Source organism: Streptomyces inhibens, assembly GCF_022221585.1.
In the GTDB taxonomy this organism is placed as follows: Bacteria; Actinomycetota; Actinomycetes; order Streptomycetales; family Streptomycetaceae; genus Streptomyces; species Streptomyces inhibens.
In genome coordinates this window covers 6,426,243-6,481,481 of sequence record NZ_CP084681.1, presented here as the reverse complement: position 1 = coordinate 6,481,481, position 55,239 = coordinate 6,426,243, and the positions used below count along the sequence as shown (strand labels likewise).

The 55,239-nt window shown below is 71.5% G+C and carries 55 protein-coding genes (1 of these 55 cut by a window edge); 25 read left to right on the top strand and 30 right to left on the bottom strand.

Annotation, left to right across the window (positions count from 1 at the left end):
• Positions 1-41: 41 nt before the first annotated feature.
• Positions 42-1,061, bottom strand: coding sequence for an alpha/beta fold hydrolase (locus tag KI385_RS29485; RefSeq protein WP_238575161.1), 1,020 nt, complete (start codon positions 1,059-1,061; stop codon positions 42-44).
• Positions 1,062-1,232: 171 nt separating this feature from the next.
• Between KI385_RS29485 and KI385_RS29480 the strand changes: the two genes are divergently transcribed.
• The 4 genes from KI385_RS29480 (at position 1,233) to KI385_RS29465 (ending at position 3,112) form a co-directional block, all read left to right on the top strand.
• Positions 1,233-1,451, top strand: a complete 219-nt coding sequence (locus tag KI385_RS29480) for a hypothetical protein (protein WP_128511669.1) — start codon at positions 1,233-1,235, stop codon at positions 1,449-1,451.
• Positions 1,452-1,599: 148 nt separating this feature from the next.
• On the top strand, positions 1,600-2,241 hold the full coding sequence (locus tag KI385_RS29475; protein ID WP_238575160.1) for a TetR/AcrR family transcriptional regulator: 642 nt from the start codon (positions 1,600-1,602) through the stop codon (positions 2,239-2,241).
• Between the two features lie 140 nt (positions 2,242-2,381).
• Entirely contained in the window at positions 2,382-2,612 is a 231-nt protein-coding gene (locus tag KI385_RS29470; protein WP_238575159.1) for a DUF3107 domain-containing protein, read from the top strand.
• A 209-nt stretch (positions 2,613-2,821) separates the two neighbouring features.
• A complete protein-coding gene (locus KI385_RS29465; RefSeq protein ID WP_128511672.1) occupies positions 2,822-3,112 on the top strand; it encodes a hypothetical protein in 291 nt (96 codons plus the stop codon).
• Between the two features lie 49 nt (positions 3,113-3,161).
• Here the strand turns inward: KI385_RS29465 and KI385_RS29460 are convergent, their stop codons facing one another.
• Positions 3,162-3,899: a ferritin-like fold-containing protein gene (locus KI385_RS29460; RefSeq protein WP_128511673.1), complete on the bottom strand. Its 738-nt coding sequence runs from the start codon at positions 3,897-3,899 to the stop codon at positions 3,162-3,164.
• A 314-nt stretch (positions 3,900-4,213) separates the two neighbouring features.
• Between KI385_RS29460 and KI385_RS29455 the strand changes: the two genes are divergently transcribed.
• From KI385_RS29455 to KI385_RS29445, 3 genes are all read left to right on the top strand, one after another.
• Entirely contained in the window at positions 4,214-6,637 is a 2,424-nt protein-coding gene (locus tag KI385_RS29455; RefSeq protein ID WP_425357103.1) for a DEAD/DEAH box helicase, read from the top strand.
• Positions 6,638-6,751: 114 nt separating this feature from the next.
• A complete protein-coding gene (locus KI385_RS29450; RefSeq protein ID WP_238575158.1) occupies positions 6,752-7,618 on the top strand; it encodes an alpha/beta fold hydrolase in 867 nt (288 codons plus the stop codon).
• 130 nt (positions 7,619-7,748) lie between these two features.
• Positions 7,749-8,231, top strand: a complete 483-nt coding sequence (locus KI385_RS29445; RefSeq protein ID WP_238575157.1) for an SRPBCC family protein — start codon at positions 7,749-7,751, stop codon at positions 8,229-8,231.
• A gap of 43 nt (positions 8,232-8,274) precedes the next feature.
• On the opposite strand, the gene KI385_RS29440 is transcribed toward KI385_RS29445, so the two are convergent.
• Positions 8,275-9,201 carry an NYN domain-containing protein gene (locus KI385_RS29440; protein ID WP_128506735.1) on the bottom strand — a complete coding sequence of 309 codons (927 nt, stop codon included), beginning with the start codon at positions 9,199-9,201 and terminating at the stop codon, positions 8,275-8,277.
• Between the two features lie 203 nt (positions 9,202-9,404).
• On the opposite strand from KI385_RS29440, the gene KI385_RS29435 reads away from it, so the two are divergent.
• A complete protein-coding gene (locus KI385_RS29435) occupies positions 9,405-9,557 on the top strand; it encodes a hypothetical protein (RefSeq protein WP_181923650.1) in 153 nt (50 codons plus the stop codon).
• Between the two features lie 124 nt (positions 9,558-9,681).
• Here the strand turns inward: KI385_RS29435 and KI385_RS29430 are convergent, their stop codons facing one another.
• The 3 genes from KI385_RS29430 to KI385_RS29420 form a co-directional block, all read right to left on the bottom strand.
• Positions 9,682-10,287, bottom strand: coding sequence for a MarC family protein (locus KI385_RS29430; RefSeq protein ID WP_238575156.1), 606 nt, complete (start codon positions 10,285-10,287; stop codon positions 9,682-9,684).
• Between the two features lie 219 nt (positions 10,288-10,506).
• Positions 10,507-11,361 carry a PHP domain-containing protein gene (locus tag KI385_RS29425; RefSeq protein WP_238575155.1) on the bottom strand — a complete coding sequence of 285 codons (855 nt, stop codon included), beginning with the start codon at positions 11,359-11,361 and terminating at the stop codon, positions 10,507-10,509.
• A 167-nt stretch (positions 11,362-11,528) separates the two neighbouring features.
• Positions 11,529-12,167 (bottom strand): DUF6758 family protein, encoded by a 639-nt coding sequence (locus KI385_RS29420; protein ID WP_238575154.1) that lies wholly within the window; start codon positions 12,165-12,167, stop codon positions 11,529-11,531.
• A gap of 304 nt (positions 12,168-12,471) precedes the next feature.
• Between KI385_RS29420 and KI385_RS29415 the strand changes: the two genes are divergently transcribed.
• Positions 12,472-13,755 carry an MFS transporter gene (locus tag KI385_RS29415; RefSeq protein ID WP_238575153.1) on the top strand — a complete coding sequence of 428 codons (1,284 nt, stop codon included), beginning with the start codon at positions 12,472-12,474 and terminating at the stop codon, positions 13,753-13,755.
• Between the two features lie 94 nt (positions 13,756-13,849).
• On the opposite strand, the gene KI385_RS29410 is transcribed toward KI385_RS29415, so the two are convergent.
• Positions 13,850-14,434, bottom strand: coding sequence for a suppressor of fused domain protein (locus tag KI385_RS29410; protein ID WP_128511593.1), 585 nt, complete (start codon positions 14,432-14,434; stop codon positions 13,850-13,852).
• Between the two features lie 526 nt (positions 14,435-14,960).
• On the opposite strand from KI385_RS29410, the gene KI385_RS29405 reads away from it, so the two are divergent.
• Together KI385_RS29405 and KI385_RS29400 are read left to right on the top strand one after the other, a co-directional pair.
• A complete protein-coding gene (locus tag KI385_RS29405; RefSeq protein WP_238575152.1) occupies positions 14,961-16,088 on the top strand; it encodes a magnesium and cobalt transport protein CorA in 1,128 nt (375 codons plus the stop codon).
• Between the two features lie 155 nt (positions 16,089-16,243).
• Positions 16,244-16,783 carry a hypothetical protein gene (locus tag KI385_RS29400; protein WP_238575151.1) on the top strand — a complete coding sequence of 180 codons (540 nt, stop codon included), beginning with the start codon at positions 16,244-16,246 and terminating at the stop codon, positions 16,781-16,783.
• Between the two features lie 22 nt (positions 16,784-16,805).
• Here the strand turns inward: KI385_RS29400 and KI385_RS29395 are convergent, their stop codons facing one another.
• Complete coding sequence (locus KI385_RS29395; RefSeq protein ID WP_425356971.1) at positions 16,806-17,591, bottom strand: hypothetical protein; 786 nt, start codon at positions 17,589-17,591, stop codon at positions 16,806-16,808.
• A gap of 196 nt (positions 17,592-17,787) precedes the next feature.
• Here KI385_RS29395 and KI385_RS29390 point away from each other — a divergent pair, with 196 nt between their 5' ends.
• The 3 genes from KI385_RS29390 to KI385_RS29380 are packed head-to-tail and all read left to right on the top strand — an operon-like array spanning position 17,788 to position 20,869.
• The gene (locus KI385_RS29390; protein WP_238575150.1) at positions 17,788-19,095 is read left to right on the top strand and encodes a magnesium transporter MgtE N-terminal domain-containing protein; all 1,308 of its coding nucleotides are present in this window, start codon (positions 17,788-17,790) and stop codon (positions 19,093-19,095) included.
• On the top strand, positions 19,085-19,666 hold the full coding sequence (locus KI385_RS29385; RefSeq protein ID WP_238575149.1) for a DUF1003 domain-containing protein: 582 nt from the start codon (positions 19,085-19,087) through the stop codon (positions 19,664-19,666). The genes KI385_RS29390 and KI385_RS29385 overlap by 11 nt, the downstream gene beginning before the upstream one ends.
• Positions 19,667-19,708: 42 nt before the next feature.
• A complete protein-coding gene (locus KI385_RS29380) occupies positions 19,709-20,869 on the top strand; it encodes an Mrp/NBP35 family ATP-binding protein (protein WP_238575148.1) in 1,161 nt (386 codons plus the stop codon).
• Positions 20,870-20,971: 102 nt separating this feature from the next.
• Here KI385_RS29380 and KI385_RS29375 read toward each other — a convergent pair whose 3' ends face one another.
• The 5 genes from KI385_RS29375 to sigE all read right to left on the bottom strand — a co-directional run bounded on the left by KI385_RS29375 (position 20,972) and on the right by sigE (position 26,458).
• Positions 20,972-21,616, bottom strand: a complete 645-nt coding sequence (locus KI385_RS29375) for a hypothetical protein (protein ID WP_238575147.1) — start codon at positions 21,614-21,616, stop codon at positions 20,972-20,974.
• A gap of 120 nt (positions 21,617-21,736) precedes the next feature.
• The gene (locus tag KI385_RS29370; RefSeq protein ID WP_238575146.1) at positions 21,737-22,219 is read right to left on the bottom strand and encodes a sec-independent translocase; all 483 of its coding nucleotides are present in this window, start codon (positions 22,217-22,219) and stop codon (positions 21,737-21,739) included.
• A 116-nt stretch (positions 22,220-22,335) separates the two neighbouring features.
• Positions 22,336-24,714, bottom strand: coding sequence for a trypsin-like peptidase domain-containing protein (locus KI385_RS29365; RefSeq protein ID WP_238575145.1), 2,379 nt, complete (start codon positions 24,712-24,714; stop codon positions 22,336-22,338).
• A gap of 122 nt (positions 24,715-24,836) precedes the next feature.
• Positions 24,837-25,769, bottom strand: a complete 933-nt coding sequence (locus tag KI385_RS29360; protein WP_238575144.1) for a zf-HC2 domain-containing protein — start codon at positions 25,767-25,769, stop codon at positions 24,837-24,839.
• Complete coding sequence (sigE, locus tag KI385_RS29355; protein WP_425329479.1) at positions 25,766-26,458, bottom strand: RNA polymerase sigma factor SigE; 693 nt, start codon at positions 26,456-26,458, stop codon at positions 25,766-25,768. Before sigE ends, KI385_RS29360 begins: the two co-directional genes overlap by 4 nt.
• A gap of 374 nt (positions 26,459-26,832) precedes the next feature.
• Between sigE and KI385_RS29350 the strand changes: the two genes are divergently transcribed.
• Positions 26,833-27,429 (top strand): O-methyltransferase, encoded by a 597-nt coding sequence (locus tag KI385_RS29350; RefSeq protein ID WP_425357102.1) that lies wholly within the window; start codon positions 26,833-26,835, stop codon positions 27,427-27,429.
• A gap of 179 nt (positions 27,430-27,608) precedes the next feature.
• Here the strand turns inward: KI385_RS29350 and KI385_RS29345 are convergent, their stop codons facing one another.
• Entirely contained in the window at positions 27,609-27,776 is a 168-nt protein-coding gene (locus tag KI385_RS29345) for a DUF3117 domain-containing protein (protein ID WP_006603288.1), read from the bottom strand.
• 323 nt (positions 27,777-28,099) lie between these two features.
• Here KI385_RS29345 and chcB point away from each other — a divergent pair, with 323 nt between their 5' ends.
• Positions 28,100-28,900, top strand: a complete 801-nt coding sequence (gene chcB, locus KI385_RS29340; RefSeq protein ID WP_238575142.1) for a 2-cyclohexenylcarbonyl CoA isomerase — start codon at positions 28,100-28,102, stop codon at positions 28,898-28,900.
• A gap of 56 nt (positions 28,901-28,956) precedes the next feature.
• Here the strand turns inward: chcB and KI385_RS29335 are convergent, their stop codons facing one another.
• Positions 28,957-29,562, bottom strand: a complete 606-nt coding sequence (locus KI385_RS29335) for a DNA-3-methyladenine glycosylase I (protein WP_281066920.1) — start codon at positions 29,560-29,562, stop codon at positions 28,957-28,959.
• A complete protein-coding gene (locus KI385_RS29330; protein WP_238575141.1) occupies positions 29,559-30,008 on the bottom strand; it encodes a DivIVA domain-containing protein in 450 nt (149 codons plus the stop codon). The genes KI385_RS29335 and KI385_RS29330 overlap by 4 nt, the downstream gene beginning before the upstream one ends.
• A gap of 92 nt (positions 30,009-30,100) precedes the next feature.
• On the opposite strand from KI385_RS29330, the gene folP reads away from it, so the two are divergent.
• Positions 30,101-30,961 carry a dihydropteroate synthase gene (folP, locus tag KI385_RS29325; RefSeq protein ID WP_238575140.1) on the top strand — a complete coding sequence of 287 codons (861 nt, stop codon included), beginning with the start codon at positions 30,101-30,103 and terminating at the stop codon, positions 30,959-30,961.
• A gap of 17 nt (positions 30,962-30,978) precedes the next feature.
• On the opposite strand, the gene KI385_RS29320 is transcribed toward folP, so the two are convergent.
• Together KI385_RS29320 and dapE are read right to left on the bottom strand one after the other, a co-directional pair.
• Positions 30,979-31,728, bottom strand: a complete 750-nt coding sequence (locus KI385_RS29320) for an LOG family protein (protein WP_238575139.1) — start codon at positions 31,726-31,728, stop codon at positions 30,979-30,981.
• A 136-nt stretch (positions 31,729-31,864) separates the two neighbouring features.
• Entirely contained in the window at positions 31,865-32,956 is a 1,092-nt protein-coding gene (gene dapE, locus KI385_RS29315) for a succinyl-diaminopimelate desuccinylase (protein WP_238575138.1), read from the bottom strand.
• Between the two features lie 40 nt (positions 32,957-32,996).
• Between dapE and KI385_RS29310 the strand changes: the two genes are divergently transcribed.
• Positions 32,997-33,920 (top strand): VldE C-terminal domain-containing protein, encoded by a 924-nt coding sequence (locus KI385_RS29310; RefSeq protein ID WP_238575137.1) that lies wholly within the window; start codon positions 32,997-32,999, stop codon positions 33,918-33,920.
• Positions 33,921-34,222: 302 nt separating this feature from the next.
• Positions 34,223-34,696 carry an ATP-binding protein gene (locus KI385_RS29305; protein WP_238575136.1) on the top strand — a complete coding sequence of 158 codons (474 nt, stop codon included), beginning with the start codon at positions 34,223-34,225 and terminating at the stop codon, positions 34,694-34,696.
• Positions 34,697-34,781: 85 nt separating this feature from the next.
• On the opposite strand, the gene dapC is transcribed toward KI385_RS29305, so the two are convergent.
• Together dapC and fdxA are read right to left on the bottom strand one after the other, a co-directional pair.
• A complete protein-coding gene (gene dapC / locus KI385_RS29300) occupies positions 34,782-35,903 on the bottom strand; it encodes a succinyldiaminopimelate transaminase (protein ID WP_238575135.1) in 1,122 nt (373 codons plus the stop codon).
• A 177-nt stretch (positions 35,904-36,080) separates the two neighbouring features.
• On the bottom strand, positions 36,081-36,401 hold the full coding sequence (fdxA, locus tag KI385_RS29295; protein ID WP_018089397.1) for a ferredoxin: 321 nt from the start codon (positions 36,399-36,401) through the stop codon (positions 36,081-36,083).
• A gap of 140 nt (positions 36,402-36,541) precedes the next feature.
• Here fdxA and KI385_RS29290 point away from each other — a divergent pair, with 140 nt between their 5' ends.
• A complete protein-coding gene (locus KI385_RS29290; protein ID WP_238575134.1) occupies positions 36,542-37,576 on the top strand; it encodes a GNAT family N-acetyltransferase in 1,035 nt (344 codons plus the stop codon).
• Positions 37,577-37,593: 17 nt separating this feature from the next.
• Positions 37,594-38,454: a transglutaminase-like domain-containing protein gene (locus tag KI385_RS29285; RefSeq protein ID WP_238575133.1), complete on the top strand. Its 861-nt coding sequence runs from the start codon at positions 37,594-37,596 to the stop codon at positions 38,452-38,454.
• Here KI385_RS29285 and KI385_RS29280 read toward each other — a convergent pair.
• The 9 genes from KI385_RS29280 to KI385_RS29240 all read right to left on the bottom strand — a co-directional run bounded on the left by KI385_RS29280 (position 38,421) and on the right by KI385_RS29240 (position 47,867).
• Entirely contained in the window at positions 38,421-39,551 is a 1,131-nt protein-coding gene (locus tag KI385_RS29280) for a PP2C family protein-serine/threonine phosphatase (protein WP_238575132.1), read from the bottom strand. The two genes, KI385_RS29285 and KI385_RS29280, sit on opposite strands and share 34 nt — an antisense overlap.
• 110 nt (positions 39,552-39,661) lie before the next feature.
• Positions 39,662-40,264: a response regulator transcription factor gene (locus KI385_RS29275; RefSeq protein ID WP_238575131.1), complete on the bottom strand. Its 603-nt coding sequence runs from the start codon at positions 40,262-40,264 to the stop codon at positions 39,662-39,664.
• A gap of 128 nt (positions 40,265-40,392) precedes the next feature.
• Positions 40,393-41,613, bottom strand: a complete 1,221-nt coding sequence (locus KI385_RS29270; protein WP_238577898.1) for a sensor histidine kinase — start codon at positions 41,611-41,613, stop codon at positions 40,393-40,395.
• A 41-nt stretch (positions 41,614-41,654) separates the two neighbouring features.
• Positions 41,655-42,392: an ABC transporter permease gene (locus tag KI385_RS29265; RefSeq protein WP_238575130.1), complete on the bottom strand. Its 738-nt coding sequence runs from the start codon at positions 42,390-42,392 to the stop codon at positions 41,655-41,657.
• Positions 42,389-43,387, bottom strand: coding sequence for an ABC transporter ATP-binding protein (locus tag KI385_RS29260; RefSeq protein WP_238575129.1), 999 nt, complete (start codon positions 43,385-43,387; stop codon positions 42,389-42,391). The genes KI385_RS29265 and KI385_RS29260 overlap by 4 nt, the downstream gene beginning before the upstream one ends.
• 202 nt (positions 43,388-43,589) lie before the next feature.
• Entirely contained in the window at positions 43,590-45,776 is a 2,187-nt protein-coding gene (locus KI385_RS29255) for a hypothetical protein (protein WP_238575128.1), read from the bottom strand.
• Between the two features lie 215 nt (positions 45,777-45,991).
• Complete coding sequence (locus KI385_RS29250) at positions 45,992-46,552, bottom strand: DUF6113 family protein (RefSeq protein WP_238575127.1); 561 nt, start codon at positions 46,550-46,552, stop codon at positions 45,992-45,994.
• The gene (gene mshB, locus KI385_RS29245) at positions 46,549-47,562 is read right to left on the bottom strand and encodes an N-acetyl-1-D-myo-inositol-2-amino-2-deoxy-alpha-D-glucopyranoside deacetylase (protein ID WP_238575126.1); all 1,014 of its coding nucleotides are present in this window, start codon (positions 47,560-47,562) and stop codon (positions 46,549-46,551) included. The genes KI385_RS29250 and mshB overlap by 4 nt, the downstream gene beginning before the upstream one ends.
• Before the next feature lie 110 nt (positions 47,563-47,672).
• Entirely contained in the window at positions 47,673-47,867 is a 195-nt protein-coding gene (locus KI385_RS29240; protein WP_128503026.1) for a hypothetical protein, read from the bottom strand.
• 288 nt (positions 47,868-48,155) lie between these two features.
• On the opposite strand from KI385_RS29240, the gene KI385_RS29235 reads away from it, so the two are divergent.
• Positions 48,156-50,336 carry a S9 family peptidase gene (locus KI385_RS29235; protein ID WP_238575125.1) on the top strand — a complete coding sequence of 727 codons (2,181 nt, stop codon included), beginning with the start codon at positions 48,156-48,158 and terminating at the stop codon, positions 50,334-50,336.
• Between the two features lie 59 nt (positions 50,337-50,395).
• Here the strand turns inward: KI385_RS29235 and KI385_RS29230 are convergent, their stop codons facing one another.
• Positions 50,396-51,520 carry a hypothetical protein gene (locus KI385_RS29230; protein ID WP_238575124.1) on the bottom strand — a complete coding sequence of 375 codons (1,125 nt, stop codon included), beginning with the start codon at positions 51,518-51,520 and terminating at the stop codon, positions 50,396-50,398.
• Between the two features lie 488 nt (positions 51,521-52,008).
• On the opposite strand from KI385_RS29230, the gene KI385_RS29225 reads away from it, so the two are divergent.
• From KI385_RS29225 to KI385_RS29215, 3 genes are all read left to right on the top strand, one after another.
• A complete protein-coding gene (locus KI385_RS29225; protein ID WP_281066919.1) occupies positions 52,009-53,043 on the top strand; it encodes an ABC transporter permease in 1,035 nt (344 codons plus the stop codon).
• Between the two features lie 101 nt (positions 53,044-53,144).
• On the top strand, positions 53,145-54,944 hold the full coding sequence (locus tag KI385_RS29220) for an ABC transporter substrate-binding protein (protein ID WP_238575123.1): 1,800 nt from the start codon (positions 53,145-53,147) through the stop codon (positions 54,942-54,944).
• 144 nt (positions 54,945-55,088) lie between these two features.
• Positions 55,089-55,239 carry the beginning of an ABC transporter permease gene (locus tag KI385_RS29215; protein ID WP_238575122.1) on the top strand. Its footprint extends 821 nt past the window's final position, so the window shows 151 of its 972 coding nt (coding positions 1-151); the start codon lies at positions 55,089-55,091; the stop codon falls past the right edge of the window.

The following is a 55,239-nucleotide window of genomic DNA, read 5'->3' as shown; positions in this document are numbered from 1 at the left end:
TTCCGGCCGGCCTCGGCGGCTATGGCGTCCCACGGCGCGTGTCAGCTCCTGCCCGCATCAGCGGTCACATCGGTCACTTCACTGTCGAGCAGCTCGCGGACGGCCCGCGCCACCGCTTCCGGGTACTCCATCATCGCCACGTGTCCCGCCTCCGGCAGTGTCAGCAGCCGCGCACCGCGGAACGCCGCGGCCGCCCGCCGCGCCATCCGGATGGAGACCAGGCGGTCGCGTCCACCGTAGACGAGAAGTGTGGGGGCGAGCACCCGCTCTGCCTGACGCCACAAATTGTGCTGTCCGCCGAGCGTGTACGCGTTCACCAGACCGCGCGCCGAGCGCTCCATCACGTCCCAGAAATAAGGGAGTTCGAGCCGCCGGGCGTATTCGTCGACCGCGGCGTTGAACCCTTCCGGGCTGACCCGGCCGGGATCGCCGTAGCAGAGCGCCAGCACCTCGCGGGTGCGGCGCTCGGGCGTCCAGTCCCGGGTGAGCCTGCCGAAGAGCGTGGTGATGCCGGGGACCGCGAGCAGCGCCGTGGGCACCGCCGTCAGCTGCGGCCGCAGCTCGGGCAGCGCCGGCGAGATCAGCGTCAGGGTGCGGACGAGGTCCGGGCGCGCCGCCGCCACCCGGGTCGTCACGGCACCGCCCAGGGAGTTGCCGATGAGATGTACGGGGCCGCGCCCGGCCGCGTCGAGGTAGCGGATGACCGCGCGGGCCTGCGCGGAGACGGAGTAGTTGCCGTCGTCCGGCGGCGGCGACTGCCCGAAGCCGGGCAGATCGATCGCCTCACCGTCCAGCCGGTCGGCGAGCAGCGGCATCAGGGCGGACCAGTTCTGCGAGGAGCCACCGAGGCCGTGCACGTACAGAGCGGGTGCGCGCTCCTGCCCGGCGTCGCCTCCGGTGCCGTCCGGTCCGCCGTCCCGCCCGGACGGTGCCCGTACATGGAGCGTCAGGCCCGGCAGGGTCACGGTGTGCACCGTCTCCGCCGCGCCGCGCCGGCCGGGGCCGGCCGGTGGCACCGGGAGGGCGGCGGTCGCGGTGTCCGGCGACTCGGTCGAAGACATGGGGTCGATGTTACGAGACGATCACGCCCCCGATTGTGTGTTCGCGGTCACACACCGCATCGCGCCACCGCGGCCACTCTCCTACGCTCGTAGGCAAGGGCAGCAGCCCCGGCCCCTGCTTTCATGCCAGGCACCAGCCGACAGAGCGAGCCCGCGAGAAAGGGAGCCACCATGCGCGTCGACCCGACAGACCCGGACACCTTCGAGGACGAGGACGACACCGCGCAGCTTGACGTCGAGGCGCCGGAAGCGGACGCCGCGGAGCAGTACACCGATCTCACGCCGCGCCGCGACGAGCCGCCGACCGATTCCGACCCGGACGCGGCCAACGAGGCAGATCGCGTCGAACAGGCCCGTGTCGTGGAGCTCAACGAAGACGAATACCGATGACCTGGGGCGTTATGTCGGATTGCCACAGCGGTGCCGGGCAGAAATTCTCGCCCTGGACCGCGCACAGCCTCGTTACCCAAAAGTACGATGGCGGGCGCGGTGCACCACCTTGTGCATGCCGCGTACGGAACAATTTCTGGGAGGCAGCGTGAGCGCCATCGAGCAGACCGAGGCGGCGCGCCCGCGGGGCACACGTCTGCCACGCCGCGCCCGGCGGAATCAGCTTCTGGGTGCGGCCCAGGAAGTTTTTGTCGCCCAGGGCTACCACGCGGCCGCGATGGACGACATCGCCGAGCGGGCGGGCGTCAGCAAGCCGGTGCTCTACCAACACTTCCCGGGCAAGCTGGATCTCTACCTGGCGCTGCTCGACCAGCACTGCGAGTCCCTGCTGCACTCGGTGCGCTCGGCGCTGGCGTCGACCACCGACAACAAGCAGCGGGTCGCGGCCACGATGGACGCCTACTTCGCCTACGTGGAGGACCCGGGCGGCGCCTTCCGCCTGGTCTTCGAGTCGGACCTCACCAATGAGCCGGCGGTCCGCGAGCGGGTGGACAAGGTCTCGCTGGAGTGCGCCGAGGCCATAAGCGCGGTGATCGCCGAGGACACCGGCCTGTCGGTGGACGAATCGATGCTGCTGGCGGTGGGTCTGGGCGGTGTCTCCCAGGTGGTGGCGCGCTACTGGCTCTCCTCCGGGAGCCAGGTTCCGCGGGACACCGCGGTGCAGCTGCTGACCTCGCTCACCTGGAAGGGCATCGCCGGCTTCCCGCTGCACGGGAGCGACACGCACTGACCGTGTTCGCTGCTGGCGTGCTCCATGGCGTCCTGCGGGTCCCCGTACCGGGCTAATGTGTGCTGGGTACAGCGCGGATGACCGCGCACCCTCCCCCAGCCAACGCAGGGGGACCCCAGACCGTCGGAGGGACAAAAGCCGTGGAGGTCAAGATCGGCGTGCAGCACGCGCCCCGCGAGATCGTTCTGGAGAGCGGGCAGTCTGCCGAAGAGGTCGAGAGCGCGGTGTCCGATGCGCTGGCCGGCAAGTCGGAGCTGCTGAAGCTGGTGGACGAACACGGCCGCAAGATCCTGGTCCCGGCGGACCGGCTTGCCTACGTGGAGCTCGGCGAGCCCGCCGGCCGCAAGGTCGGCTTCGGCGCGGCGCTCTGATCGACGGGGCGCCGGAGGCGGCGCCCCCAGGGACAGTGGCGGCGGCCCGGAGAGTTGTTCTCCGGGCCGCCGCTGTTCGTGTCCGTACCGCTGCGCTGATCAGGCAAGGGACCGGCGTCGGGAGGGTTGCTTCCGGTGCCCCTTGGGTACGACCGCCTACGACCGATTTGTTCGTCCGATCGGCCTTGTTGACGCGGGAGGGATTCAGCATGATCTGGGAAGCGCTCGGCGCCGTGCTCATCGGCTTCGCCATCGCCCTGTCCGCCACGCACTGGCTGCCCGACCGCTTCCCCGCGCGCACCCTCACGCTGGCGACGGGCCCGGTCGCGGCGCTGCTCGGCGCCCTGCTGACCCGCTCCATCCTCGGCCCCGGGCATCCCGTCCAGGTGATGGTCGCCGCGGTGGCCGTGGGCGCGGCCCTGCTGTCGGTCCTGGTGCGCCCGCCGCGCCACCGTCTTCGGCGGCCGACCACGCCACTGAAGGGGCACCGGACGGCCTGAGGCCCGTCTTTCAGGCCCGCACGCCGCCCGGCACGGCTCCTTCGGTACGTCAGGCCGCGAGACCCAGCGCCGCCATCCGCTTGGTGTGCGCCTCGGTGATCCGGGAGAACATCCGGCCGACCTCGGCCAGGTCGAAGCCGTCGGCCACCCCGCCCACCAGCATCGTGGAGAGCGAGTCGCGGTCCGCGACGACCCGCTGCGCCTGCGAGAGCGCCTCGCCCATCAGCCGCCGCGCCCACAGCGCCAGCCGCCCGCCGACCCGCGGCTCGGCCTCGATGGCCGCCCGCACCTTCTCGACGGCGAACGAGGCATGCCCGGTGTCGTCCAGCACCGCCAGCACCAGATCGCGGGTGTCGGAGTCCAGGCGGGCCGCGACCTCACGGTAGAAGTCACTGGCGATCGAGTCGCCGACATAGGCCTTGACCAGGCCCTCCAGCCAGTCCGAAGGCGCGGTCTGGCGGTGGAACTCGTCCAGTGCGGCGGCGAACGGCTCCATGGCCTCGTTCGGCTCCGCCTCGATCTGTGCGAGCCGCTCCCGCAGCCGCTCGAAGTGGTGGAACTCGGCCGAGGCCATCTTGGCCAGTTCGGCCTTGTCGTCCATCGTCGGCGCCAGCTTGGCGTCCTCCGCCAGGCGCTCGAAGGCGGACAGCTCGCCGTACGCGAGCGCGCCGAGCAGATCGATCACGGCGGCCCGGTAGTGCGGGTCGGCGGATGCCTGCGCCCAGTCCTGGGCGGCGATCCCGGTGTGTTCTTGCGCGTCAGCCGCGGCGTTGTCAGGCGTTCCCATGACCGGCACAATAGCCCGCTCGGCCGCCCGGGGAAGGTCCTGGTCAGCCACTTCCGTTCACCCGTACGAACGGCCGGCCGTCCCGGCGCTCCGGCACCGCGCCGGGACGTGACGTATTCCTCACTCATACAAGCCTTCGGATGGGTGCGCCATATCCGGGGTACAGTGGTATTGGACCTGCCGAGTATCGGTGGGTCGTTCCACGAAAGCGGATGCCCGGTCGGTGGCCCGATCGGCTCCAACCGACCGCCCTCCCCCGTGGCGCGTACGAGACGTACGCACAGCAGGAGGGACACCGCTCGCGGCAGGAGTGCCTGAGCGTTGGCAGTGGTCCCGCGCCACCGGCTGCATCAGGCCGGCCCCGTACGAACCCGTACATCGGTGCGGTACGACCCCCTTCGCCGCCTCACGCCGCGTCTCACAGAAGAGGCAAGATTCTGTCTACGTTTCGAGACCTTGGGATTTTCCCCGAGACGGCCGAGGCCCTGGAGGCCGTCGGCATCATTTCTCCCTTTCCCATCCAGGAGCTGACGCTCCCCGTCGCCCTCTCCGGCAACGACGTCATCGGCCAGGCCAAGACCGGCACGGGTAAGACCCTCGGTTTCGGCCTGCCGCTTCTGGAGCGCGTCACGGTCCCCGTGGACGTCGAGGTCGGCCGGGCACGGCCCGAGCAGCTGACCGAGGCGCCGCAGGCGCTGGTGGTCGTGCCCACCCGCGAGCTGTGCCAGCAGGTCACCAACGATCTGCTCACCGCCGGCAAGGTGCGTAATGTCCGGGTGCTGGCCATCTACGGCGGCCGTGCCTACGAGCCGCAGGTCGAAGCGCTGAAGAAGGGCGTCGACGTCGTCGTCGGCACGCCCGGCCGGCTGCTCGACCTGGCGGGCCAGAAGAAGCTCAACCTCTCCCAGGTCAAGAGCCTGGTCCTGGACGAGGCCGACGAGATGCTCGACCTGGGCTTCCTGCCCGACGTCGAGAAGATCATCCAGCTGCTGCCGGCCAAGCGCCAGACGATGCTGTTCTCCGCGACCATGCCCGGCCAGGTCATCTCCCTGGCCCGCCGCTACATGTCGCAGCCCACGCACATCCGCGCCACCGCGCCGGACGACGAGGGCCAGACCGTCGCCAACACCACCCAGCACGTCTTCCGCGCGCACTCCATGGACAAGCCGGAGATGGTCGCCCGCATCCTGCAGGCCGACGGCCGGGGCCTGGCGATGGTGTTCTGCCGTACGAAGCGGACCGCCGCCGATATCGCCGACCAGCTCGCGCGGCGCGGTTTCGCGTCCGGCGCGGTGCACGGCGACCTCGGCCAGGGCGCCCGTGAGCAGGCGCTGCGCGCCTTCCGCAACGGCAAGGTCGACGTGCTGGTCTGCACCGACGTCGCGGCCCGCGGCATCGACGTCGAGGGTGTGACCCATGTCATCAACTACCAGTCGCCCGAGGACGAGAAGACCTACCTGCACCGCATCGGCCGTACGGGCCGCGCGGGCGCCAAGGGCACCGCGGTCACCCTCGTCGACTGGGACGACATCCCGCGCTGGAAGCTGATCAACAAGGCGCTGGACCTCTCGTTCGACGAGCCGGAGGAGACCTACTCCACCTCCGCGCACCTCTACGAGCTGCTCAACATCCCCGCGGGCACCAAGGGCGTGCTGCCGCGCGCCGAGCGCACCCGGGCCGGGCTGGCCGCGGAAGAGGTCGAGGACCTGGGCGAGACCGGCGGCCGCGGCCGTGGGCCCCGCAAGGCTGCCGTTGCCGCCGTGCAGGAGGAGCGCCCCGAGCGCACCCGTACGCCACGCCAGCGCCGCCGCACCCGCGGCGGCACGCCGATGGACGGCCCGGCCACCTCGGACGCGACGGCGACCGGGTCGCTCGATGCCGCCCAGAGTGCTGAGGGCACCGACGGTGCCGAGGCCGCCGCCGGGCCGCGCCAGCCGCGCCGCCGGCGCCGTACCCGCACCAGCCAGACCGCGGGCGCAGCGGCCGTGACGGCCCCGGCCACCGAGGCCGTGGCCGCCGCCGAGGTGCCGGCCGCCGCCGTGGTGACCGAGGCTCCGGCCGAGCCGGCCAAGCCGCGCCGCCGCCGTACCCGTGCCGTCCGTCCGGTGGACACCACGACCTTCCAGACCGTCGAGGTTGCCGCGGCCGCGCTCGCGGCGGCGAAGAGCTCGACGATCGCCACCGAGGCCGCCGCGGAGACGGCGCCCGTCGAGGCGCCGGCCAAGCCGCGCCGCCGTACCCGTAGCGCCGCCAAGGCCGCCGCGGAGACGGCGCCGGCAGTGGTGACGGAGACCGTGGCCGAGGCCGCGGACGCCGTGGTGGACGCGCCGGCCAAGCCGAAGCGGACCCGCAAGACCTCTGCAGCCAAGGCCGCCGAGGCCGCCGTGGACACGGCCGAGGGCGCCGTGGAGGCACCGGCCAAGCCCAAGCGGACCCGTAAGACCGCTGCCGCCAAGGCCGCCGAGGCCGCCGTGGACACGGCCGAGGGCACCGAGGCCGCGCCGGCCAAGCCCAAGCGCACGCGGAAGACCGCGGCCACCGCGAAGTCCGCGGCGGACGCGGCCACCGCCGAGGACGCCCCGGCCAAGCCGAAGCGGACCCGTAAGGCCCCCGCCGCGCCCTCTGCAGCGGCCGCGGAGGCAACGGACACCGCCGAGGCCAAGCCGGTGCGCCGCCGCACCCGCGCCAAGGCCCCCGCGGCCGAGGCCGCCGCTGTCGAGGCGACGCCCGGGAGCTGATTTCCCCGGCTGACGCCGCACACCCGGCCCGACGACCCGGCCCCGCTTCCCGCGGGTGCCGGGTCGTCGGCGTCCCGGCCCGGTTTCGCCGTCCGGCCCGGATAACCTCACCTCATGAGCAGGCCGCCCACCCTCACGCTGCCCCCGTGCGCCCGTGCGTACCGACTCGACACCCCGCGCGGTGCCTTCGCCGTGCACGACGCCCGGCCCGATGGCGCGCCGATCGGGACCGCCCTGTTGGTGCCGGGGTTCACCGGCAGCAAGGAGGACTTCATCGCCTTGCTGGCGCCGCTCGCCGCGGCCGGGTTCCGGGCCGTCGCGGTGGACGGGCGAGGCCAGCACGAATCCCCCGGGCCGCGCGACGAAATGGCGTACGCACAAAGGGAGTTGGCTCTGGATGTGCTGGCCCAGACGCAAGCCGTCCAGGAGCGCGACAGCGGTCCGCTGCATCTGCTGGGGCACTCTCTGGGCGGGCTGATCACCCGGGCCGCCGTGCTGCTGGACACCGCCCCGTTCCGCTCGCTCACCGTGCTCAGTTCGGGGCCCGCGGCCATCGAGGCGTCCCAGCAGACCCGGGTACGGATGTTGATCGAGGCGCTCGGCACGCTCGACATGGAGAGCGTGTGGCGGGCGATGCGCGAACTGGATCCCCCGGAGGCCGCGGGCGCGGCGACCCCGCCGGAGATCGGCGCGTTCCTGCACCGTCGTTGGCTGAAGACCGTCCCCGAGCAGCTGATCGCGACCGGCCGTCAGATGCTCGAAGAGCCCGACCGGGTGGCGGAGCTGGCCCGTACGGGTCTGGCCACGCATGTCCTCTCCGGAGCCGTCGACTACGCCTGGCCGGTGCCGTCGATGGACGCGATGGCGCAGCGGCTGTCCGCCCATCGCACCGTCATCGAGGGTGCCGAGCACTCCCCCAACGCCGAGCGGCCGGAGAAGACGGCCGAGGCGCTGACCGGGTTCTGGAGCGGGGTGGGCTGAGCCGGGATCCGGGGATGTGGGCCGAGCGGGCGGTGTCACCAGGACAGCGCCGGGCGGTTCGGCGAGCATCGAGGGAGGCGGGCAGCAGGCGGCGCCCGGCCGCCACCGGCCTCGTACGAAGGGCTCGACCATGACCGAGAATCCGGCGGCTCCTCCGGCCGACGCCGGCGGTGACCCCCACGGCATCGCGCTCAACCGCGCCTTCGACGCCCGCCGCGAGCTGGTCTACGAGGCATGGACGACGCCCGAGCACTTCGCGTACTGGTTCGGCGGGGAGCTGGCGGTGCCGGTCGAGCGGATGACGATGGACGTCCGGCCGGGCGGTGTGTGGAGCCTGGTCATGCGCACCCCGGACGGCGGCGAGCTGCCGTTCTCCGGTGTCTACCGCGAGGTCACCGCGCCCGAGCTGCTGGAGTTCACCCTCAAGGACGCCTTGGCGCCGGACGGTACCGAGGGCGAGATCGTCCGGGTCACCCTCACCGACCTCGGGAGCCGTACGGAGATGGCTTTCCGCCAGCTCGGCGGCAATCTCACCAGCGAGCAGTACCGACAGGCCGAGGCGGGCTGGGCGGGCTTCTTCGACCGGCTCGCGGAGCTGCTCGCGAGGGCCTGAGCGGGCCTCGTCCGCCGGCCCGGCGCGCTGCGGCGGTACGGCCTCAGTACTGCCCCTGGACGTGGTCCCAGAAGCCGTCCCGCAGGACTCGTCGCAGGTCGGCATGGCTGCGCAGGGAGTGCCGCAGCAGCGCCTCGGCGGCGGTCAGCAGTTCCTGGTCGACGGTGCCGGGCAGATACGGATGGCCGGGCAGCAGTCCGGCCACCCACTCGCGGCCGCGTTCCGACAGCCACTGGGCGGCGACCTGCGCCCCGACGAAGCGGACGTCCTCGCGGCTGGGCGCCGGCCCCTCGCCCGCCGGCTGGTCGGTGTACTCGACGCCGGCCCGCCGGGTGACGTACGGCTTGCAGAAGTCCAGGTCGAAGGTGCGCGCGCTGTCGACCTCCCACAGCAGGGGCTCGGCCTGATTGCGGCCGCCGGAGGCCTCGATGCCCCACAGGTGGACCCGGGCGCCATAGCCCTGGGCCGCCTCCACCGCGGAGACCAGGTCCTCGTCGCCGCCGATGAGCACCGCATCGCTGATGGCGCGGTGCCGGGCCAGCGACTCCAGGTCCGAACGGATCAGGGAGTCGACGCCTTTTTGCTGGTTGTTGGCGTTGAGGTTGCCGAGCCTGACCTTCACATCGGGCAGCTCGGCGATCCGCTGCTGCTCCTGGGTGTGGATGCGGCGGCGGGCACCGTCGTACCAGTAGACCCGCAGCAGCCGGCTGTCCGGGAAGATCATCCGGGCCTTGTCGATGAAGGCCTCGATGATCCCTTCGGCGTCCAGGTCGAAGGCCTTGCGGTCCTCCGTGCCGGCGACCAGCCGTCCCGCCGCGGCGTAGACATAGCCCGCGTCCACGAAGGCCGCATGGGTGGACGGGGTGGTGGCGACCTCGGCGAGCACCCGGGTGAGCAGCTCGTTGGTGCGCTCGATCCCGGCGGCCAGGGCGGCGAGGTCGGTGGGGCCCGTGGGCTGGACGTCGTTCATACGGGACCCATTGTCCGGGCGGCCGCTCCGCGGGCACAACCGGTCTCCGGACCAGCCTCTTTAGGCGGTCGAAATTTTTCTTTAGCGTAGGGAATGATTGCACTGGGCAGGTCGTTGTACGTATTCGGAACGCCTGGCAGCGAAGCCAGGCAACCCGTGCCAATCAGTTCTCCGCAGGAGGATCAGACGAAGGGAGAAGCCGTATGCGCTTCGAGATCATGCGCCTGGACGATGTCGACGGCACCGCCGTGGACAGCACCGTCGTGGACGCCGCCTCCGTCAACCGGATCGTGCAGCAGGCCGCAGCCATAGGCCAGCGCATCTACATCCGCCCGGCCGACACCGTCGCCCGCTGACACCTACTCCACCGCCCGACTCAGCAGACTGCCGGCCGATCCCGATCGGCCAGGACGACGCAGCAGCGCCCCCGTACGAACACGTCGTACGGGGGCGCTGCCGCGTCTGCGTCCGGGCGGGGCGTCAGGCGCTCTGAATCACCTGCAGTACGCCGTTGATGATCTGCTGCACGGCGAGCGCGGAGAGCATCATGCCCGCCAGCCGCGTCACCAGGACCACCCCGCCGTCCTTGATCACCCGGATGATCACCAGCGAGAACCGCATCACCAGATACAGCACCACATGGATCGCCACGATCGCCGTCCACACCGAGAGCTGCGCGGCGAACCCGTGCGCATGCTGCACCGCGAGGATCACCGACACGATCGCACCGGGCCCGGCCAGCAGCGGCATGCCCAGCGGCACCAGCGCCACATTGACGTCCTTGGTCTGTGTCGGCTCCTCCGACTTGCCGGTCAGCAGATCCAGCGCGATCAGCAGGAGCAGCAGTCCGCCCGCGATCATCAGCGCGGGCGTCGAGATGTGCAGCCGTCCCAGGATCTGCCGGCCGAAGAGGCCGAAGACGGCGATGACACAGAAGGCGACGGCGGCCGCCTGCCAGGCCATCCGGCGCTGCACCTTGGCCGCTCGGCCGGAGGTCAGGGCCAGGAAGATCGGGGTGATACCCGGCGGGTCCATGATGACAAAAAGCGTGACAAAGAGGGTACTGAAGACGGCGACGTCGAACACGGTGAAGGCCTTGCGAGAGGTGGTACGGGCGGTGAGACGGACAAACAGGGCACGGGCCGGCGCGACAGGCGCGAGCCCGTAGGGGGCGGGAGGGGGCGGGCGCCAAGGAGGTGCGTACGGTAAACCGCACCGCTCAGGCGGCGCCAGAGGCATGCGGGAAAGATCCCGGGGATCAGGGCGCGCACCGCGAGCGCGGTGCGGCGGCCGGCAGCCGCGGGCTCAGCCGCCCGTGCCGGGAACGGGGAAGGCGCCGGTCGCACGGCGCACGATCTCACCGTAGATCTCGGGGTCGGTGGTGTAGTCGCCGAGCCGGCAGGTCTTGCGGCTGCCGTGGTAGTCACTGGAGCCGGTGGGCAGCAGGCCGAGGTCGGCGGCCATACCGCGCAGTCGCGCGCGGGTCGGCTCGTCGTGATCCATGTGGTCGACCTCGATGCCGTCGAGGCCGGCCGCGGCCAGTTCGGCTATCGCGCTCTCCGGTACGCAGCTGCCGCGCTTGACGGCCAGCGGATGCGCGAAGACGGTGACCCCGCCCGCGGCCTTGACCAGCCGGATCGCGTCGAACGGGTCGAGCTCGTGCTTCTCCACGTACGCCCGGCCGTCGTTGGCGAGCCACTGCGAGGTGAAGGCGTCGGAGACCGAGGCGACCACGCCCAGGTCGACCAGGGCGGTGGCGATGTGCGGCCGTCCCACGGCGCCGTCCCCGGCGATCCGGGCGACCTGCTCCCAGGTGATGGGCACACCCAGCTCACGCAGCTTGGCGACCATGCCCTGGGCCCGCGGCACGCGGTCGTCGCGCACCAGCTCCCGCTCACGGGCGAGTTCCGGCTCCTCGGGGTCGAAGAGGTAGGCGAGCATATGGAGGCTCACCCCGTCGATCCGGCAGGAGAGTTCGGCGCCGGTGACCAGCGTCAACCCCTCGGGCAGCGCGGCGCGCGCCTCGGCGTGCCCGCCGACGGTGTCGTGGTCGGTCAGCGCGACGACATCCAGACCCGCGGCCGCGGCGCCTCGCACCAGCTCGGCGGGGGTGTCCGTACCGTCGGACGCCGTGGAGTGGGTGTGCAGATCGATACGCACGACGCGGACTCCAGACTGCTGCGGGACGGATACGGGGACACGGCCCGGGACGCACACCGGGCACAGGTACACCGTAAGGGGACCTCAGAAGGATACCGGGCCGCCGGACGGCGCCCGTGCCGTTCCCGGGGACGCGACGGCCCGGCCCGGCGGGAGCCGAGGGCCGGTCAGCCCAGGATCCGCGGCGAGAGCGCCCCGCACGGCAGCAGGTCCACCTCGGCGCCGGCCTCGCGCAGATCGGTCAGCACCAGCTCGTCGTACATCATCAGCCCCGACTGCTCGGGCCAGGCGATCGCCCACAGCCACAGCCCGCGCGCCTCACCGGCGAAGACCGCCCGGTCCGTCGGTGCGCCGTCGACATGCCAGAGCGCGGTCGGGCGGCCGGCGGCGAGCACCTTGCCGTGCGGCGGTTTCTCCACGCACATACGGGAGCCGGGGTCGGGGCCGTCGATACCGGCGTAGCGCGCGCCGAGTCCGACGCCCAGCTCCTCGGCGATCAGCAGGAGTTCGCCGGGGCCGCCGAGCGGTCCGGGGCCCGAGCAGGCCACCGCGGTCGCGCGGCCGCCACTGCGGTCGTCGCCGGCGCAGGCCACGCCGGTGAACAGCCAGCCGACCGGCAGCGGCCAGGGCATCCATACGGGTACCTGGGCGCGGTGCACGACGACGCCGAGCGCCTCGACGCTCGGCGGGACGACCGGCTGCAGTGGGTGCACGGTGCCGTGCAGGGCGCACTGCCAGGTGTCGGAGAAGAGACCGGGCGCCCGTACCCGGCCTCCGCACTTCGGGCAACTGGGTTCGCCCCTCATAAGGACCAACGGTCCTCCAGCCCCGCCGCCGCGTCAAGGACGATCACCCGACCGGTGTGCCCCGAATCACCTACCGCGCCGCGCATTTGGCCGCATTCTTCGGCACACCCCCCCACCAGGAAAGTAGTTGCAGCTTGCATTCTTTAGGTCGGCTAACTTATTGTGTGTAAACGTCAACGATCTCGGGACGGCCGGACGGCCGGACGGCCGGACGGCCGGACGGCCGGACGGCCGGACGGCCGGACGGCCGGACGCCTCCGCGGATCACGGATACGCAACCGGCAACGGAAAGGGGAACCGCAGCATGAGCGGCACGAAGAGCGGCGGCCACGGCGGCGGCACCGAAGGCGATCCCTTCGAGGAGGGCGGGGCGGGCGGGGCCGGCGCCACCTCCCTCCTGCGCCAGCCGAAGGCCGTATGGGCCACGGCGGGCGCCTCGGTCGTGGCCTTCATGGGCATCGGCCTCGTCGATCCGATCCTCCCCTCGATCGCCCAGGGCCTGCACGCCTCCAACAGCCAGGTCTCGCTCCTGTTCACCTCCTACTTCCTGATCACCGCCTTCGCGATGCTGGTCACCGGCTTCGTCTCCAGCCGTATCGGCGGCCGCAAGACCCTGCTCGCCGGCCTCGCCCTGGTGGTGGTCTTCGCGGCGCTCTCCGGCATGTCGGGGTCGGTCGGCGAACTGGTCGGCTTCCGGGCCGGCTGGGGGCTGGGCAACGCCCTGTTCGTCTCCACCTCGTTGGCGGTCATCGTGGGGGCGGCGGCCGGAGGGAGCGGGGTCGCGATCCTGTTGTACGAGTCGGCGCTCGGGCTCGGTATGGCCTGCGGGCCGCTGCTCGGCGCGATCCTCGGCGACATGAAGTGGCGCTACCCGTTCTTCGGCACCGCGGTGTTGATGGCCATCGGCTTCCTCGCCATCACGGCCTTCCTCAAGGAGCAGCCGAAGCCGGCGTACAAGACCTCACTCCTCGACCCGGTCAAGGCGCTCGGCCACGGCGGGCTGGCCTCCGCCGCCGTCTCCGCCTTCTTCTACAACTACGCGTTCTTCACGGTGCTGGCCTTCACCCCGTTCGTGCTGAACATGTCGCCGTACAAGTCGGGTGGCGTCTTCTTCGCCTGGGGTGTGCTGCTCGCGGTGTTCTCGGTGATCGTGGCGCCCCGACTGCAGCACCGCTTCGGCTCGCTGAAGGTGCTGGGCGGCTCGCTGGTGCTGCTCGCCGTCGACCTGGTCGTGCTGGGCTACGGCAACCACACCACCGCCGTCGTCTGCACGGTCCTGTCCGGCGCCTTCATCGGCCTGAACAACACCGTCTTCACGGAGCTGGCGCTGGGTGTCTCGGACGCGCCGCGCCCGGTGGCGAGCGCCGGTTACAACTTCGTGCGATGGTTCGCCGCGGCGGCCGCACCGTTCCTCGCACCCAAGATCGAGGAGTGGACCGACATCCATGTCCCGTTCATCGTCGCGGCCGTCGCGGCGGTGATCGGCGCCGCCATCGTCGCCGTGCGGCGCCGGGTGCTGACGACCGAGGCCGAGGAGCTGAAGCCGCGGCACGCCACGGAGGACGGGGTCGCGGTCTTCGCCAATTGAGGCCGGCCGCCTTCCCGTGTACGGCATCTGACGCCCCGTCCGCCCTCTTGTCCGGAGGGCGGGCGGGCGCGCGGATATCGGGAACGCCCGCCGGTCAGTCGAGCGGTACGCCCGTGCGCAGCGGGTCGCGCAGGTCCGTACCGTGCTGCAGCCAGCGCTCCTGGAGGGCCTCGGCGCCGTGCACCCGCTTCCAGGCGGCCTCGTTGGGCGTCATCGGCAGCAGCGGCAGAAAGCGGACCGGCTCCATCGGCTCGTCCAGCTCCAGGTCCTCGATGAGCCCGCCGGACTCGGCGACCAGGACCGAGGTGAAGGCGGCGCCCGGCCACAGCGGTTCACCCACGTCCAGCGAGGCACCCGGCGCCACGATCACCCCTTCGACCTGCGGGGATGCGGCGAGCACGGCGAGCGGGCGGAGCACCTTGTCGGTGTCGGCGCGGCCGCCCCGTACGGACAGCACGAGTTCGGCGCGCGGACCGCGCAAGGGGTCGGCCACCACGGAAGTGGGGTCGGCCATGGGCTGCGCGGACATCCCCAGCGTGGCGTAGCGGAGGACCCCGTTGTCCGCGAAGCGGAGCACCTCGATACGGTCGGTCCCGAGGAAGGTGACGGCGGCGCGCGCGTCCGGCTCGCCCAGGCTCGTACGCAACCGGGCTTCTACCAGCTCAAGAACGTCAGACATGCCGCGAGCATACGGCCGGCCCCTCGCCCGACCGTCGCCCCTCGATGACCATGCCCTGGACTCCGTCCGGGGGACCCCATCGCTGCGTCCGTCATTGGTATCGAACAGGCAAAGCGGCGCTATAACGCTTCAGGCGGCTGATAGCCTTGCCGTCTGGTCAGGGAATGACGTCGTCCCCCAACGGGGACCGGCCGGAGGAGGTGGGGCTGCGGTGGATCCGAGTCGACCGTGCAGTACCGATAGTTCTCCTGTCATCCCCCTCGCGCAGCGAATCTCCTGATCCGAGAGCTTCCGTACCCCGCCGTTGAGCGGCGAAACCAAGGAAGCACCTTTGCGCCGGATGTAGATGACGGAAGAGCGCCTTCGTCTCTTTGTTCCGTGTTTTCTGCGAACTGCCGTCAGTATCCCCGCACGGAGCGCCGCCCGCTTTGCGGACGTACGGCCGATGACGCCTCGTACGTCCACGTTCCGGGCAGCGTTGCGCCCCGCGCCAGCAGCTGACGGCCGGCCCGTGAAGGAGCCTGCCATGTCGATGATCCGCGACCTGCGCGCCGCCGTCCGTCCCTCCCGGCGCCGCGACGAACCCCTGTACCGCTACGAGAAGTCCGCCCCGGCCTGTGCGAACAGCGCCATCGTCGACTGCGGTGTGTACCGCGAGGGCCGCCGCGTGAGTGAGCACGTCACCCCGGCCGAGGCGATGGCCGGCGTCCGGGCCGACGGCGGCTTCGCCTGGATCGGGCTGCACGAGCCGACCGAGGCCGAATTCGCCGGTATCGCCCAGGAGTTCGGGCTGCACCCGCTCGCCGTCGAGGACGCCGTGCACGCCCACCAGCGGCCCAAGCTGGAGCGCTACGACGACACCCTGTTCACCGTCTTCAAGACGGTCCACTACGTCGAGCACGCCGAGCTGACCGCGACCAGCGAGGTCGTGGAGACCGGTGAGGTGATGTGCTTCACCGGACGGGACTTCATCGTGACGGTGCGGCACGGCGGCCAGGGCTCGCTGCGCGCGCTGCGGCACCGGCTGCAGGACGACCCGGAGCTGCTGGCCAAGGGCCCGTCCGCGGTGCTGCACGCCATCGCCGACCAGGTCGTCGACGGCTATATGGCGGTGGCCGGTGCGGTCCAGGACGACATCGACGAGGTGGAGATCGACGTCTTCAGCTCGGGCACCAACGGCAAGGGCACCGGCGGCAAGGGCTCCCCCAAGGGCGGCGACGCCGGGCGGATCTACCAACTCAAGCGTGAGGTACTGGAGTTCAAGCGCGCGGTGTCGCCGCTGCTGCGGCCGATGCAGCTGCTGAGCGAGCGTCCGATGCGGCTGGTCGACTCCGACATCCAGAAGTACTTCCGGGATGTCGCCGACCACTTGGCCCGGGTCAACGAGCAGGTGCTGTCCTTCGACGATCTGCTCAACTCCATCCTCCAGGCCAATCTCGCGCAGGCCGCCGTCGCGCAGAACGAGGACATGCGCAAGATCACGGCATGGGCGGCGATCTTCGCCGTGCCCACGATGATCGCCGGGATCTACGGCATGAACTTCGACTACATGCCGGAGCTGCACTGGAAGTTCGGCTACCCGGCCATGATGCTGGTGACGGTCGCCATCTGCTGTGGCATCCACCGCGGGTTCAAGCGCAACGGCTGGCTCTGAGGCCAGGGGCCTCCGGCGTCGGGGAGACAGCGCGAGTGTGCGCGGCATCGTCGGGCGAGCCGCATGGCGGGAGATCGCCCCGGCCAAGCGGCCCGGGCGTCTCAGCGCCCGGGCGGCTCCGGGCGGGGGCGGCCGGGGCCATTAGGCTGAGTCGTATGACGGAGATCGTGTCGCAGGCCCTGCAGGATCGGGCGCTCATCGAAGAGGCCACGAAGAAGTCCGGCCTCATCTGGGTGCGGGGGCCGGCGGGGCCGACCCGTGCGCTGTGGCATGTGTGGCACGACGGGGCCGCCTGCCTCGTCGGGGACGGACCCGGCGAGCAGCCGCTGGCCGGCCTCGGGCTGACCGACGGCGGTTCGGCGACGGTCACCGTACGCAGCAAGGACAAGGGCGGCCGGCTGATCGCCTGGGAGGCCAGGATCGTCGAGCCGGCGCCGGAGAGCGAGGCGTGGCAGACCGTGGTCGACGAGCTCAAGGGCAAGCGGCTCAACGCGCCGGACGCGGACACCCTCACCGAGCGCTGGGCCCGCGAGTGCCGGGTGCTACGGCTGGAGCCGACCGGCGAGGCACCGCAGCGTCCCGGCCGTATGCCGGAGGAGTCACATGCCGCGCCGCCGCTGGCGACGTCCGCGACCACCCGGCGGCCCGCCCCGGCCGCACTGCCGAAGCTGCTGCGCCGGGGCCGTAAGGGCTGACCCCGGCGCCCGGTGACCGGCCTCAGCGCCCGCCGGAGATCCGCGTGCCGTAGTCGACGACCTGGTCCTTCGCCGGGGCCTTGAGGTCCACGCTCTTGTCCCAGGCGTCGAACCGCACCACCCCCGCACCACCGGCGCGCTGCAGCCGCAGCGGGTAGGGCGTGCCCTCCAGCGAGACGTCCAGCGTGCCGCCGGAGCCCGCGCCGGCGCTGATCCGGATGGTGCGGACGCCGTCGATGTCGCTGCGGTCACCGGTTGTCAGCTTGCCGTGCAGCCCGAGCAGGCCGGCCAGCAGCGTGTCCTTGTCGGTGAAGCCGCTGAAGCGCTTGTAGACCGGGTCGGCGGCGGGCACCTTGACGTATTTGCCGCCGAGCTTCTGCGCCGCCGCCTGATCGGGCGTACCGGACGAGCCGCTCTTCTCGCCGGCCCAGAAGGCCGCGTCCGCCTTCAGATAGAGCGCATTGCCGACCCGCAGCAGCTGGAAGGCGGCCGCCTTCGTGGTCAGCTCGCCCTTGGCGCCGTCCTCCGCCAGGCTCATGTCGAGCTTGTAGGTACGGCCCTGGCTGACGACATTGCCGGAGAGGTGCACCGTATCGGCGTGCTCTGCCGCGGCCCGCGCCTTGGATTCGATCTTGGCGGCGGGCAGCTTTCCCACACCGTTGGTGCCGGCGTCCGGGTCCTCCTTCGCGCCGCAGCCCGCGAGCGCCGCGGCCAGTGCCACGCAGGCCGCCCCCACGAGCGCGGCCCGTCCCGTACGACGGGTTCCGGCCAGGGGTCGGGGGCTCGTCCCCGGGGGGATTGCGCTCACGTCGGCTCTGCCTCCTGATGCGGGTGACCTCGACAGCAGTACGGCAGCGTACCTGGGCCGCGCACGGTCGTCGGCGGGGTGCGTGGCGGTCACCCTACGGCCTCTCTCACCCGGGCGGCGCGGACCCGGGCGCGTTAGCCTGAACCCGAATTGATGCCTTATTTCTGACGGATCGGGAGAAAGGGAGGCGCTCTGCATGGCAGTGGTGACTCCCCGGGTCTTCGTCTCCCATCTCGCCGGCATCGCCGTCTTCGACCCCAACGGCGATCAGGTCGGCCGGCTGCGGGATCTCGTCGCGCTGCTCCGGGTCGGCGCCCGCCCGCCGCGGCTGCTCGGTCTCGTCGTCGAGGTGATCAGCAGGCGCCGGATCTTTCTGCCCATGACGCGGGTGACCGGTATGGAGTCCGGCCAGATCATCACCACCGGCGTGATCAATATGCGGCGCTTCGAGCAGCGGGCGACCGAGACGCTGGTGTTCGGCGAACTGCTCGACCGGCGGGTGCTGCTGGTGGAGACCGGCGAGGAGGTCGCCGTCCTCGACATCGGCATCACCCAGTTGCCGGCCCGCCGCGACTGGGAGATCGAGAAGGTCTTCGTACGCAAGGGCAAGGGCGGTGCGCTGCGCCGCAAGGGCGAGACGCTGACCGTGGAGTGGTCGGCGGTGACCGGCTTCTCACGGGAGGAGCACGGGCAGGGCGCGGAGAGTCTGCTGGCCACCCTCGAACAGCTGCGTCCGGCCGATCTCGCCGGTGTACTGCACCATCTCTCCCCCAAGCGGCGCGCCGAGGTCGCCGCGGCGCTCGACGACGACCGGCTCGCCGACGTCATGGAGGAGCTGCCCGGGGACGACCAGGTCGAGATCCTCGGCAAGCTGAAGGACGAGCGGGCCGCCGACATCCTGGAGGCGATGGACCCGGACGACGCCGCCGACCTGCTCTCCGACCTGCCCGAGGAGGCGACGGAGCGGCTGCTGACCCTGATGCGGCCGGAGGAGGCCGCCGATGTGCGGCGGCTGATGTCGTACGAGGAGCGCACCGCGGGCGGTCTGATGACCACCGAGCCGATCGTGCTGCGCCCGGACGCGACGGTCGCATATGCGCTGGCCCGGGTCCGCGACCCGGATCTCTCGCCCGCGCTGGCCGCCCAGGTCTATGTCTGCCGGCCGCCGGACGAGACCCCCACCGGCAAGTACCTGGGCCTGGTGCACTTCCAGCGACTGCTGCGCGACCCGCCGTTCGCCCTGGTCAGCTCGATCGCCGACACCGATCTGCCGCCGCTGCCGCCGGACACCCCGCTGTCCGAGGTGACCAGCTATCTGGCCGCGTACAACATGGTGGCCGCACCGGTCGTGGACGAGAGCGGGGCCCTGCTGGGCGCGGTCACCGTCGACGATGTGCTGGACCATCTGCTGCCGGAGGACTGGCGGGAGGCCGAGCTGCACGGCCCGGAGGCGGCCGGCCTGACCGACACCGAGCCCCTCGGGAAGGCCGCGAATGGGCGCTGAGGAGCGGGAGAGCGGCCGGGAGCGGTCGCGGCTGAACGGCGCCTCCGCGCTACGGCGGGGCACACCCGAGCGGCCGCGGGTGCGCCTGGACCAGCCGCGCACACCGCGTCGTACCTTCCTGCCGGAGTACGACCCGGAGGAGTTCGGGCGGCTGTCGGAGAAGATCGCCCGCTTCCTGGGCACCGGCCGCTTCATCGTCTGGATGACGGTCATCGTCATCGCGTGGATCAGCTGGAATTTCGCCGCGCCCAAGGGCCTGAGGTTCGACGAGTACCCGTTCATCTTTCTGACGCTGGCGCTGTCGCTCCAGGCGTCGTACGCGGCGCCGCTGATCCTGCTGGCGCAGAACCGCCAGGACGACCGCGACCGGGTCACCCACGAGCAGGACCGTAAGCAGAACGAGCGGTCCATCGCCGACACCGAGTATCTGACCCGGGAGATCGCCGCTCTGCGGCTCGGACTGGGTGAGGTCGCCACCCGCGACTGGATCCGCTCCGAGCTCGAGGACATGCTGCGGGATCTGGAGCTACGGCAGATGGTCGAAGCGGAGAGTGATGAACGCGACCGCTGACGCCCTTTCCGGAGGCCGCCTCATGCGCCGTACCATCGGGTCATGGCTACCGAGACCCCCCAAGGCGCCGCACCCAGCGAGGACGCGATCCGCGCCGCGCTCGCGACGGTGAACGACCCCGAGATCCACCGCCCCATCACCGATCTGGGGATGGTCAAATCGGTGGACATCGCGGCGGACGGCGCGGTGGCGGTCGTGGTCTACCTCACCGTCTCCGGCTGCCCGATGCGCGAGACGATCACCAACAGTGTGCGCGATGCCGTCGCGAAGGTCGCCGGCGTCACCGGCGTCACCGTCGAGCTGGAAGTGATGAGCGACGCGCAGCGCAAGGAGCTGGCGACGTCGCTGCGCGGCGGCACCGCCGAGCGCGAGGTGCCGTTCGCCCAGCCCGGCTCGCTGACCCGGGTCTACGCCGTGGCGTCCGGCAAGGGCGGCGTCGGCAAGTCGTCGGTGACGGTCAACCTCGCCGCGGCGATGGCGGCCGACGGTCTGAAGGTCGGAGTCGTGGACGCCGACATCTACGGCCACTCCGTGCCGCGCATGCTCGGTGTCGACGGCCGGCCCACCCAGGTCGAGAACATGATCATGCCGCCGTCGGCGAACGGCGTGAAGGTCATCTCGATCGGCATGTTCACCCCGGGCAACGCGCCCGTCGTCTGGCGCGGCCCGATGCTGCACCGCGCGCTCCAGCAGTTCCTCGCCGATGTGTACTGGGGCGACCTGGACGTCCTGCTGCTGGACCTGCCCCCGGGCACCGGCGACATCGCGATCTCGGTGGCGCAGCTGGTGCCGAACGCCGAGATCCTGGTGGTCACCACCCCGCAGCAGGCCGCCGCCGAGGTCGCCGAGCGGGCCGGTTCGATCGCCGTCCAGACCCACCAGAAGATCGTCGGCGTGGTCGAGAACATGTCCGGGCTGCCCTGCCCGCACTGCGACGAGATGGTCGATGTCTTCGGCACCGGCGGCGGCGAGCGGGTCGCCGAGGGCCTGACCAAGACGACCGGCACGCAGGTGCCGGTGCTCGGTGCCATCCCGATCGACGTCCGTCTGCGTGAGGGCGGCGACGAGGGCAAGCCGGTCGTGCTGACCGACCCGGACTCGCCCGCCGGCTCGGCGATCCGCTCGATCGCGGGCAAGCTGGGCGGCCGGCAGCGCGGTCTGTCGGGCATGTCGCTGGGGATCACCCCGCGCAACAAGTTCTGACGTCCCCAGGAGCCGTCGACGGCTCCGGACGATGCCACAGGGGCGGACCCGCACGGGTCCGCCCCTGTTCGTCGTGCGACCGGCTGTCCGGCATGCGGCCGGTCAGCCCTGGTACGCCGCCAGGTCCTTGATCACCGAGAAGCCCAGCCCGTACGCGCTCATCCCGCGCCCGTAGGCGCCGATGTGCACGCCGTCGGGGCCCTCGCTCGCCGAGCCCGCCAGCACCCAGCCGTACTCGGACTCGCGGTACGCGAACGAGGTCGGCGCACCGTCCACCGGCAGTATGAGCTCGCTCCAGCCCCCGCCGCCGAGATCGTCGGCCAGTTCCCAGGCGAGCATCGTCTGCTGGTCCAGCCAGTCCTGGCGCAGCGTCCGGTCCATCGTGGTCGGCCAGGTACGGGCGAGCAGCCCGGACCCGGCGAGCCAGGCGGCCGTCGAGACCGAGGTGGCCTCCAGTACGCCGGTGCCGTCGGCGCTGCGCCGTACGGGGCGGCTGGGGACCGTCACCACGACCGCGAACCGCTCGTCCTGCGGCGATTCCACCTTGATGGTGGGCTCCTCGCCGTGCCCGGTGGCGCCGTGTTCGACGGTGCCGTCCGAGGCCGCGCCGACCTGCATCAGCCAGCGTGGACCGGTGAACGCCTCATCGAGGCCGTACCACGGGAACTCGGCCAACAGATAGCCGTCGACCTTTCCGCCGACCGGTGCGGACGACTCTTCTTCCGCTGCCCGACTCGTCGTCTCCATCTGCGCGGAGCCTCCTTGTTGCCCTGCGTCGTGGGCGGCCCGCCCCCCTCAGGCGACCGAACCCCGGACACCCGGAGCATAGCCATAGGGGTCAACACAGCCCGGGCATACCGGAGTGTGTCAGGTGGCGTCGGCGTCGAACGGCGGACGCTCGTCCGGCACCGGGTCTCCGGTCCGCTTGACCATGTCCAGGCGGCCGGAGCCGGCCGGGGGCTCCTTGGTCAGGCTCGGGCCTGAGCCGTTCGAGGGCGTGGCGGAAGAGGCGCTGTCGCGGCCGTTGACGGCGTCGGTGACCTCGGCCATCTCCTTCTTCAGGTCGAAGCCGTTACGGATCTCCTGAAGGTCCTTGAGGCCGTACTCGTCCTTCTCCAGGACGTGTTTGCGCACGAAGTTCTTGGGCTTGAGGTCCTCGAACTCGAAGTCCTTGAAGTCCGGGCCGAGCTCGCTGCGGATGTCTTCCTTGGCGCTGTCCGAGAACGCCCGCACCTTCCGGACGAAGGTCATGACGTCCTGGATGACCTTGGGGAGCTTGTCCGGGCCGAAGATGAGCACGGCAAGGATCACGAGCGCGACCAGCTCGAGGGGTCCTATGTCGAAGAACACCTTGCAGCTCCTTGGGTTATCCGCGGCCTTCGTAGGCCTATGGGCCAGGCCGACTATCACGGTACCTGGCCCCGTACGTCGGGTGGGAGTCACCCGCACCAACACCGTGCAAACGATCAGCCCGTGCTGGAGGATCCCAGTCTGAGCCGTACGGACTGATCCTTGCCGCCCCTTTGGAGGGTCAGCATCAGCGTGTCGCCCGGCCGGTGGCTGCGGATCTTGACGATCAGCTCCTCGCCGCTGTGCACCGGGGCGCCGTCCACCTTGGTGATCACATCGCCGGCCTTGATCCCGGCCTTGGCGCCGGGGCCACCCGGGGTGACCGGCGGCTTGCCGTCCTTGCTGCGCTCGCTGACCCGTGCGCCGTCCCCGGCGTACTCCATCTCCAAGGTGACGCCGATCACCGGGTGGGTCGCCCGGCCGGTGTTGATCAGCTCCTCGGCCACCCGCTTGGCCTGATTGATCGGTATGGCGAAGCCCAGCCCTATGCTGCCGCCCTGGCCGCCGCCGTCCAGTCCGCTGCCGCTGTCGGCGGCGCGGATGGCGCTGTTGATGCCGATCACCCGGGCCTTGGCGTCCACCAGCGGGCCGCCGGAGTTGCCCGGGTTGATGGGCGCGTCGGTCTGCAGCGCGTCCACGTACGAGATGTCGCTGCCGTCGCCCTTCTCGCCGCCCGCGGTGATCGGGCGCTGCTTGGCGCTGATGATCCCGGAGGTGACGGTGTTGGCGAGGTCGTACGGTGCGCCGATCGCCACGACCGGGTCGCCGACCTGCACCGAGTCGGAGTTGCCGAGGGTCAGCGGCCGCAGTCCGCTGACACCCTCCACCTGGACGACGGCGAGGTCATAGCCGCCGTCCTGGCCGACGACCTTGGCCTTGGCCGTCTGGCCACCGCTGAACGTCACCGATATCTCGCCACCGGTGCCGGCCGGTTCGACGACGTGGTTGTTGGTGAGGATGTGCCCCTGCCGGTCGAGGACGAAGCCGGTGCCGGTGCCTTGTTCGGCATTGCCCCGTACGTGGAGGGTGACCACTCCGGGCAGCGCGGTCTGCGCGATACCGGCGACGCTGTCGGGCTTACGGCCGCCCTCGTCGCCGGCGGCCTGCGGCAGCTTGATGTCGTTGATCCCGCCGTAGCGCTCGACATACGCACCGATACCGCCGCCGACACCGCCCGCGAGCAGCGCGAGCGCCACCGCACCGGCGACCAGCATCCCGCGCCGGCTGCGCCGCACACCGGGCGGCGGCGGAACCACCGGGCCGCCCTGCAGAGGCGCGCTCCAGGGGTCGTACTGCTGCCAGGCGCCGCGGGGGGTGTGGGGCGGGGCCTGGGGATGCGGCTGGGGCTGCAGTTGCGGCTGTTGCTGTTGCTGTTGCTGCGCGGGATACGGGGTGGCCGCGCCTGCCGGGCGGGGGCCGCCGTCGCCGGGGTGCGGGACGAACGCGCCGCCCGCACCGTCCGTGCCCTCATGCGCCGGGTGTGGTGCCGCGACCGGTCCGGACGCGGCGGCCGGCTGCGGGGGGCCGGACTGCGGGGTGTGAGCCTGCGGGTCTGCTGCTTGAGGGGTCGGGGCCGGCGAGCCGGTGGTCTGGGGGGCGGTGTCCTGCGAAGCGGGGGCGCCGGGTGCGGCCGGGGCCGGGGCACCGTACGGGGGCATCGGCCCGGCGGCCGGCGGCAGCACGGTGCCGTGTGCGGGGGTCGCCACCGGCCGCTGTACGGGCGGCGCGGGCGCCCACGGTCCGGGACCGCCGTACGGAGGTGTGCCGTAGGGGTCCTCGGGATGCAGCGGCTGCTGGCGCTGCGGCGTGGCGCTCGGGGTCTCGGCCGATACCGACGCCATGGGCGAGGCCGGGGCGGGGCCGGAAGCCGCGGCTGTGGCCGCGTCCGGGGCCGTTGGGGCCGCTCCGCCGGGAGCCTCGCTCCGCGGGTCGGCCTTCGCCTCGTCCCGCGCGCCACTGGGCACCTGACCGAGCGTCACGGTCGCGGCAGCCGCCCGGTCCGCCCCGCCCCCTGCTCGCTCACCCTGCACCGCGGCCGACTCCTCGGCCGCACCGGCCCGTTCGGCCGCCCCGGCCGTCGCTGCGGTCCCGGACGCCTCCGGTGCCGTACGGACCTCCGAGCCATTGCGCTGCTCCGGCGGGCGGACGGTCCAGTCCTCCGCCTCCTGCCGATCAGATGCGCCAGACATGCCGAATGTTCCGGATATGCCAGATGTGACTGGTGTGACGGGCGCACCCGCCGCGCCGGCCTCACCCGCACCGACACCCACACCTGAGCCGTCCCCCCGCTCCGGCGGACGCACGATCCAGTCCCCCGCCTGCTGCACATCGGAGGTGCCGGACATGCCGGACACCTCGGTCCGTGCCGCGCCCGGCGCGCTGTCGGCGGGCGGCATCGCCTGCGGACCGGCCTCGGCGGACGGTTCCGTGCCCGGGGTACGTCCCGGGCGGCTCCACCACTTCAGCTTCGACCCGGCGGCCTTACCGTCGTCCATGCTCTCCCCAGATTTCGCCCACGCTCATGCGGGCCACCACCACCTCGCGGTACGCACCCGGTCAGGGGTGCGCCGCCCCACAGGGATTCAACCAGTTCCGCGCGGGGCTGCGCAGGGGACGGTCAGCGCTGGGCGGGGGTTGAGCCATGGGCGGACGAGCCGGCCGCGGCCGCGGAGCCGATCAGCGGGCGCATCGGTTCGAGCGGTGGCAGCGGGGGTGGGTTCTTCCGCACGGGGGTGTTGCCGGTCGCGGCGGCCAGTGGCGCGAGGTGATACGCCGATGCCGGACCGGTCGCGGCTATCAACGGCGACAGGCCGAACCGGCCGCCCGGCGCCGAGGAGGGCTGCACGGAAGGCGCGCCGGGGCCGTACAGGGCCATGGCGCTGGGAGCCGGGGCCATGGTCGGACCGACGGACGACGACGGGGAGTTTCCGGTCGAGAGGAACTCCCCGCTGCGGAGCAGGGAGCCGCTGTCGGCCGCGGGGCTGGCGCTGAGCGGGGTGACGGCCGTGCCGCTGCCCTCGGTGCGTCCACCGGTGGCGTCGACCGCCGCCTCCAACGGGAGGGCGCCGCCCAGCGCGAAGGCCGCGAGCGAGACCGCACCGGCCGCCGCGAAGGCGAACCGGCGCCGCTGCACGGGCCGCTCGGCCTCATGGACGCGGAAGCCGCGTGAGCGGGACTGTGTGGGCACCGCCGCCATCGTGAGGCCGGGGTGGTTGTCGGAGGGGACATAGTGGAACGAGCCGCCGCCCCTCGTGTAGTCACCGCGCCCGAAGCCGCCGTTGCCGAGCCGGCTGCCAGGGCCGTCGGGGTCGCCGCCGGGCAGCTGCTGCAGGCGCGCCAGCAGGCCCGCGGAGGGGCCGGGGGGCGCCGTTTCGGCGAAAACACTTTTCAGCCGACGCTGGGCGTCGGCCTCTGCCTTGCACTTTCCGCATGTCGCGAGGTGCGCGAGCACCCGCTCACGCGCGTCATGCCCCAACTCGCCGTCGACCAGGGCCGCGAGGCGGTCGCCGAGATGCTGCTCGGCGGGGGACGGACCGCCACTGAGGCTCACGCGATCCCTACCTCCCCCGTGGGCACCACGGCCAGCGACCGCCGCTGCTCACGCTCTTCGGCACGGGTGGCCGGGGCGCGGTGCTTGAGCGCCTTGCGCAGATGGGAGCGGCCACGGTGGATCCGGCTGCGGACCGTACCGAGCTTGACGCCGAGCGTCGCGGCGATCTCCTCGTACGACAAACCTTCGATGTCGCACAGGACGACGGCGGCGCGGAATTCCGGCGCGAGGGTGTCCAGCGCCTGCTGCACATCGGCGTCGAAGTGGGTGTCGTTGAAGTGCTGCTGCGGCGAGGGCTCGCGACTGGGGAGCCGCTCGGCGGCGTCGTCACCGAGCGCGTCGAAGCGGATACGCTGCCGGCGCCGGACCATGTCCAGGAACAGGTTGGTCGTGATGCGGTGCAGCCAGCCCTCGAAGGTTCCGGGGGTGTACGTCGACAGCGAGCGGAAGACGCGGACGAACACCTCCTGGGTGAGGTCCTCGGCGTCGTGCTGATTGCCGGTGAGGCGGTAGGCGAGGCGGTAGACCCGTGCGCTGTGAGTGCTGACGATCTCCTCCCAGCTGGGTGGAGTCCACGCCTGCGCATCCGCGTCTGCGGCGAAGGTCGCGGTAGTTGCGGAGGCGGTGGGGCGGATGGGGTTACCTCCCAGGCCGTTCAGGCTCTGGGGGCGGTCAGCATTGTTTGTCACGGATTTCGGCTCGGCGAACGACCTCTTCAAGCGCCTCAGCACTCCTCGGTCACCCGCCGCAGCCGCACCTCCCCTGGTGGCTCTGGTGGTGTCCAGTAGAGCCACTACCATATCCACCTCGCCCGTTAGCTCCGGATAAGCAGTTTTGACCTGCATTTGGTCCTGCTTCTGGCCTTGCATCGTGTCTCGCGCGGTCTTCACCGGTGCGTCCCCCCCGCCTTCCCCCTCGCCCTCCTTAACGCCCAGTCCCATCTGCGGGTTCCCGCACACAGCGGATACAGTCACGGTTGCGTCAACTACGGGGACAGGAGAGGGCCATTACCGGCAACCGGCAGACGAGCTTGGCATTCGCCGAGGCGTACGGCGCCGGGGCCATCGACGACAGCGCCGAGGCCGCCCTGCGCTGGTCCCGTGACTGCGCCCGGGAGGCCGGCATCCGTACGGTGACGACCGGCACCGGCGCGGCCCTGCGCATGCTCGCCGCCACCGCGGACGCCAAGGCGGTCGCCGAGATCGGCACCGGCACCGGCGTGTCGGGCATCTACCTCCTGCACGGCATGCGGCCCGACGGAGTCCTGACCACCGTGGATGTGGAGCCCCAGCGGCAGACGTTCGCCAAGCAGGCGTTCCGCGCGGCGGGCTTCGCGGGCAACCGCGCCCGCTTCATTCCCGGCCGGGCCCTGGACGTACTGCCCCGCCTCGCGGACGGCGGATACGACCTCGTCTTCTGCGACGGCGACCTGATGGAGTGCCTGGAGTACCTCGCCGAATCGTTGCGTCTGCTGCGGCCCGGCGGCCTGGTGTGCTTCGAGGGCGTCTTCGCCGACGGCCGTACGGTCGACTCGGCGGTGCAGCCCGCGGAGGTGCTGCGACTGCGGGAGCTGCTGCGGGCCGTACGGGAGAGCACGACGCTGGTGCCGTCCCTGCTGCCGGTCGGCGACGGGCTGCTCTGCGCGGTCAAGCGCGGCTGACCCGCCCCCGCATCGGGCGAACCCGAACTCCTCACGACGAATCCGGGAGACGAATCCGGGGAACGAAACGGCCCCGGCACGCGGCACACCTTGAGTGCGCGCCGCCTGCCGGGGCCGGGGTAATTCGACTGGGGGGTACCGGGGTCAGCCCCGGGAATCCGCCGGTTTCTCCGTCTTTGTCAGACGGTGACCTTGTCCAGGGCCTCACCCAGGGCCTTGGCTTCGTCGGGGGTCAGCTCGACGACGAGCCGCCCGCCGCCTTCGAGCGGAACGCGCATGACGATGCCCCGCCCCTCCTTTGTCACCTCGAGCGGGCCGTCGCCCGTCCGCGGCTTCATGGCCGCCATGCTCGTTCCCCTTCCTGAAACCAGCTCACCTCAGCCGACGGCCCGAATAGGCACGTGTCACCGGCATCGAACACATTGCTTCCAGGCCATTATCCCGCATCGAACGACCCGATGACCAACATCGGGCAGCATCCCTTCGGCAACGCGCTCTCTCAAACCCACCCAATTCGGGGAGCGGGCTGCAATACTTCTCCCCTCGCGGACCTCCGAAGCGCCAGCATTGTTTGATGTACGTCACATGCCGACGGCCGATGATCTCCGGCATCCTGAGCGCTGACTGCCGCTGCCGAGCAGTCCGAGCCGCGACGGAGGGGACTCCCACTATGGCCGACACCGTGCTCTATGACGTGACCGACGGACTCGCGACGATCACTCTCAACCGCCCGGACGCGATGAACGCGATGAACACCGAGGCGAAGGTCCTGCTGCGGGACACCTTGCAGGAAGCCGCCGCCGACTCCGCGGTACGCGCCGTTCTGCTGACCGCCACCGGGCGCGCCTTCTGCGTCGGGCAGGACCTCAAGGAGCACATCGGCCTGCTGGCCGAGGACCGGGCCAACGGATCCGGCAGCACCATGAACACCGTGCGTGAGCACTACAACCCCATCGTGACGGCGCTGACCGAGATGCCCAAGCCGGTGGTCGCGGGGGTCAACGGGGTCGCCGCGGGCGCCGGCGCGGGCTTCGCGCTGGCCGCCGACTACCGCGTGGTCGCCGACACCGCGTCCTTCAACACCTCTTTCGCGGGCGTGGCGCTGACCGCCGACTCCGGAATGTCCTGGACGCTGCCCCGGCTGATCGGCCACGGCCGGGCCGCGGATCTGCTGCTCTTCCCCCGCAATATCAGCGCTCAGGAGGCGTACGAGCTGGGCATCGCCAACAAGGTCGTCCCGGCCGGCGAACTGGCCGACGAGGCCGCGGCCGTCGCCCGCCGACTGGCGCAGGGCCCGACCGCCGCCTACGCCGCGCTCAAGGAGTCGCTGGCCTACGGCGCGGGGCACTCGCTCGCCGAGACCCTCGGCAAGGAGGACGAACTGCAGATCCGGGCCGGGGCGTCGGAGGACCACCGGATCGCGGTCGAGGCGTTCGTGAAGAAGGAGAAGCCGACCTTCCTGGGGCACTGACCCCGGCACCGCCGGACCGGTCCCGCCAACCGGAACCCCCGCCCCGCCGACCCGGGTCAGCCGGCCGCCGCTTCCACGGTCCCCCGGACGTGGCAGCCCGCCAGATGGTCGTTGACCAGGCCGCAGGCCTGCATCATCGCGTACGCGGTGGTCGGGCCGACGAAGCGGAAGCCGCGCTTCTTGAGGTCCTTGGCGAGCGCCGTGGACTCCGGGGTCGTCGGCTGCACATCGCCGACCGTGCGCGGCACCGGCCGGCCGGCCCGGTCGGGGGCGTAGGACCAGATCAGGTCGTCGAGCTCACCGGGGGCCAGCGCGGCGGCGACCTTGGCGTTGTTGATCGTCGCGGCGATCTTGGCGCGGTTGCGGATGATGCCGGGGTCGGCGAGCAGCCGTTCGGCGTCGGCGTCGGTGAACCGCGCCACCTTCGCGATCCGGAAGTCGGCGAACGCGGCACGGAAGCCGGGGCGGCGCCGCAGGATCGTGATCCAGGAGAGCCCGGACTGGAACGCCTCCAGGCTCATCCGCTCGAAGAGGGCGTCGTCACCATGGACCGGCCGGCCCCATTCGGTGTCGTGATAGGCGCGGTAGTCGGCCATCTGCTCCGACTCCATCCCCCACGGGCAGCGCGGGATGCCGTCCGGTGCCGTCACCACGCCGTTCATGCCTGCTCCTCGCCTTCGCGGGTCCCGCCGGGGGCCTGGGGCCGGCCGGCGGCTTCCCCGCCACCGCTCCCGGTCCCGGGCCGCGCATCCTCCACCGGCCCGATCAGGGGCGGGCCGTCCTGTATCAGCCCCGGGCCGCCCATGGCCGCGGCATGCGCACCGGCCAGCGCCGCCTCCAGCTCGGCGATCCGGGCGTCCCGCTCGGCCAGCTCGGCGCCCAGGCGGTCCAGGACGTCGTCGACCTCGTCCATCCGATAGCCGCGGACCGTCACCGGCAGACGGACGGCGTCCACATCGGCGCGGGCCACCGGGCGGTCGTCCGGCAGCGGGTCGTACAGCCGGTCCGGCTCGGCATCCCGCAGCCCACCGCCGTCACCGCCGCCGACGACCACGAGTGTGACCGCGGCCACCACCACGACCATCGCGATCAGCAAGAACCAGAACACGACCAACTCCCCGGACTATGTGCCTGCACTGATCGTGCCATGCGGGTCTGACAGTTAGGGTCGCTCCCGGACCATGGAGAGGGAGTCAGGGAATGCTGCGGCTGGGGAATCGCGAGTTCGGGGCGCATGAGTCGGTGATCATGGCGATCGTCAACAGAACCCCGGATTCGTTCTACGACCAGGGCGCCACGTTCCGCGACGAGCCCGCGCTCGCCCGCGTGGAACAGGCGGTGGCCGACGGCGCCGCGATCATCGACATCGGCGGCGTCAAGGCGGGCCCCGGCGAGGAGGTGAGCGCCGAGGAGGAGGTGCGGCGCACGGCCGGCTTCGTGGCCGAGGTGCGCAAGCGCTTCCCCGATGTGGTGATCAGCGTCGACACCTGGCGGCACGAGGTCGGCGAGGCGGTCTGCGAGGCCGGCGCGGATCTGCTCAACGACGCCTGGGGCGGCGTCGATCCCCGGCTCGCCGAGGTGGCGGCGCGCTATGACGTGGGCCTGGTGTGCACGCACGCGGGTGGCGCCGAGCCGCGTACCCGACCGCACCGGGTGGCGTACGACGATGTGATGGCGGACATTCTGCGGGTGACGCTCGGACTGGCCGACCGGGCCGTGGAGTTGGGCGTCCGGCGGGACGCGATCATGATCGATCCGGGGCACGACTTCACGAAGAACACCCGGCACAGCCTGGAGGCGACCCGCCGGCTGGGCGAGATGACGGAGACTCCCTGGCCGGTGCTGGTCTCGCTGTCCAACAAGGACTTCGTCGGCGAGACGCTCGACAAGCCGGTCAAGGAACGGGTGCTCGGCACCCTGGCGACCACCGCCGTCTCGGCCTGGCTGGGCGCCCAGGTCTACCGCGTCCACGAGGTCGCCGAGACCCGCCAGGTGCTGGACATGGTGGCCTCCATCGCCGGCCACCGGCCCCCGGCGGTCGCCCGCCGGGGACTGGCCTGAGGGCCCGCCGCCCGGCCCTAGATCCCGACCTCCTTCGTCACCAGCGCGATCGCCTCGTCCACGTCGTCGCTGAGGTGGAAGAGCTCCAGATCGTGCATCGACGCCTTGCCCTCGGCGATGAGGGTGTCGCGCAGCCAGTCGACCAGCCCGCTCCAGTAGGCCGTGCCGAACAGCACGATCGGGAAGCGGGTGACCTTACGGGTCTGCACGAGGGTGAGCGCCTCGAAGAGCTCGTCGAGGGTGCCGAGCCCGCCGGGGAGCACCACGAATCCGCGGGCGTACTTCACAAAGCAGGTCTTGCGGACGAAGAAGTACCGGAAGTCGACGCCGAGGTTCACGTAGTCGTTCATGCCCTGCTCGAAGGGCAGCTCGATGCCCAGCCCCACGGAGACCCCGCCGGCCTCGTTGGCGCCCTTGTTGGCGGCCTCCATGGCGCCGGGGCCACCGCCGGTGATCACCGCGAACCCGGCGTCGACCAGGGCGCGCCCGATCCGTACGCCGGCGTCGTACTCCTTGGAGTCGCGCGGCGTACGGGCCGAGCCGAAGACGCTGACGGCCGGGCCCAGCTCGGCCAGCGCGCCGAAGCCCTCGACGAACTCCGACTGGATGCGCATCACACGCCAGGGGTCGGTGTGCACCCACTCGGAGGGACCTTCGGAGTCCAGCAGCCGCTGGTCCGTGGTGCCGGCCTGCACCTGGTCCTGACGCCGCAGTACGGGACCCAGACGCTGCTCCTCGGGCACCGGTGCTCCCTCGGGACTGGCCATGACGTGCTCCCTCCGCAGACATATCGTTTGCCGTTTCAGCGTAGATCCACGGACGTGAAGCGCAGGGGAATTCGGCTGGACCTCGGTCCGGCGGCAGTCGGTCGGCCGCTGGTCCCCGGGACGGTCCGGGGTCGGGTCAGGCCGTGAGCCAGGCGCGCAGCCGCTCCTCGCAGTGCAGGATGCGGTCGACCTCGACCCGCTCGTCCTTCTTGTGCGCGAGCAGGGAGTAGCCGGGTCCGTAGTTGACGGCCGGGACGCCCAGGGCGCTGAAGCGGGAGACATCGGTCCAGCCGAACTTGGGCATCGCGGTGCCGCCGACGGACTCCATGAACGCCTTGGCCGCCGGGTGGGAGAGCCCCGGCAGCGCGCCCGGGGAGTGATCGTCGACGATGAATTCGTCCACCGGGCAGTCCGCGAAGACCTCGCGTACGTGGGCGATCGCCTCGTCGGGGGTGCGGTCGGGCGCGTAGCGGAAGTTGACGGTGACCGTGCAGGCGTCGGGGATGACGTTGTTGGCGACGCCGCCCTCGATGCGTACGGCGTTGAGGCCCTCGCGGTATTCGAGGCCGTCGATCACCGGGCGGCGCGGTTCGTAGGCGGCGAGCTTCGCCAGGATCGGGGCGGCGGCGTGGAGGGCGTTGGCGCCCATCCAGCTGCGGGCGGAGTGCGCGCGCTCGCCGGTGGTGCGCAGCAGGACCCGCAGGGTGCCCTGGCAGCCGCCCTCCACCTGGCCGTCGGAGGGCTCCAGGAGGACGGCGAAGTCGCCGACGAGCCAGTCGGGGTGGGCGTCGGCGACATGGCCGAGGCCGTTGAGGTGTGCGGCGACCTCTTCGTTGTCGTAGAAGACGAAGGTCAGGTCGCGGTTGGGTGCCGGGACGGTGGCGGCCATCCGCAGCTGGACGGCGACTCCGGACTTCATGTCGCAGGTGCCGCAGCCCCACAGGACGCCGTTCTCGTCGAGCCGGGAGGGCACATTGTCGGCGATCGGGACGGTGTCGAGGTGTCCGGCGAGCACCACCCGCTCGGCGCGGCCCAGGTTCGTACGGGCCACGACGTTGTTGCCGTACCGGTCGACGGTCAGATGCGGCAGCGCACGCAGGGCGTGCTCAACGGCGTCGGCGAGGTCCTTCTCGTTGCCGCTCTCGGACGGGAAATCGACGAGCTGCGCGGTCAGTGCCGCGGCGTCGAGCGACAGGTCGAGGGCGGGGTGGTCTGCGGAGCGCTCCATGGATCCGACCCTATCGGCAGCACTCCAGTACGGTGGGCTCGTGTCCGCCCAGCCCTCAGCCCCCATCCGCCGCAAGCGCCTGTGGCGTACCGCCGCGGCCTTCGCCGTACTGATCGGGCTGGCCGTCTACCTCGTGGTGCAGTACGTGACCGGCGGCCCGGGGGCGCCGCGCTGCACGGTGCGCGCCGAGGGCGATGCGAAGGCGTACGAGCTGTCGCCGGAGCAGGCCGCGAACGCCGCGACGATCTCGGCGGTGGCGTCCTCGCGCGGGCTTCCGGAGCGCGCGGTGACCATTGCGCTGGCCACCGCGATGCAGGAATCGGGGCTGCGCAACATCGACTTCGGCGACCGGGATTCGGTCGGACTCTTCCAGCAGCGGCCGTCCCAGGACTGGGGCACCGTGAAGCAGATCTTGGACCCGGTCTATTCGGCCGGGGAGTTCTACCGGCACCTGGCGAAGGTGCCCGGCTATTCCCGGCTGCCGTTGACCGTGGCCGCGCAGAAGGTGCAGCGCAGCGGCTATCCGCAGGCCTATGCGAAGCACGAGGCGAACGCCGCGCTGCTGACCGGCGCGCTGACCGGCCGCGATCAGGCCGCGATGAGCTGCACACAGAGCCGCCCGGTGGACGGACAGCCGGGCGGTGCCGCGAAGGTGCGGGAGAAGCTGGTGCGGGAGTTCGGCCCGGAGGTGCTGCCGCGGACGGACGGCGCCGGGGGGCGGAGCGCGGGCGGCGGGCGCGGGCTGACGGTGCCGGTGCGGCAGGCCGGGGCCGAGGGCGCTGACCCGCGGCGCGGCTGGGAGCTGGCGACGTGGGCGATCGCGCACTCCGCCGAGCTGCGCATCGAACAGATCTCTTACGCCGGCCGGACGTGGACGGCGGCGGATTCAGGGAAGGGCTGGCAGCGGAAGGCGGCCGGTTCGGCGGCGGCCGCGCGCGACGTTCGTATCATCACCGCGCAATAGTTTGCCGAGTCCCTCCAAAGGGGCATCGGCATCAATTCCCTTTAACCGTAAGGGAGTTGTTTCGGCAAAGTCGGCACACCCGGCCAATTCCCTTGTACGCAAAGGGCTGTGACGTTTCCGCAATCCGTCGGGGTGTGCACATATTGGCCGTCATTAGCCAGGGCCGATTATGTGATGCGTTACCAAGTCTTTACCGGAGTTCACCGCAACCTTCGGGGGTCTGACGCGGTAGTCAGTGCGTCCGCCCGGCGGACATGGCACATCTGTCAGAAGTACGAGTCCTTCTCCGTAAAAGGAGCACCATGTCCCTCCCCGTTACGCGTCGGATCGCCCGAGCCGCCCTGCTCGTCGCAGCAGGTGCCGCTCCCGTGGTCGCTGCGGCCGGTTCCGCGAGCGCCGTGGAACTGCCCGCCAAGACACCCGACCTCGGCGGACTGACGGCCCCCCTGGACTCCCAGAACACCAGCAAGACCCTCGACCGCACCGCGCACGACGGCGTCGGCCTGCTCAACGCGGCCGGCAACAAGGCGGCGACCAAGCTCGCCCCGGCGCTCGTCGAGACCGCCGGTCCCGTCGTCAAGAAGGCCATGCCGCTCACCCAGGGGGCCACCGACAAGGCGGAGAGCCTGGTCCGTCCGACCCTCAAGAACGGCCTCTCGACCAACACGCTGCCGCTCGACGTCGCCAAGGGGCTGCTCGGCGGGCCGGTCCAGAAGCTCGCCGGCGCGCCGGCCAAGGGCGGCCTGCTCGGCGGTCTGCCGCTCGGCGGGCGGTGACCGGCCGGTCCACCCGTACCGCGCGCAGGGGCCCGGGGAGTTCACTCTCCCCGGGCCCCTGCGCGCAGTCGTTCTCAGCCGCCGCTCACTCCGCCAGGCGGCGCACCGCGGCGTCCACCCGCTCGTCGGTGGCGGTGAAGGCGATCCGTACGAACCGCTCCCCCGCGGCGCCGTAGAACTCGCCGGGGGCGACGAGGATGCCGCGCTTGGCGAGAGCGCCGACGGTGTCCCAGCAGGGCTCGTCGCGGGTCGCCCAGAGGTAGAGCGACGCCTCGCTGTGCTCGATGCGGAAGCCCGCGGCCTCGAAGGCGGCGCGCAGCGCGGTGCGGCGGCGGGCGTAGCGCTCGCGCTGCTCGGCGACATGGACGGTGTCGCCCAGCGCCGCGACGGTGGCGGCCTGGACGGGCGCCGCGACCATCATTCCGCCGTGCTTGCGGATCTCCAGCAGTTCGCCGAGGACCGCGGCGTCGCCGACGAGGAAGGCGGCGCGGTAGCCGGCGAGGTTGGAGCGCTTGGAGAGCGAGTGGACGGCGACGATGCCGTCGTAGGAGCCGCCGCAGATGTCCGGGTGGAGTACCGAGACCGGGTCGGCCTCCCAGCCCAGTTCGAGGTAGCACTCGTCGCTGAAGAGCAGCACGCCGTGCTCGCGCGCCCAGGCGACGGTGCGGCGCAGCTCGTCGGCGCCGAGCACCCGGCCGGTGGGGTTGGACGGCGAGTTCAGCCAGAGCAGCTTCAGACCGCTGGGGTCCAGGTCCCAGGGATCGTCGTAGACGACCGGCTCGGCGCCGGCCAGGCGGGCGCCGACCTCGTACGTCGGGTAGGCCAGCCGCGGGTAGCCGACCTTGTCGCCGGGGCCGAGGCCCAGCTGGGTCGGCAGCCAGGCCACCAGCTCCTTGGAGCCGACGATCGGCAGCACGTTGGTGTGCTCCACACCCTGGGCGCCCAGACGGTCGGCGGCCCAGCCGGTGAGCGCGTCACGCAGCGCGGCGGTGCCCCACACCGTCGGATAGCCGGGGCTGTCGGCCGCACCGGTCAGCGCCTGCTGAACCACCGCGGGGACCGGGTCGACCGGGGTGCCGACGGACAGGTCGACGATGCCGTCGGCGTGGGCGGCGGCGGTGGTCTTGTACGGCTCCAGCCGGTCCCAGGGGAAGGCGGGAAGACGGTCGCGAAGCGACTCCGGCTGGGAAGACGATGCTGCGCCCACGGTGCTCTCTTTCTCGGTGGTGCAAGGACGCCGGCAAAACGCCACGGTCCCGTACGGCAAGCAGCCGTACGGGACCGGGCGGCGCCGTGCGGCTTCTCCCGGCTCACGCTGGGAGGTACCCCGACCGACATCGGAGGCAAGAGGGAGCGGGCGGGCTCCCCCTTGGTCCTCGGGTCGTTACTGGTTCTGCGGCGGCAGCGCTGCGATGAAGGGGTGGTCGCGCTCGATCAGGCCGAGCTTGCTGGCACCACCGGGCGAGCCGAGCTCGTCGAAGAACTCCACATTCGCCTTGTAGTAGTCCTTCCACTCCTCGGGGGTGTCGTCCTCGTAGAAGATCGCCTCGACCGGGCAGACCGGCTCACAGGCACCACAGTCGACACATTCGTCCGGGTGGATGTACAAGGACCGGGAGCCCTCGTAGATGCAGTCGACCGGGCACTCCTCGATGCACGCCTTGTCCTTGACGTCGACACAAGGCTGCGCGATGACGTAGGTCACGCTGTCGTTCCTCCTCGGTAGGGCCGGCGGACCGATTGGCAGTACCGCCGCAGGGCGCGCGGGAGCGCGGCGTCGTCGATGCCCGCCACCTAGTATCTCCGTTCCCGGGCACGAGACGAACAAGAGGGGCGGTTTGATCGATGGAATTCCTGGCCGGCGGTCGCGCTGAGGTCCGTATCACCCGTGCTGACGTGGGCAAAAGGGTATCCGTCCGGCGCCTGACCGGCGGCGTGGCGGGCGAAGGGGCGTTCACGGACGTGGTCGGGGTTCTCACATCATGGGACGAGGGTGTGCTGAGCATCACACGGCGCAGCGGCGAGTGCGTCGGGATCGAGGAGTCGTCGCTGGTCGCGGCCAAGGTGGTCCCCGCGGAACCGGCCCGCAGGAAGGGGCCGGCGGCCACCGCCCGTGAGCTTCAGCAGGTCGCGGCGCGCGGCTGGCCGGCCCTTGAGACGGAGCCTCTCGGTGAGTGGACACTGCGGGCGTCCGGGGGCTTTACCCGCCGGGCCAATTCCGTACTGCCCCTCGGGGACCCCGGGGTTCCGCTGGATGCGGCGCTGGAGCGGATCGTTCAGTGGTACGGCGAGCGCGGGCTGCCGCCGGTGATCGTGGTCGCCACCGGGCGCGCGGACGCCGGCGACGAGCTGGCCGCGCAGCTGGCGGAGCGGGGCTGGACCGACGAGCGGCACACCACCGTGCGGATCTCGGCGCTGGCACCGCTCGCCGACACTCCCCCTGACTCCACCGGGGGTGCCCCCACCCGCGTCGCGCTGACCCGGGAGCCGGGCGCGGACTGGCTGGCCCTGTACAACCGGACCGGCGAGACCGGCGGGCCCACCGCGGACGCGCTGAAGGTGCTGACCGGCGGCCCCTCGGTGTGGTTCGCGACGGTACGCGGCGCGGGCGGCGGGACGGCGGCGATCGGGCGGCTGGTCGTCGACGGGCGCTGGGCGGGTTTCTCGGCGATAGAGGTGGACCCGGCCGAGCGGCGTCAGGGGCTGGCCACGCTGGTGATGGCGGCGCTCGCCGAGCGGGCCCTGGACGAGGGCGCCTCGGCCGCATATCTGCAGGTCGAGACGGACAACGCGGGCGCCCTGGCGCTCTATGACCGGCTCGGTTTCACCGACCACCACGGCTACCACTACCGGCGTGCCCTGCCAGGCGGCCGGCGCTGAACGGGTATCCCTCTCGTATGCCCCAGGAACCCGAGCCGGAGCCGGGCGGCGGCCGTGCGGCGCGTCGGCAGCAGTTCGCCGAGGCCGCGCGCGAGGAGCGGCCCGATCTGGCGCTGCTGTGCCTGCTGCTCGCCGCCGAGGCCGATCCGGCGCTGGACGAGGCAGGCATCGACGAGGCGCAGATCGAGCTGGACCGGCTGGCCGGACTGCTTCCGTACGCCCCGGCAGGCGGCCCCGGCGCCTGGGCCCGCAACCTCGCCGAGCTGCTCGGCACCCGGTGCGGCTTCGGCGGCTCGCCCGCCGACTACCGGCGTCTGGAGTCATCGCTGCTGCACGAGGTACTGCGCCGCCGCCGGGGCCTGCCGATCCTGCTGTCGGTGGTGTGGATGGAGGTGGCGCGGCGGGCCGGCGCACCCGTTTACGGGCTGGCGCTGCCGGGCCATTTCGTCGTCGGCTTCGGGGATCCCTCCGGTACGCACGTGCTGGCCGATCCGTTCGCGGGCGGGCGGCTGCTCACCGACGAGGACGCGGCGCTGCTGGTCACGGGGGCGACCGGCGGGCGGCCGAGCGCGCAGATGACGGCGCCGGCCGATCCGCTGGAGATCGTGCTGCGGGTGCTCAACAACATCCGGGCCTGGGCGCAGGCGCGGCCGGAGCAGAGCGCGGTGCAGCTGTGGGCGCTGGACCTGTCGCTGCTGCTGCCGAGCCATCCGGCGCGGTTGCGCCATGAACGCGCCCAACTCCTCGTCCAGCGCGGTGAGTTCCTCGCGGGGGCGGCCGAGCTGGAGGAGTACGCACGGGTGGTGGAGGCCGTCGAGCCGGCCGGTGCGCTCGCGATCCGGCGTCAGGCCGCCGCGGCGCGCGCCATGCTCAACTGAGCGGCGGCGGGGGTGCGGCGGACGACCAGTGCGGTCGCATCGTCGAGGAGCTCGCCTCCGGTGAAGCGCTCCAGGTCGGCACGGAGCGTGCCGGCCAGCTCGGCGGGTTCCAGGTCCGTCCAGCCGGCCAGCCGCTCGGCCAGCGGGTAGAACTCGCCGTCCTTGCCGCGCGCCTCGGTCACCCCGTCCGTGCACAGCACGACCCAGTCCTTCGGCTCGGGGTGGACCCGTACGCTGCGGCGCGGCTCGCCGCTGAGCATGCCCAGGCCCAGCGGCAGCCCGCCCTCGCCTTCGCGGCGCTCGTAGACCTTGCCGTCGCGCACCAGGTAGTACGGGATATGGCCGCAGGACAGCACCCGGCCCTGCGCCGCGCCGACCGCGCCACGCACCTCCATCAGCAGCGCGGTGACAAAGCGCTCGTCGGTGCCCTGTTCGACCGAGCGGGTGTTGTAGCGGGCCAGCGTCTGCTCCATGCGCTCGGCCACCGACTCCAGCGAGTCCTCGTAGTACGCGGCCTCCCGGAACGACGCCAGCACCTCCATCCCCGCCCCGATCGCCGGCATGCCCTTGCCCTGCACATCGCCGATCATCAGCCGCAGCCCGTGCGGCGTGTCGATGGCCTCGTAGATGTCTCCGCCGACGCGGGCCCCCTCCTGGGCGGAGACATAGAAGCCGTACGCCTCGACCGGACCCGCGCTGAGCGGCAGCTCCCGCAGCATCGTCCGCTGCACCGTGTCGGCCACCAGGCTCGTCCGTGCGTGCAGCGCCTCCCGCTGCAGTCGGGTCCGGCACAGCATCACGGAGAAGGACGCCACCAGGACCGCGCCGAAGATGGCGACGATCCGGCTGGCGAGGGCCCAGTCGGGCACCGTGTAGGTGTCGACGTACGTCAGACACACGAGGTAGACGGCCGCCACCAGGAGTGTCTGCCGGTACGAGCAGCGCAGCGCGGCGTAGAGCGGAGCGATGCCCAGGAAGGCGGACTGGTGCAGCTCCGGGCCGATGTCGACCGCGTCCATGGTCGTGACGGCGGCGATCACAAGGATCAGCAGCACGGTGGCGTGGCGACCGCTCGCCGGGGGACGATTGGCAGGCATAACACTTCAAGCCTGCGGGACGCCGCCCGACACCGCACAGGGGCGAGGGTCCCAGGGGGTGACGGGGGCGATGGCCCCGGGGCGGGCCGCAGGGCCGGGGGCCGGGGTTCCTAGAGCCAGCCCTTGTCGCGGGCCGTGCGGAATGCCTCGGCGCGGTTGCGGGTGCCCGTTTTCTGGATGGCGGTGGAGAGGTAGTTGCGGACGGTGCCCTGGGACAGCTGCAGTGCGGCCGCGATCTCGGCGTTGGTGGACTCGGCGGCCACCCGCAGTACCTCCCGCTCGCGCTCGGTCAGCGGGCTGGCGCCGTCGGCGAGCGCGGCCGCCGCCAGCACCGGGTCGATCACCCGCTCACCGCGCAGCACCCGCCGTACCGCGTCCGCGAGCCGGGCAGCCGGGGCGTCCTTGACCAGGAAGGCATCGGCGCCCGATTCCATGGCACGGCGCAGATAGCCGGGGCGGCCGAAGGTGGTGAGGATGACGATCTTCACCCCGGGCAGCTCGTCACGCAGTGCGGCCGCCGCGTCCAGCCCGTTGATGCCGGGCATCTCGATGTCCAGCAGCGCGACATCCACGGCCTGCGCACGCGCCGCCGGAAGCACCTCGTCCCCGCGCGCCGCCTGTGCGACGACCTCCAGGTCCGCCTCCAGCGACAGCAGCGCGGCCAGCGCCTCCCGGACCATCGACTGGTCCTCGGCCAGCAGCACTCTGATCATGCGGGCCAGCTTAGGACGTACGGGGCATACAGGCCGCCGTATGGGTCATGCGGCCCGACGTGCGGGCCTACCGGACCGGTCCGGTAGGCGGGGTGCCGCGGCGGTACGCGGGCTCCGGCACCTCGTACCTACGCCGGGTCGTCGACGGGCTCGGGGGATATGTCCGGGGTGGCGGCGGCCTCGGCACCGGACAGGGTGGGCGCGCCCAGAGGGACGTAGGCGCGCAGGGCGAAGCCGTGGCCGCGGGGGGCGGGGCCGGTTTCCAGGCGGCCGTCGGCCAGGGCGAGGCGCTCGCGCAGACCGCTGAGGCCGTTGCCGTCCTGCCGGGCGCGGGGCGGGCCGGCGCCGTCGTCGAGCACGGCGAGGCACAGATAGCGGCGCTCGTCGGCCTCCCACTCCTCGGTCAGCAGCAGCTCACAGCGGCGGGCGCCGCTGTGCCGTACGACGTTGGTGACGGCCTCACGCAGCGCCCAGGCCAGCGCGCCCTCCTCGTCGGCGGCGAGGCCGCGGTGTTCGCCCTCCAGCGCCGGGTCGACAGTGACCGTGACCCCGGCGGTGCGCAGTGCGGCCCGGGCGCCGGCCAGTTCGACGACGAGCCGGGGGCGGCGGTAGCCGGTGACCGCCTCCCGGACGTCGACCAGCGCCTGTCTGCTGACCCGTTCGATGTCGGCGACCTGCCGGGCGGCGTCCTCGGGCCGGTCGGGCAGCATCCGCCCGGCCAGTTCGCTCTTGAGCGTGATCAGCGAGAGGGAGTGGCCGAGGAGGTCGTGCAGATCGCGGGCGAGGCGCAGCCGTTCGTCGTTGGCGGCGAGGCGGGCGACCTCCTGGCGGGCGGCGCGCAGCTCCGTGGTCGTACGGATCAGATACTGCACCCCGACCATCATGAAGCCGCTGCCCAGCGCGGGCAGTCCGTAGGCGAAGACGTAGTAGCTGCGGACCTCCGGATAGCTCGCCCCGACGGCGAGCAGGGTCGCGGTGACCAGCGGGATGGCCCAGCGGGACTGCTGCGAGGGCAGGACCACTCCGCAGGCCACGCTGGTGAAGATGAACAGCACCAGCCAGGAGAAGTCCAGCGTCGAAGACAGCGCGATGGACAGGGCCAGCATCACGGCCAGCGAGCCGTACTTCATCGGGCGGGTCAGTACCCGCCACATGTGCCGGAAGACCAGCGCGAAGTAGGAGAGAACGAAGAGCGCGAGACCGAGGCCGCCCCAGATCCGCTCGGCGGTGGACACCCCGGGCTCCAGCAGCCGGCCCACCGGCCCGGCCAGATACAGCAGCCAGACGCCGACCCACATCGTCTTGCCGAGGGCCTGGCGGCGGCTGTGGGGCGCCTGCCCGATCATCATGGGGTTGTGGTCCCCGGGCTCGCACTTCGTCTCCACCGGCCTCACGCCTTCCGGGTGTCCTTGCGGTACAGCCAGGCCGCGCCGCCGGCGAAGACCAGCAGATAGCCGACCAGGATGGCGATGTCCTTCACATGCGGTGCGCCGCCTGCCTCGACGGCGGTGCCGAGCGCCGCGTACGCATGCGTCGGGAGCCATTCGGCGATGTTCTGCACCCACTGCGGCAGAAGCGTCAGCGGCATCCACAGGCCGCCGAGGAACGCCAGGCCGAAGTAGCACAGCATCGCGATCGGCCGGACCGCGTCACCGGTGGCCATATAGCCGATGGCGACGCCCAGGGCGGCGAAGACGAAGCTGCCGAGCCAGGTGCCGGCGGCGATGGCGATCCACTGCCAGGCGTCGAGCCGTACGCCCTTGACGGCCGCGGCGACGATCATGACCAGCAGAATCGACGGCAGGCTGACGGTCGCGGCGGCGGCCATCTTGGCGGCGACATAGCCACGTCCGGGCAGAGCCGTCAGCCGCAGCTGCCGCACCCACCCCTTCTCGCGCTCCTTGGCGATGCGCTCGCTGTTGCCCAGCAGCACGGCGGTCATGGCACCGAATGCTGCCATGGAGACCATGTAGTAGAGCGCCATGTCCAGCTTCATGCCGGGGATCGGCTTGCTGTCCGCGGCGCCGGCGATGATCAGATACAGCAGCGGCGGATAGATCACCGAGAAGAACATGAACTTCTTGTTGCGCAGTGCGCGGACGATCTCCAGCTTGATCAGGGTGGTCATCGTGCCGTCTCCTCGGCGGTGGCGGGGGTCGCGTCGGACGCCGTGGTGAGGGCGAGGAAGGCCTGCTCCAGGCCGAGGCCGGCGACTTCGAGATGGTGCGGGTGGAGGCCGAGGCCGTAGAGGGCGTGCACGGTCGCGTCGGCGTCCTGGGACTGGATGCGGACGGTCCGGCGGCCGGAGCCCGCGGCGGAGCCGCTGTCGGACACGGCCAGGGAGGTCAGGAACGGCAGGCCGTGCAGCGCGTCGCGGTCGACCGGCTCGTCGAGGTCGAAGGTGATCCGGCGGGCGCCGGCCCTGGACTTGATCTCGGCGGAGGTGCCGTCGGCCAGCACCCGGCCGCGGTGCAGCACGATCACCCGGTCGGCGATCTCGTCGGCCTCTTCGAGGTAGTGCGTCGCGAACAGGACCGTACGGCCCTGCTGGGCCTGCCGGCGCATCGCGCCCCAGAAGGTCTGCCGGGCCGAGACATCCATGCCGGTGGTCGGCTCGTCCAGCACGATCAGGTCGTTTGCACCCGCGGTGGCGAGGGCGAACCGCACCCGCTGCTCCTGGCCGCCGGAGAGCTTGTCGACCATGCGGTCGGCGATCTCGGTGATGCCGGCGGTGGCCAGGATCTGGTCCAGCGGATAGCCGCGTGGATGCAGATCGCGGGCCACCTTGATCAGCTCCTTGACCTTGACGCCCTCCATCAGGCCGCCGCTCTGCAGCATCGCGCCGACCTTGCCCTGCTCTATGGCGCGTTGCGGGGTCGTGCCGAACAGGGTGACGGTGCCGGAGTCGGCGCCGCGCAGCCCGAGGAGCAGGTCGAGGGTGGAGGACTTGCCCGCGCCGTTCGGGCCGAGGAGGGCGACGGTCTCTCCCGGATGCAGCTCCAGATTCAGGTCGGCCACCGCGCGCACCGCGCCGTAACTCTTGTTGACCTGCCGGAAGCTGACCACGGGTGCCCGGCCCGCCTCCTGGGCGGTGGTGGCTTCGGTGATCGCTGCGGTCGTCATGCCTTTGAGCTTCACGGATCCGCGAACCACGCGGCAGTGCCGGGTGTATGCACTCTGCCATGACATCTGTCATGGCAGAGGCCCCCCAGGGGCCTTCTCGGGGTGCTCCGAGAAGACGCCCTGTGGGGGCCTCTTACCTGCGATTTCGCGCCGTGCGGCGGTCGGTTGCCGTACGTGGTGGCGGTCAGCCGGACGGCGGCGGTCAGCTGCCGTTCGTCCCGATGGCCTGGATCCGCTCGGCCGGAGTGGTGCCGAGCAGGGCCTTGCCGACCGCGCTCGCCACCTCCTCGACGCTGACCGGGTGCTTGGAGCCGTCGCCCTTGGTCACCAGGACACCGTTGAAGGTGTCGCCGTAGAGCTGCTTGAGGGCGGGCCGGTCGTAGTACGGCACCAGATCGCCGTTGACGATCTTGAAGGACAGGAACTTCGGGATGGACTTCTGCGGGCTGAAGGAGACCGCATGCGTCGCGTCCGTACGGACCGTCACCAGGCCGGACATCGCGGGCTCGGCGAACTGCTTCATCGCCTTGTCCACCGCGGCCTTGCTGACCTGCGGCTGCTGGGTGCTCGCGGCCAGCACCACCGGTGTGTCGGTGCCGGTCGTGGCGCGCTCGCGGTAGGCGTCGGCGACCTTGTCCTTGGACGCCTTCACATCGATCGCCTTGTGGGGCGCGCCGTAATGCGGCACCGCCTTGCCGTTCTCGAAGGTGATCCCGCCGTCCTGGGCGGCGCCCGCGGGCCCGGCGACGTTCTGCAGCGCGATCTGCAGCTTCTCGTCGTCGACGATCATCGCCGGCTTGGCCGTACGGTTGACGCCGAACAGCGAGCCGATGACGGAGACCGGGTTGTAGTCCCGGCCGGCCGCGTTACGGACCGTCATCTGCGGATCGATGTCCAGGCCCGCCTTGGTGGGCTGGAGGGTCTCGGACTTGCCGTCGACGGTGAGCTTGAGCGGCGCGGTGCGACGGTCCTTGAGCGCCGCCTCCAGCTTCTTGACGGCCGCTTCCTTGGTGGTGCCGCCGATGTCCACGCCGAGCGCGGTGGTGCCGTTGGGCACATCCGCGTGGTCGAGCAGCAGACCGGCACCGTAGGCGACGCCGGCCAGCACCACGACGGCGACGCCCAGGAGAACGAGCTTGTTGCGGCCCTTCTTGGGCGGGTTGATCGGCTCGGGGATCTTGGGCCGCGGCTTGGGCACCGCGCTCTCGCCCTCGCCGGCCGGGGCCGTCGCGAACGGCGACGGGGACGACGGCCCGTCGGCCCCGGGGATCTTCGGGATGCCGCTGACCAGAGTGTCGCCGGAGACCCGGTCGGGGCCGCCGAGGGCGCCGCTCTGCGGGCCGCCCTTGGGGCCGTTCTTCGCCCCGCGCTTGCCCTTCGGGGCGCCGGGCGCCGGGGCGCTTTGACCACCGGGCAGTCCGCCGGCGATCCCGCCGCCGGCACCGAGGCCGCTGCCGGGCCCGGCGAGCGGCGCGGGCGGCTGCGGGGTGAGCTCCGCGGTGTCGTCGCTGATCTGGGGCGTGCCGCCGGTGCCCGTCACCGGGTCGCTGAAGCCGGGCGGGAGGTTGAGCGCGGAGTCCCCGCGGGCCGGCCCGGTCGTCGGGCCGCTCGGGCCGCCGGCCGGGGCGTCGAAGGGGCTGTGGTCACGGGCGGGCCCGGTGGGGGCGTCGAACGGCGACGCGCCACCGTGTGCCGCGCCGTCGAACGGCGAGCCGCCGCCCCGCGGGCCGCCGTCGAAGGGCGAGGCGCCGTTCTGCCGGGCAGCGCCGTCGAACGGCTGGGGGTACCTCCCAGCGGTAGCTGGGGGAGCGCCGCCCTGCGGGGCCTGGTTGTCGGAGAAGTACGGCAGATCGGGGCGCTGCGGAGGCGTGGCGTCCGACGGGCCGCGCGGCGGGGTCGCACCGCCCGGCGCTGCCGGCGCCGCATGGGACCCGGTGGTCGACGACTGACCGGCCGCGCCGCTCTGCGGCTTGCGCGGCGCGAACCACTCGCTGGCCTTCTCGGGCCGGCCACCCGCTGCGGCCTGGTCCGCCGGCGCGTCGGGCCGGGGCGTGTTCGCCGTACGCTCCGCGCTCCGCTCGCTGCCGCGGGCGGGCCGGGGCGTGCCCCGGGAACCCCCGGAACCAGCCGATGCGTTCATGCCGGACTCCTCACCGACGGGCTTGCGCACGACGACCGGCGGGATGGGGCGCGACCCCGGAATGTTGATCTTGATCCGCGTCGTCAGCGTGGTCTCGGTTTTGGGCTCCTCCGGCCGCGCCGCCGCACCGGGCGTCAGCGCCTCGTCGGCATCTCCCCTGGGCGAGCCGTACGGCGGCGTCCCGGACGGGTACGCGGCTCCGCCACGGCCCTGGGGGCCGGAGGACGAACTGTCAGATTCACGACTCAAAGCAGGTTCTCCCGGTTGGCTCCGCCGCTCGTCAGAGATGATCCCCGGCCGGAAGCCGGGGGGTGCCCCCAGGGCGGCGCGACGGCGCGCACCACCATACTGTCCGCCGCGGGCGGACACCCGGGGAGCGTACGAACACCGCCGCCACGGGCGAAACCCCGGTACCGGGGCCGATCACCCGCACCCGCGCGGCATCCGTCCCGGTATGGACCACGTCATCCGCCAACTCGGCCGTGTTGTATGCCCGTAGCGCGCACCTGGGCAGCGGTGGCGCAGATCACAGCGACCAGGATGCCGCCCAGGAGGAAGATGTACGACCCGAGCCCCGCACCGAAGAGAAAGTCACCTTCCGGCCGGACATCGCTGAGCAGCACGAACACGGTCACCAGCCAGGCCGCGCCGGGCACCAGCACACCCGCCGGCGTACCGGTCGCCCTGGCGCCGCCGTAGAACAGGCCGCCGACGCCGAACAGCGCGAGAACCAACCCGCCCGGGAACCAGGCCGCTTGCACCAGCGTCCCGGCGAACGCGACCAGGACGCCCGCGACCAGGAGCAGCACATATATGCCGATCCGTCCCGGCGTCAGCGGTGCGGACAGCGCGGCACCGGCCCTCGGTGTCACGGGAGCGCCGGACCGCGCCTGAGGACGGGCGCCGGACGCACCGCCCGAGCCCGCCCGCGACCGCCCGCCCTTGCCCGAGGGTCCGCCGTTCTTGCCGGCGGCCGCACCGTCTTTCCCGTCACCGGCCGACCCCCCGCCCTTCGCCGTGCTCATTCCGCCGCCTCCTCGATCCGGGCACTCTCCTCCATACCCACCATTTCGCCAATACCCGCGAACAGGTCGTCCTCGCGTTCGCCGGCAGCGGCGCCCGGGTCACCGTGCACCAGCAGATAGTGCTCCGTACCGAAGAGCGGCTGCCCCAAGTCGTTGGAGAGCGCGAAGAACGGTCCGTCGACCGCGATCTGGGTGTAGTGGGCGCGCATCGCCGCGGCCTTCGCGGCCGCATACGCCGGGTCGCCGGTGATGGACGCCGTCACATCGGAGTCCGGCACCACCCCCGGCACATCGTCCACGGTGGCGATTCCGGGGAAGCTGTGACCGGTGGCGCGCAGCCGCTCGAAGCCCTCCTCGACCTGGGAACGGGGGTTGCAGTTCCAGTAAATCTTCCCGATCGCATACGCGCCGCCCAGCTCGGGGCGGAAATCCGCCCGCGCGGCGAGCTCGGCGCCGCGCATGGCGACGCGGTGCGCCTGGATGTGGTCGGGGTGCCCGTATCCGCCATTCGGGTCATAGGTGACCAGGACCTGCGGTCGGACCTCGCGGATGACGGCCACCAGGTCGGCGGCCGCCTCGTCGAGCGGGGCCTGCCAGAAGGACTCCGGCCGCTCGTTCTGGGGGGCGCCCATCATCCCGGAGTCGCGGTAGCGGCCCGGAGCGCCGAGGAGGCGGTGGTCGGTGACGCCGAGCGCCTCCATCGCGGCGGCCAGCTCGTCGGCGCGGTACGGGCCCAGGGTGTCGTCGCGGTCCGACGCGAGAGGGGCGAGCTCGGGCGGGATGACCTCACCCTCCTCGCCGAGCGTGCAGGTCACCAGGGTCACCAGCGCGCCCTCGGCCGCGTACTTGGCCATGGTCACGCCATTGTTGATCGACTCGTCGTCGGGGTGCGCGTGCACCAGCAGGAGACGGCGGGCGGGGATGTCGCTGCGATGCGCGGCAGCTCCGCCGGGGGCGGTGGCGGGCCGGGGGTACCTCCCAGCGGTAGCTGGGGGAGGGTGGGCGGTCATGCGGACAGCCTACGAGCCGGCCGGTCCGCCTTCACCATGCGATCCGGGCCGCCCGGCGCACACCCGATCAACGTACGGGTGCACGGCGGGCGAGCCCGGCCGGCGACGGATCAGAGCTTGATGTTCCCGAGCATGCTGGCGACGTTCGTGGTCAGCTGCTTGACTGTCGGCGCGATGGACGAGCTGGCCAGATAGAAGCCCAGCAGCATGCAGACAAAGGCATGCGCGGCCTTCAGTCCGGACTTCTTGACCAGCAAGAAGACGATGATCGCCAGCAGCACCACCGCCGAAATCGAGAGTGCCACGGCGGCTCACCTCCAAGTACCTACGGTCCGGACAGAGTTGATGGCGCACGGACCGTCTGCACGGACCGCGCACCGGGGTATGCCAAAGGCTCTTTACCCCGTACCCACTATGCGCAAGGGATCATAACTTTCCGTGCTAGCGCATAAGTCGGAGCACGGAAGCAGAGCGGGGGCGCACACGATCTTCACGAGCGCGACCGCAGTGAGCCCGCCCCCCTTCAGCGCCTGTCCGGGCGATCGACGTCGGACCCGGCCCTGATCGGGCGAGCAGGCTCTAGGCTCGGCCCCATGACCGGACTGCCTTCGTTTCCCCGGCAATATGCCCGTACTCAGCGCTTCACTCTGGGCGCACCGCGCGGCTTCGCGATCTCCCCGGACGGCGCGCGCGTCGTCTTCCTCCGTTCCGGTTCCGGTACCGACCGCAGCCAGCAGCTGTGGGTACTCGACCTGGAAGCGGACCGGGAGTTCACAGCCGCCGATCCGCAGGCCTTGTTCGCCGGCGCGGAGGAGGACCTCCCCCCGCAGGAGCGGGCCCGCCGCGAGCGCAGCCGGGAGAGCTCGGCCGGCATCGTCGGCTATGCGGCGGACTCCGCCGTGGAGTTGGCGGCGTTCACCCTCTCCGGCCGGCTCTTCGTCTCCGAGCTGCGGGCCGGCACCACGCGTGAACTCCCGGTCCACGGGCCGGTGGTGGACCCCCGCCCGTCACCGGACGGCCGGCAGGTGGCCTTTGTGGCGGAGGGCCGGCTGAGGGTGGTCGCGGTGGACGGCGCCACCACGTCGGACGAGCGTGACGGCGGCCCCGTGGCCGCGGACCGTACGCTGGCCGTGCCCGACGGGCCCGAGGTGACCTGGGGCCTCGCGGAGTTCATCGCCGCCGAGGAGATGGGCCGCTACCGGGGCTTTTGGTGGTCGCCGGACAGCGACGCCGTGCTGGCCGCGCGGGTCGACGAGTCACCGGTGCGCCGCTGGTGGATCTCCGACCCCGCGCATCCGGACCGCGAGCCGACCCAGGTCGCGTACCCGGCGGCCGGCACCGCCAACGCCGAGGTCACCCTGGCGCTCTTCGGCCTGGACGGTTCGCGCACCGACATCAGCTGGGACACCGCGCGCTACCCCTATCTCGCCCGCGTCCACTGGTCGTCGGCCGGCCCGCCGCTGCTGCTCGTCCAGTCCCGCGACCAGCGCGACCAGCGCTATCTGACCGTCGACACCGCGACCGGCACGACCACCACGGTGCACGAGGACGAGGACGAGGTGTGGGTCGAGCCGTTCCCCGGGGTGCCGGCCTGGACGCCGGACGGCCGGTTGGTGCGGATCGCGGACGAGGGCGGCGCCCGCAAGCTGTTCGTCGGCGACCGGCCGCTGACCGGGGCGCCGCTGCACGTCCGGGCCGTCCTGGACATCGGCGAGGAGGATGTCCTCTTCTCCGCGAGCGGCACCGAGATGCATGACATCGGCGTCTATCGCGCGTGGTTCCGCGGCAGCGGGGACCAGGGCGGCTGGGAGCGGGTGGGCGCGCGCCCGTATCCGACGGTGTCCTCGGCGGTGCGCGGCGGGGCGCTGACCGTGCTGTCCCAGGCGTCGCTGGAGCGGCCGGGCGCCCAGGTGGACGTGGTGCGGCTGGATCCGGACGGCGGCGAGAAGACCCTCGCCACGATCGGTTCGTACGCCGAGGAGCCGACGCTGACCGCCCGGCCGCGCCTCGTACTGGCCGGGGAGCGGGAGATTCCGTGCGCGGTGCTGCTGCCCGGCGGATATACGGAGGACGACGGTCCGCTGCCGGTGCTGCTGGACCCGTACGGCGGTCCGCACGGCCAGCGGGTGGTCGCCGGACACAATGCCCATCTGACCTCCCAGTGGTTCGCCGACCAGGGCTTCGCGGTGATCGTCGCGGACGGCCGGGGCACCCCGGGCCGCTCCCCCGCGTGGGAGAAGGCGGTCTCCCGCCGTATCGCCGAGGTCGCGCTGGACGACCAGGTCCATGCGCTCCAGGCGTTGGCCGGATCCTTTCCCCTGGACCTGACACGGGTGGCCATCCGCGGCTGGTCCTTCGGCGGCTATCTCGCGGCGCTGGCCGCGCTGCGCCGCCCCGATGTCTTCCACGCGGCGGTGGTGGGCGCGCCGGTGACCGACCTGCGGCTGTACGACACCCACTATCAGGAGCGGTACCTCGGCCACCCGGACGAGGAGCCGGCGGTCTACGCCGAGAACTCGCTGATCACGGACGAAGGGCTGTCCGGAGCGGTGGAGCCGCACCGTCCGATGCTGATCGTGCACGGCCTCGCGGACGACAACGTGGTGGTGGCGCACTCGCTGCGGCTGTCCTCGGCACTGCTGGCGGCGGGCCGCCCGCACGAGGTGCTGCCGCTGTCCGGGGTGACCCATATGACGCCCCAGGAGCAGGTGGCCGAAAACCTGCTGCTGCTCCAGGTCGACTTCCTCAAGCGGTCGCTGGGGATGCCGTCCTGATACGGCGGCGCCTCGCCGGAACCGCCGAGCCCGTCCCACGAGCCTGCTGACGGGCCCGCTCACCAGCCCGGCGGGAGCGTGGACGGCGGGGGCGGGGCGTGCGGTGGCCGCGCCTCGCCCGGGGCGGAGCCGTACGCCCGCACCTCGTCCGCGCTCGCGGAGGGGCCGGGTACGCCGGGCCGGGCCGCCGCGATCAGCGCGGCCAGCCCGGCGGTCGCCACCCCCGCCGCGATGCCCAGCTCCAGCTGGGCCCCGGCCGGCAGCCCGGCGAGGCGGCCGAACTCCCCGGTGCGTACGGCGAGGGCGAGCGCCAGGGCCCCGTGGACGCACAGCAGCGCGGCCGCCGTCATCGCCGCGGGCCGCACCCAGGACGCCCGGCGCAGCGCGGCGGCAGCGGCGCCCAGGGCCAGCAGGGCGAGCGCCGCCGACTGCCAGTGCGCCGGGGGCTGCAGCAGGGCGCGGAAGACGGAGGCGTCGCCGAGCAGTCCCTTGCGGTAGCCCTCCGCGCCGAGCCGCACCCGCCGGTGGATCTCCCAGCCGGCGACGGCGAGTCCGGCGGTGCCCAGGAGGAAGGCGGCGGTGCGGGCCGGCCCCTTGTGCGGCCGTCCGGGCGGGCCGGGGTCCGCTCCGTACGCCGCCGCGTGGACGACTCCGTACGCCGATGAGGCCCCCTCCGGCAGTCCGTGGGCGAAGCGCCCCGTGTGCCTACCCGTTCGGCCGCCCGGCCGCCGGCCCGCCGCGACCACCACGATCAGTACGAGCGCCAGCGTCAGCTGGGCGAGGGCGGTCAGCCGCGCCCACCTCGTGAGGTCCGCATCCAGCCCCTGGAGCCACCCCGCGCCCAGGATCCAGACCAGCGGGGTCCGCAACAGGACGGTGGCGGCCGCGACGGAGAGCAGTGCGCCCGCGGCCACGGCGGGGGCGACGGCGGTGCGCAGTGCGGCGATCGCGGTGCCGAGCGCGCCGAGTACCAGCAGCGGGTCGAGCGCCGAGGTGGCCCAGGCGGTGAACTCCCGTGGCCGGCGCGCCTCTCCGAGCCAGGTCCACCAGATGTCCGCGCCGTGCTGGGCGATGGCGAGATCCCGGATGATCCAGCCCGCGCTGAGCAGCGCGAGCAGCAGGCAGACCAGCGCGCCGGTGCCGCGTGCACCGCGGGTGAGAACGCTGTCCCGAACCTTGGACACGGCCAGCCCCCCGTCCGTGTCGAAGTGCCTGGGTGGCGAAAGGGCGCCCCGGCATACGAGGCGTCTACCGCAGGTCTACTCCTGTCCCGGCCCCGGGACAACACACCCCTGAGGGAGCGGTGGACGAAATCCGTGCAAACGACAACCGGCCGGGGCGCCACCTGGCGTCCCGGCCGGTCCACGGCACCCGCACGGCCGTACGTTGTTCATCATGGCGCGTCCGTATATCGGTGTTGCGACAGTGAAGTTGCCTTCATGTTAAAGCGGTTAGTGACGATATGTCCCCCATGCCGTATATCCCGCCCACCTGTCAAGCACGCCCGGGCGTCAATCTGCGCAATCTTCGCTCAAGAAGTAGACGACCTGTTCGCAAGCACACCCGATCCCCTTGACTCCGCCATAAATCACTTGCGAAAGTCCGCACATCCGGCGGTGCGAATCGGCGCCGCTTCACGTTCCAAGAGAACTCGGCGCGGGGGCACTTCGCGATGACTAGTCCATCCCAGACCGCGGCTACCAAGTCCGACACCCAAGGACTCGGGCCCGAAGGTCTGAAGAAGGAAAAGAAGGGCAAGGGGGGTGCGCTCGTCGGCCGATCCCCCGGCCAATTGATGTGGACGCGCTTCAAACGCGACCGTACCGGCATGGTCTGCGCGATCGTCGTGCTCGCCTTCTTCGTCATCGCGGCGTTGGCACCGGTGATCGGATCGCTGTACGGCAAGGACCCGTACACGCTCTACGGGAACGAAGACCCCAACCTCTTCGACGAGTTCGGGTACCCCGCCGGCGCCAACGGCGGAATCTCCCCCGAGCACTGGTTCGGCATCGAACCGTCCCTCGGCCGCGATGTGTTCATGCAGCTGATCTACGGAATGCGGATGTCGCTCGGCATCTCCGTCGCGGTGACCATCCTGACCGTGATCACGGGCATTGTCATCGGTGTGACGGCCGGCTACGTCGGCGGCAAGACCGACTACTTCCTGAGCCGCGTGATCGACTTCCTGCTGGCCTTCCCGAGCCAGCTGACGTTCGTGGCCTTCATGCCGATCGTGGTGGCGCTCTTCGTGCCCCCGGGCGATGAGACCCCGACCTATGTGCGGGTCTGCGCGCTGATCATCGTGCAGTGGTTCCTGGGCTGGATGGGTCTTGCGCGACTGCTCCGAGGGCAGGTGCTCTCCCTGCGGGAGCGGGAGTTCGTCGAGGCCGCGAAGATCACCGGCGCCTCTCCCTGGCGGATCATCCGCAAGGAACTGCTGCCGAACGTCGTCACTCCGGTGCTGGTGCAGAGCACCTACATGCTGCCCCTCTTCGTGACCGCAGAGGCGGGCCTGTCCTTCCTCGGCGTCGGCATCATCGAACCGACCCCCGACTGGGGCCGGCTTTTCCAGGCGGGTGCGCGTTACTACGAGAACGACCCCTCCTTCCTGCTCTTCCCCGCCGTGGCCATGCTGATCTTCGTGCTGTGCTTCAACCTGCTCGGAGACTCGGTACGCGACGCCTTCGATCCCAAGTCCGGGCGCTGATCGTCCGCTTGAGGGGGGCTTGCTGTCACCCCTGCCGGGCCTGCCCGGGACGTCAGACAGCACATCTGGACACCAAACTGACAGGCAGGTGCTTGGAACTCATGAACGCACTTTCTACGCGCAGAGCACGCGCGGTGATCGTGGCCCTCGCGGCCGGTTCACTCGCGCTCACCGGCTGCAGCAGCGGCGGCAGCTCCGGCAAGGACAAGTCGCAGACGGACGCCGACGCCGCGGCCCAGGCCAAGGCGATCCCGATGGGCACCGCCGCCGACTCCACCGGACCGGCGGTCGCCGTCAAGGGCGCCCACTCCGGCGGCACCATCCGCGTGTACCAGCGTGACAGCTTCAACCACCTGGACCCGGGCCAGATGTACGTCAGCGACATGAAGGCGCTGTCGCAGCTGATCTTCCGCGGGCTGACCGCCTTCAAGCAGGACGACAAGGGCAACGCGAAGGTGGTCGGCGACCTCGCCACCGACGCCGGCCAGATGTCCGACGGCGGCAAGACCTGGAAGTACACGCTCAAGGACGGCATCAAGTTCGAGGACGGCAAGCCGATCACCTCGAAGGACATCCGTCACTCCATAGAGCGGCTGTACGCCACGTTCATCACCGACGGTCCGACCTACATCCAGACCTGGCTGTCGGGCGCCGGCACGACCTACCGCAAGGCGCTGCCGGACGGTCCGTACAAGGGCGACCACCTGCCCAAGAGCGTGCTGGACACGCCGGACGAGAAGACCGTCATCTTCCACTTCAAGCAGCCGCAGTCGCAGCTGCCGTACGCGCTGACGATGCCGGGCTACAGCGTGGTCCCGGACAGCGCCAAGGACACCAAGGACGCCTACGACGTGGCGCCGGTGACCTCCGGCCCGTACAAGATCGCGTCGTTCAAGTCCGGCAAGTCCATGCAGCTGGTCCGGAACAAGAACTGGGACCCGAAGACGGACCCGATGCGCACCGCGTACCCGGACGGCTACAACTTCACCTTCAACCACCAGGCGTCGGACTCCACCAAGCGCCTGATGGCCGACCAGGGTGAGGCCAAGAACGCGGTGAGCCTCACCAACGCGGTCGAACCCACGCTGACGAAGAACGTGCTGGACAACCCGAGCGCGAGCAAGCGCCTGGTGCAGGGCTACCAGCCCTACGTCTGGCAGATGAACTTCAACATGGACCGCATCAAGGACAAGAAGATCCGCGATGCGATCACCTACGCGCTGCCGAGCCAGCAGATCGTCCGGATCAACGGCGGCAGCTACGGCGGTGAGATCGCCGGCGGTCTGCTCGCCCCGACCGTCGCGGGCTACAAGAAGGGCTACGACCCCTACGGCAAGCTGACGCACCCCAACGGCGAGCCGGAGAAGGCCAAGAAGCTCCTCAAGGAGGCCGGCAAGACGGGCATGAAGCTCGTCTACGCCTACTCCAACACCGAGGCGCGCCAGAAGGAAGCCGTCGTCATCGAGGACGCGCTGACCAAGGCCGGCTTCAACGTGCAGAAGAAGGAGGTCGACGCCGCCTCCTGGTACGAGCAGATGGGCAAGGTCGACAACGGCTTCGACATCTACATGACCGGCTGGGGCCAGGACTGGCCGGACGCCTCGACCGTGATCCCGCCGTCGTACGACGGCACCACGATCCAGGACGGCGCCTCGAACTACTCCCACATCAACGACAAGCACGTGAACTCCGAGATCGCCCGCATCTCCAAGATCACGGACGTCGCCAAGGCGACCGAGGAGTGGCAGAAGCTGCACCAGTACATCGTGGAGAAGGTCAACCCGGCCGCGCCGGTCTTCTACACCAAGATGCTCCAGCTGTACGGCTCGAACATCGGCGGCGCCCGCTACAACATGGACGTCAGCTACCTCGACCCGAACACCCTGTTCCTGAAGAAGTAGTGGCAGCGACCACTACAGGAACAGACCTCGTCTGACGAAGGCACTCCGGACGGCGCGCACACGGCGGAACGCGCGCCCTCCGGGGCCTTTGCCCGCCACCCCTCACGCCCACTGCCGCCGCCGTCCTGAGAGCAGCGAACTGCCATGCTTCAATTCCTACTTCGCCGGACGTTCGGCGCTGTTGTCATCCTTCTCCTGCTCAGTGCCTTCACCTTCTTCGTGTTCTTCGGTGCCGGTGACCCGGCCGCGATGTCCTGCGGAAAGAACTGCACCGCGGACAACATCGCGCTGATCC

What these genes read in the sequence shown, in the direction of transcription:
- KI385_RS29485 (WP_238575161.1), bottom strand. Translation starts at nt 1,061, where the DNA reads ATGTCTTCGACCGAGTCGCCGGACACCGCGACCGCCGCCCTCCCGGTG.
- KI385_RS29480 (WP_128511669.1), top strand. Translation starts at nt 1,233, where the DNA reads ATGCGCGTCGACCCGACAGACCCGGACACCTTCGAGGACGAGGACGAC.
- KI385_RS29465 (WP_128511672.1), top strand. Translation starts at nt 2,822, where the DNA reads ATGATCTGGGAAGCGCTCGGCGCCGTGCTCATCGGCTTCGCCATCGCC.
- KI385_RS29460 (WP_128511673.1), bottom strand. Translation starts at nt 3,899, where the DNA reads ATGGGAACGCCTGACAACGCCGCGGCTGACGCGCAAGAACACACCGGG.
- KI385_RS29450 (WP_238575158.1), top strand. Translation starts at nt 6,752, where the DNA reads ATGAGCAGGCCGCCCACCCTCACGCTGCCCCCGTGCGCCCGTGCGTAC.
- KI385_RS29445 (WP_238575157.1), top strand. Translation starts at nt 7,749, where the DNA reads ATGACCGAGAATCCGGCGGCTCCTCCGGCCGACGCCGGCGGTGACCCC.
- KI385_RS29440 (WP_128506735.1), bottom strand. Translation starts at nt 9,201, where the DNA reads ATGAACGACGTCCAGCCCACGGGCCCCACCGACCTCGCCGCCCTGGCC.
- KI385_RS29435 (WP_181923650.1), top strand. Translation starts at nt 9,405, where the DNA reads ATGCGCTTCGAGATCATGCGCCTGGACGATGTCGACGGCACCGCCGTG.
- KI385_RS29420 (WP_238575154.1), bottom strand. Translation starts at nt 12,167, where the DNA reads ATGAGGGGCGAACCCAGTTGCCCGAAGTGCGGAGGCCGGGTACGGGCG.
- KI385_RS29415 (WP_238575153.1), top strand. Translation starts at nt 12,472, where the DNA reads ATGAGCGGCACGAAGAGCGGCGGCCACGGCGGCGGCACCGAAGGCGAT.
- KI385_RS29410 (WP_128511593.1), bottom strand. Translation starts at nt 14,434, where the DNA reads ATGTCTGACGTTCTTGAGCTGGTAGAAGCCCGGTTGCGTACGAGCCTG.
- KI385_RS29405 (WP_238575152.1), top strand. Translation starts at nt 14,961, where the DNA reads ATGTCGATGATCCGCGACCTGCGCGCCGCCGTCCGTCCCTCCCGGCGC.
- KI385_RS29400 (WP_238575151.1), top strand. Translation starts at nt 16,244, where the DNA reads ATGACGGAGATCGTGTCGCAGGCCCTGCAGGATCGGGCGCTCATCGAA.
- KI385_RS29390 (WP_238575150.1), top strand. Translation starts at nt 17,788, where the DNA reads ATGGCAGTGGTGACTCCCCGGGTCTTCGTCTCCCATCTCGCCGGCATC.
- KI385_RS29385 (WP_238575149.1), top strand. Translation starts at nt 19,085, where the DNA reads ATGGGCGCTGAGGAGCGGGAGAGCGGCCGGGAGCGGTCGCGGCTGAAC.
- KI385_RS29380 (WP_238575148.1), top strand. Translation starts at nt 19,709, where the DNA reads ATGGCTACCGAGACCCCCCAAGGCGCCGCACCCAGCGAGGACGCGATC.
- KI385_RS29375 (WP_238575147.1), bottom strand. Translation starts at nt 21,616, where the DNA reads ATGGAGACGACGAGTCGGGCAGCGGAAGAAGAGTCGTCCGCACCGGTC.
- KI385_RS29365 (WP_238575145.1), bottom strand. Translation starts at nt 24,714, where the DNA reads ATGGACGACGGTAAGGCCGCCGGGTCGAAGCTGAAGTGGTGGAGCCGC.
- KI385_RS29345 (WP_006603288.1), bottom strand. Translation starts at nt 27,776, where the DNA reads ATGGCGGCCATGAAGCCGCGGACGGGCGACGGCCCGCTCGAGGTGACA.
- chcB (WP_238575142.1), top strand. Translation starts at nt 28,100, where the DNA reads ATGGCCGACACCGTGCTCTATGACGTGACCGACGGACTCGCGACGATC.
- KI385_RS29335 (WP_281066920.1), bottom strand. Translation starts at nt 29,562, where the DNA reads ATGAACGGCGTGGTGACGGCACCGGACGGCATCCCGCGCTGCCCGTGG.
- folP (WP_238575140.1), top strand. Translation starts at nt 30,101, where the DNA reads ATGCTGCGGCTGGGGAATCGCGAGTTCGGGGCGCATGAGTCGGTGATC.
- KI385_RS29320 (WP_238575139.1), bottom strand. Translation starts at nt 31,728, where the DNA reads ATGGCCAGTCCCGAGGGAGCACCGGTGCCCGAGGAGCAGCGTCTGGGT.
- dapE (WP_238575138.1), bottom strand. Translation starts at nt 32,956, where the DNA reads ATGGAGCGCTCCGCAGACCACCCCGCCCTCGACCTGTCGCTCGACGCC.
- KI385_RS29305 (WP_238575136.1), top strand. Translation starts at nt 34,223, where the DNA reads ATGTCCCTCCCCGTTACGCGTCGGATCGCCCGAGCCGCCCTGCTCGTC.
- KI385_RS29290 (WP_238575134.1), top strand. Translation starts at nt 36,542, where the DNA reads ATGGAATTCCTGGCCGGCGGTCGCGCTGAGGTCCGTATCACCCGTGCT.
- KI385_RS29285 (WP_238575133.1), top strand. Translation starts at nt 37,594, where the DNA reads ATGCCCCAGGAACCCGAGCCGGAGCCGGGCGGCGGCCGTGCGGCGCGT.
- KI385_RS29280 (WP_238575132.1), bottom strand. Translation starts at nt 39,551, where the DNA reads ATGCCTGCCAATCGTCCCCCGGCGAGCGGTCGCCACGCCACCGTGCTG.
- KI385_RS29275 (WP_238575131.1), bottom strand. Translation starts at nt 40,264, where the DNA reads ATGATCAGAGTGCTGCTGGCCGAGGACCAGTCGATGGTCCGGGAGGCG.
- KI385_RS29270 (WP_238577898.1), bottom strand. Translation starts at nt 41,613, where the DNA reads ATGATGATCGGGCAGGCGCCCCACAGCCGCCGCCAGGCCCTCGGCAAG.
- KI385_RS29265 (WP_238575130.1), bottom strand. Translation starts at nt 42,392, where the DNA reads ATGACCACCCTGATCAAGCTGGAGATCGTCCGCGCACTGCGCAACAAG.
- KI385_RS29260 (WP_238575129.1), bottom strand. Translation starts at nt 43,387, where the DNA reads ATGACGACCGCAGCGATCACCGAAGCCACCACCGCCCAGGAGGCGGGC.
- KI385_RS29250 (WP_238575127.1), bottom strand. Translation starts at nt 46,552, where the DNA reads ATGAGCACGGCGAAGGGCGGGGGGTCGGCCGGTGACGGGAAAGACGGT.
- mshB (WP_238575126.1), bottom strand. Translation starts at nt 47,562, where the DNA reads ATGACCGCCCACCCTCCCCCAGCTACCGCTGGGAGGTACCCCCGGCCC.
- KI385_RS29235 (WP_238575125.1), top strand. Translation starts at nt 48,156, where the DNA reads ATGACCGGACTGCCTTCGTTTCCCCGGCAATATGCCCGTACTCAGCGC.
- KI385_RS29225 (WP_281066919.1), top strand. Translation starts at nt 52,009, where the DNA reads ATGACTAGTCCATCCCAGACCGCGGCTACCAAGTCCGACACCCAAGGA.
- KI385_RS29220 (WP_238575123.1), top strand. Translation starts at nt 53,145, where the DNA reads ATGAACGCACTTTCTACGCGCAGAGCACGCGCGGTGATCGTGGCCCTC.